The sequence below is a fragment of the Oscillatoria sp. CS-180 genome (genome assembly GCF_028330965.1).
GTDB lineage: Bacteria > Cyanobacteriota > Cyanobacteriia > Phormidesmidales > Phormidesmidaceae > Halomicronema.
Genome location: NZ_JAQMUB010000026.1, coordinates 1 through 57,084 on the forward strand (window position 1 = coordinate 1; position 57,084 = coordinate 57,084).

At 48.0% G+C, this 57,084-nt stretch carries 58 protein-coding genes and 1 pseudogene (1 of these 59 only partly in view); 34 read left to right on the forward strand and 25 right to left on the reverse strand.

The features are described from left to right. The 6 genes from PN498_RS04825 to PN498_RS04850 form a co-directional block, all read left to right on the forward strand. Positions 1-430, forward strand: a 430-nt coding sequence (locus PN498_RS04825) for a pentapeptide repeat-containing protein (protein WP_272061571.1), incomplete at its 5' end; no start/stop codon positions are given. A gap of 139 nt (positions 431-569) precedes the next feature. Further along, a complete protein-coding gene (locus PN498_RS04830) occupies positions 570-809 on the forward strand; it encodes an AbrB/MazE/SpoVT family DNA-binding domain-containing protein (RefSeq protein ID WP_272061573.1) in 240 nt (79 codons plus the stop codon). A 9-nt stretch (positions 810-818) separates the two neighbouring features. Continuing rightward, positions 819-1,229, forward strand: a complete 411-nt coding sequence (locus PN498_RS04835) for a type II toxin-antitoxin system VapC family toxin (protein ID WP_272061574.1) — start codon at positions 819-821, stop codon at positions 1,227-1,229. Positions 1,230-1,270: 41 nt separating this feature from the next. Next, the gene (locus PN498_RS04840) at positions 1,271-1,510 is read left to right on the forward strand and encodes a DUF4926 domain-containing protein (protein ID WP_272061575.1); all 240 of its coding nucleotides are present in this window, start codon (positions 1,271-1,273) and stop codon (positions 1,508-1,510) included. After that, the gene (locus tag PN498_RS04845; protein WP_272061576.1) at positions 1,507-1,779 is read left to right on the forward strand and encodes a DUF2283 domain-containing protein; all 273 of its coding nucleotides are present in this window, start codon (positions 1,507-1,509) and stop codon (positions 1,777-1,779) included. The genes PN498_RS04840 and PN498_RS04845 overlap by 4 nt, the downstream gene beginning before the upstream one ends. Positions 1,780-1,781: 2 nt before the next feature. Next, the gene (locus tag PN498_RS04850) at positions 1,782-1,964 is read left to right on the forward strand and encodes a type II toxin-antitoxin system HicB family antitoxin (RefSeq protein ID WP_272061577.1); all 183 of its coding nucleotides are present in this window, start codon (positions 1,782-1,784) and stop codon (positions 1,962-1,964) included. A 28-nt stretch (positions 1,965-1,992) separates the two neighbouring features. Here the strand turns inward: PN498_RS04850 and PN498_RS04855 are convergent, their stop codons facing one another. Continuing rightward, a complete protein-coding gene (locus tag PN498_RS04855; protein WP_272061578.1) occupies positions 1,993-2,319 on the reverse strand; it encodes a DUF3007 family protein in 327 nt (108 codons plus the stop codon). Positions 2,320-2,496: 177 nt separating this feature from the next. Next, complete coding sequence (locus PN498_RS04860; protein ID WP_272061579.1) at positions 2,497-2,997, reverse strand: DUF302 domain-containing protein; 501 nt, start codon at positions 2,995-2,997, stop codon at positions 2,497-2,499. Positions 2,998-3,375: 378 nt separating this feature from the next. Here PN498_RS04860 and PN498_RS04865 point away from each other — a divergent pair, with 378 nt between their 5' ends. Beyond that, a complete protein-coding gene (locus PN498_RS04865) occupies positions 3,376-3,591 on the forward strand; it encodes a hypothetical protein (protein WP_272061580.1) in 216 nt (71 codons plus the stop codon). Positions 3,592-3,620: 29 nt separating this feature from the next. On the opposite strand, the gene PN498_RS04870 is transcribed toward PN498_RS04865, so the two are convergent. Beyond that, the gene (locus PN498_RS04870) at positions 3,621-4,553 is read right to left on the reverse strand and encodes a DNA-methyltransferase (RefSeq protein WP_272061581.1); all 933 of its coding nucleotides are present in this window, start codon (positions 4,551-4,553) and stop codon (positions 3,621-3,623) included. Between the two features lie 4 nt (positions 4,554-4,557). Further along, complete coding sequence (locus PN498_RS04875) at positions 4,558-5,691, reverse strand: cob(I)yrinic acid a,c-diamide adenosyltransferase (RefSeq protein ID WP_272061582.1); 1,134 nt, start codon at positions 5,689-5,691, stop codon at positions 4,558-4,560. Positions 5,692-5,944: 253 nt separating this feature from the next. Here PN498_RS04875 and fraC point away from each other — a divergent pair, with 253 nt between their 5' ends. The 5 genes from fraC to PN498_RS04900 all read left to right on the forward strand — a co-directional run bounded on the left by fraC (position 5,945) and on the right by PN498_RS04900 (position 10,473). Then, entirely contained in the window at positions 5,945-6,496 is a 552-nt protein-coding gene (fraC, locus tag PN498_RS04880; RefSeq protein ID WP_272061583.1) for a filament integrity protein FraC, read from the forward strand. A gap of 5 nt (positions 6,497-6,501) precedes the next feature. Further along, complete coding sequence (locus PN498_RS04885; RefSeq protein ID WP_272061584.1) at positions 6,502-7,497, forward strand: DUF5357 family protein; 996 nt, start codon at positions 6,502-6,504, stop codon at positions 7,495-7,497. Positions 7,498-7,562: 65 nt separating this feature from the next. After that, positions 7,563-8,342, forward strand: coding sequence for an ABC transporter permease (locus PN498_RS04890; RefSeq protein WP_272061585.1), 780 nt, complete (start codon positions 7,563-7,565; stop codon positions 8,340-8,342). Between the two features lie 581 nt (positions 8,343-8,923). Beyond that, on the forward strand, positions 8,924-9,706 hold the full coding sequence (locus PN498_RS04895) for a phycobilisome rod-core linker polypeptide (RefSeq protein WP_272061587.1): 783 nt from the start codon (positions 8,924-8,926) through the stop codon (positions 9,704-9,706). Positions 9,707-9,840: 134 nt separating this feature from the next. Then, positions 9,841-10,473 carry a chromophore lyase CpcT/CpeT gene (locus PN498_RS04900; RefSeq protein WP_272061588.1) on the forward strand — a complete coding sequence of 211 codons (633 nt, stop codon included), beginning with the start codon at positions 9,841-9,843 and terminating at the stop codon, positions 10,471-10,473. A gap of 184 nt (positions 10,474-10,657) precedes the next feature. Here PN498_RS04900 and PN498_RS04905 read toward each other — a convergent pair whose 3' ends face one another. The 3 genes and pseudogenes from PN498_RS04905 to PN498_RS04915 form a co-directional block, all read right to left on the reverse strand. Further along, positions 10,658-11,017 (reverse strand): STAS domain-containing protein, encoded by a 360-nt coding sequence (locus PN498_RS04905; RefSeq protein ID WP_442951400.1) that lies wholly within the window; start codon positions 11,015-11,017, stop codon positions 10,658-10,660. 101 nt (positions 11,018-11,118) lie between these two features. Beyond that, positions 11,119-11,319 (reverse strand): hypothetical protein, encoded by a 201-nt coding sequence (locus PN498_RS04910; protein ID WP_272061589.1) that lies wholly within the window; start codon positions 11,317-11,319, stop codon positions 11,119-11,121. A gap of 138 nt (positions 11,320-11,457) precedes the next feature. Next, positions 11,458-11,972: pseudogene (locus PN498_RS04915) on the reverse strand (helix-turn-helix domain-containing protein); the annotation flags it as partial. A 520-nt stretch (positions 11,973-12,492) separates the two neighbouring features. Here PN498_RS04915 and chlP point away from each other — a divergent pair. The 3 genes from chlP to PN498_RS04930 all read left to right on the forward strand — a co-directional run bounded on the left by chlP (position 12,493) and on the right by PN498_RS04930 (position 17,339). Then, positions 12,493-13,728 carry a geranylgeranyl reductase gene (chlP, locus tag PN498_RS04920; protein WP_272061590.1) on the forward strand — a complete coding sequence of 412 codons (1,236 nt, stop codon included), beginning with the start codon at positions 12,493-12,495 and terminating at the stop codon, positions 13,726-13,728. Between the two features lie 358 nt (positions 13,729-14,086). Continuing rightward, on the forward strand, positions 14,087-14,968 hold the full coding sequence (locus tag PN498_RS04925) for a phosphate/phosphite/phosphonate ABC transporter substrate-binding protein (protein WP_272061591.1): 882 nt from the start codon (positions 14,087-14,089) through the stop codon (positions 14,966-14,968). Positions 14,969-15,239: 271 nt separating this feature from the next. Continuing rightward, entirely contained in the window at positions 15,240-17,339 is a 2,100-nt protein-coding gene (locus PN498_RS04930; RefSeq protein ID WP_272061592.1) for a protein kinase domain-containing protein, read from the forward strand. Here PN498_RS04930 and PN498_RS04935 read toward each other — a convergent pair. After that, on the reverse strand, positions 17,331-18,269 hold the full coding sequence (locus PN498_RS04935; protein WP_272061593.1) for a c-type heme family protein: 939 nt from the start codon (positions 18,267-18,269) through the stop codon (positions 17,331-17,333). The genes PN498_RS04930 and PN498_RS04935 overlap by 9 nt on opposite strands. Before the next feature lie 354 nt (positions 18,270-18,623). Between PN498_RS04935 and PN498_RS04940 the strand changes: the two genes are divergently transcribed. The 5 genes from PN498_RS04940 to PN498_RS04960 all read left to right on the forward strand — a co-directional run bounded on the left by PN498_RS04940 (position 18,624) and on the right by PN498_RS04960 (position 23,102). After that, positions 18,624-19,481, forward strand: a complete 858-nt coding sequence (locus PN498_RS04940; RefSeq protein ID WP_272061594.1) for a branched-chain amino acid ABC transporter permease — start codon at positions 18,624-18,626, stop codon at positions 19,479-19,481. Beyond that, a complete protein-coding gene (locus PN498_RS04945; protein WP_272061596.1) occupies positions 19,482-20,453 on the forward strand; it encodes a branched-chain amino acid ABC transporter permease in 972 nt (323 codons plus the stop codon). It begins immediately after the preceding gene. A gap of 280 nt (positions 20,454-20,733) precedes the next feature. Then, a complete protein-coding gene (gene argC, locus PN498_RS04950; protein ID WP_272061597.1) occupies positions 20,734-21,786 on the forward strand; it encodes an N-acetyl-gamma-glutamyl-phosphate reductase in 1,053 nt (350 codons plus the stop codon). Between the two features lie 55 nt (positions 21,787-21,841). Then, positions 21,842-22,300, forward strand: coding sequence for a UPF0158 family protein (locus tag PN498_RS04955; RefSeq protein ID WP_272061599.1), 459 nt, complete (start codon positions 21,842-21,844; stop codon positions 22,298-22,300). A 61-nt stretch (positions 22,301-22,361) separates the two neighbouring features. Beyond that, positions 22,362-23,102: an endonuclease III domain-containing protein gene (locus PN498_RS04960; RefSeq protein ID WP_272061601.1), complete on the forward strand. Its 741-nt coding sequence runs from the start codon at positions 22,362-22,364 to the stop codon at positions 23,100-23,102. Position 23,103: 1 nt separating this feature from the next. On the opposite strand, the gene PN498_RS04965 is transcribed toward PN498_RS04960, so the two are convergent. Further along, the gene (locus PN498_RS04965) at positions 23,104-23,265 is read right to left on the reverse strand and encodes a hypothetical protein (RefSeq protein WP_272061602.1); all 162 of its coding nucleotides are present in this window, start codon (positions 23,263-23,265) and stop codon (positions 23,104-23,106) included. Between the two features lie 625 nt (positions 23,266-23,890). On the opposite strand from PN498_RS04965, the gene PN498_RS04970 reads away from it, so the two are divergent. After that, complete coding sequence (locus PN498_RS04970; RefSeq protein WP_272061603.1) at positions 23,891-24,340, forward strand: cupin domain-containing protein; 450 nt, start codon at positions 23,891-23,893, stop codon at positions 24,338-24,340. Between the two features lie 76 nt (positions 24,341-24,416). On the opposite strand, the gene PN498_RS04975 is transcribed toward PN498_RS04970, so the two are convergent. From PN498_RS04975 to PN498_RS05000, 6 genes are all read right to left on the reverse strand, one after another. Next, the gene (locus PN498_RS04975; RefSeq protein ID WP_272061604.1) at positions 24,417-25,319 is read right to left on the reverse strand and encodes a D-hexose-6-phosphate mutarotase; all 903 of its coding nucleotides are present in this window, start codon (positions 25,317-25,319) and stop codon (positions 24,417-24,419) included. A gap of 137 nt (positions 25,320-25,456) precedes the next feature. Next, entirely contained in the window at positions 25,457-26,134 is a 678-nt protein-coding gene (locus tag PN498_RS04980; protein ID WP_272061605.1) for a Uma2 family endonuclease, read from the reverse strand. A gap of 177 nt (positions 26,135-26,311) precedes the next feature. Next, complete coding sequence (locus tag PN498_RS04985; RefSeq protein ID WP_272061606.1) at positions 26,312-27,928, reverse strand: hybrid sensor histidine kinase/response regulator; 1,617 nt, start codon at positions 27,926-27,928, stop codon at positions 26,312-26,314. Positions 27,929-28,422: 494 nt separating this feature from the next. Further along, a complete protein-coding gene (locus PN498_RS04990) occupies positions 28,423-28,881 on the reverse strand; it encodes a response regulator (protein WP_272061607.1) in 459 nt (152 codons plus the stop codon). Between the two features lie 170 nt (positions 28,882-29,051). Further along, positions 29,052-31,382, reverse strand: a complete 2,331-nt coding sequence (locus tag PN498_RS04995; RefSeq protein WP_272061608.1) for an ATP-binding protein — start codon at positions 31,380-31,382, stop codon at positions 29,052-29,054. Between the two features lie 663 nt (positions 31,383-32,045). Next, complete coding sequence (locus PN498_RS05000) at positions 32,046-32,270, reverse strand: hypothetical protein (RefSeq protein ID WP_272061609.1); 225 nt, start codon at positions 32,268-32,270, stop codon at positions 32,046-32,048. 1,139 nt (positions 32,271-33,409) lie between these two features. On the opposite strand from PN498_RS05000, the gene PN498_RS05005 reads away from it, so the two are divergent. Further along, entirely contained in the window at positions 33,410-33,646 is a 237-nt protein-coding gene (locus tag PN498_RS05005; protein ID WP_272061610.1) for a hypothetical protein, read from the forward strand. 68 nt (positions 33,647-33,714) lie between these two features. Here PN498_RS05005 and PN498_RS05010 read toward each other — a convergent pair whose 3' ends face one another. From PN498_RS05010 to PN498_RS05020, 3 genes are all read right to left on the reverse strand, one after another. Beyond that, positions 33,715-35,004 (reverse strand): glucose-1-phosphate adenylyltransferase, encoded by a 1,290-nt coding sequence (locus PN498_RS05010; protein WP_272061611.1) that lies wholly within the window; start codon positions 35,002-35,004, stop codon positions 33,715-33,717. Positions 35,005-35,176: 172 nt separating this feature from the next. Further along, entirely contained in the window at positions 35,177-37,543 is a 2,367-nt protein-coding gene (locus PN498_RS05015; protein ID WP_272061612.1) for a hypothetical protein, read from the reverse strand. A 25-nt stretch (positions 37,544-37,568) separates the two neighbouring features. After that, positions 37,569-38,780 carry a glycosyltransferase family 4 protein gene (locus PN498_RS05020; RefSeq protein ID WP_272061613.1) on the reverse strand — a complete coding sequence of 404 codons (1,212 nt, stop codon included), beginning with the start codon at positions 38,778-38,780 and terminating at the stop codon, positions 37,569-37,571. Between the two features lie 570 nt (positions 38,781-39,350). On the opposite strand from PN498_RS05020, the gene PN498_RS05025 reads away from it, so the two are divergent. Further along, positions 39,351-40,298, forward strand: coding sequence for a glycosyltransferase family 2 protein (locus tag PN498_RS05025; protein WP_272061614.1), 948 nt, complete (start codon positions 39,351-39,353; stop codon positions 40,296-40,298). Here the strand turns inward: PN498_RS05025 and PN498_RS05030 are convergent. Continuing rightward, positions 40,295-40,597 carry a hypothetical protein gene (locus tag PN498_RS05030; protein ID WP_272061616.1) on the reverse strand — a complete coding sequence of 101 codons (303 nt, stop codon included), beginning with the start codon at positions 40,595-40,597 and terminating at the stop codon, positions 40,295-40,297. The two genes, PN498_RS05025 and PN498_RS05030, sit on opposite strands and share 4 nt — an antisense overlap. A 646-nt stretch (positions 40,598-41,243) precedes the next feature. Continuing rightward, positions 41,244-41,798, reverse strand: a complete 555-nt coding sequence (locus tag PN498_RS05035) for a hypothetical protein (protein ID WP_272061617.1) — start codon at positions 41,796-41,798, stop codon at positions 41,244-41,246. Positions 41,799-42,107: 309 nt separating this feature from the next. Between PN498_RS05035 and PN498_RS05040 the strand changes: the two genes are divergently transcribed. Both PN498_RS05040 and PN498_RS05045 read left to right on the forward strand, forming a co-directional pair. After that, positions 42,108-42,968 carry a DUF1361 domain-containing protein gene (locus PN498_RS05040; RefSeq protein ID WP_272061618.1) on the forward strand — a complete coding sequence of 287 codons (861 nt, stop codon included), beginning with the start codon at positions 42,108-42,110 and terminating at the stop codon, positions 42,966-42,968. A gap of 837 nt (positions 42,969-43,805) precedes the next feature. Then, complete coding sequence (locus PN498_RS05045) at positions 43,806-44,411, forward strand: TetR/AcrR family transcriptional regulator (protein ID WP_272061619.1); 606 nt, start codon at positions 43,806-43,808, stop codon at positions 44,409-44,411. 72 nt (positions 44,412-44,483) lie between these two features. On the opposite strand, the gene PN498_RS05050 is transcribed toward PN498_RS05045, so the two are convergent. Together PN498_RS05050 and PN498_RS05055 are read right to left on the reverse strand one after the other, a co-directional pair. Continuing rightward, the gene (locus tag PN498_RS05050) at positions 44,484-45,698 is read right to left on the reverse strand and encodes an MFS transporter (protein ID WP_272061620.1); all 1,215 of its coding nucleotides are present in this window, start codon (positions 45,696-45,698) and stop codon (positions 44,484-44,486) included. Positions 45,699-45,984: 286 nt separating this feature from the next. Continuing rightward, entirely contained in the window at positions 45,985-46,176 is a 192-nt protein-coding gene (locus PN498_RS05055; RefSeq protein WP_272061621.1) for a DUF2811 domain-containing protein, read from the reverse strand. 707 nt (positions 46,177-46,883) lie between these two features. Between PN498_RS05055 and PN498_RS05060 the strand changes: the two genes are divergently transcribed. From PN498_RS05060 to PN498_RS05075, 4 genes are all read left to right on the forward strand, one after another. Next, a complete protein-coding gene (locus PN498_RS05060; protein WP_272061622.1) occupies positions 46,884-47,981 on the forward strand; it encodes a hypothetical protein in 1,098 nt (365 codons plus the stop codon). Between the two features lie 360 nt (positions 47,982-48,341). Next, positions 48,342-49,094: an FHA domain-containing protein gene (locus PN498_RS05065; protein WP_272061623.1), complete on the forward strand. Its 753-nt coding sequence runs from the start codon at positions 48,342-48,344 to the stop codon at positions 49,092-49,094. Positions 49,095-49,160: 66 nt separating this feature from the next. Continuing rightward, a complete protein-coding gene (locus tag PN498_RS05070) occupies positions 49,161-49,634 on the forward strand; it encodes an FHA domain-containing protein (protein WP_272061624.1) in 474 nt (157 codons plus the stop codon). 56 nt (positions 49,635-49,690) lie between these two features. Next, complete coding sequence (locus PN498_RS05075; RefSeq protein WP_272061626.1) at positions 49,691-50,389, forward strand: lecithin retinol acyltransferase family protein; 699 nt, start codon at positions 49,691-49,693, stop codon at positions 50,387-50,389. Positions 50,390-50,597: 208 nt separating this feature from the next. Here the strand turns inward: PN498_RS05075 and PN498_RS05080 are convergent, their stop codons facing one another. Next, positions 50,598-50,774: a hypothetical protein gene (locus PN498_RS05080; RefSeq protein WP_272061628.1), complete on the reverse strand. Its 177-nt coding sequence runs from the start codon at positions 50,772-50,774 to the stop codon at positions 50,598-50,600. Positions 50,775-50,782: 8 nt separating this feature from the next. On the opposite strand from PN498_RS05080, the gene PN498_RS05085 reads away from it, so the two are divergent. Both PN498_RS05085 and thiS read left to right on the forward strand, forming a co-directional pair. Beyond that, a complete protein-coding gene (locus tag PN498_RS05085; RefSeq protein ID WP_272061629.1) occupies positions 50,783-51,901 on the forward strand; it encodes a thiamine phosphate synthase in 1,119 nt (372 codons plus the stop codon). 59 nt (positions 51,902-51,960) lie between these two features. Beyond that, positions 51,961-52,173, forward strand: a complete 213-nt coding sequence (gene thiS / locus PN498_RS05090) for a sulfur carrier protein ThiS (protein WP_272061630.1) — start codon at positions 51,961-51,963, stop codon at positions 52,171-52,173. A 367-nt stretch (positions 52,174-52,540) separates the two neighbouring features. On the opposite strand, the gene PN498_RS05095 is transcribed toward thiS, so the two are convergent. After that, positions 52,541-53,056, reverse strand: coding sequence for a hypothetical protein (locus PN498_RS05095; protein WP_272061631.1), 516 nt, complete (start codon positions 53,054-53,056; stop codon positions 52,541-52,543). A gap of 361 nt (positions 53,057-53,417) precedes the next feature. Here PN498_RS05095 and PN498_RS05100 point away from each other — a divergent pair, with 361 nt between their 5' ends. The 3 genes from PN498_RS05100 to PN498_RS05110 all read left to right on the forward strand — a co-directional run bounded on the left by PN498_RS05100 (position 53,418) and on the right by PN498_RS05110 (position 55,942). After that, a complete protein-coding gene (locus tag PN498_RS05100) occupies positions 53,418-54,089 on the forward strand; it encodes a MerR family transcriptional regulator (RefSeq protein WP_272061632.1) in 672 nt (223 codons plus the stop codon). Continuing rightward, positions 54,086-55,363, forward strand: a complete 1,278-nt coding sequence (locus PN498_RS05105; RefSeq protein ID WP_272061633.1) for a vWA domain-containing protein — start codon at positions 54,086-54,088, stop codon at positions 55,361-55,363. Before PN498_RS05100 ends, PN498_RS05105 begins: the two co-directional genes overlap by 4 nt. Positions 55,364-55,471: 108 nt before the next feature. After that, positions 55,472-55,942 carry a DUF4079 domain-containing protein gene (locus tag PN498_RS05110; RefSeq protein WP_272061634.1) on the forward strand — a complete coding sequence of 157 codons (471 nt, stop codon included), beginning with the start codon at positions 55,472-55,474 and terminating at the stop codon, positions 55,940-55,942. Positions 55,943-56,459: 517 nt separating this feature from the next. Here the strand turns inward: PN498_RS05110 and PN498_RS05115 are convergent. Beyond that, positions 56,460-57,084, reverse strand: the 3' portion of a protein-coding gene (locus PN498_RS05115; protein ID WP_272061635.1) for a protein adenylyltransferase SelO. It continues 848 nt past the right edge of the window; only the last 625 of its 1,473 coding nucleotides appear in the window; its start codon lies off the right edge, out of view; its stop codon occupies positions 56,460-56,462.

The window sequence follows — 57,084 nt, forward strand, 5'->3', positions numbered from 1 at the left end:
CCGCAACGCCGACCTCCGCTCTGCCAACCTCCGCATCGCCAACCTCAGCTCTGCCAGCCTCCGCAACGCCGACTTCAGCAACGCCTATCTCCGCAACGCCTATCTCAGCAACGCCGACCTCTTCGGCACCAACCTCAGCAACGCCGACCTCTTCGGCACCAACCTCCGCAACACCGACCTAATCCGCAGCATTTTTCTGGCTACTGACCTAAAAACGGTTCGAAATCTGACGGTGCAACAATTGACTGGAGAAGCGCCACCGTTGATCTGCAATTCTCCATTACCAGAGGGCATTGAATTTGAGGGCGGGAAAGATCGCGATTGCGACAAGCTTCCAGCTGTATTGCTAGAGCGCTATCCAAGCCGATTTGAAACGCTCGAGGAGGCGGAAACCTATCTTGAGGAGCAGCGTCAGAAGGAATGGGAGTGACGGCGATTTTGGATTTTAGATTGGCGATTTTGGATTAAATTACCCAAAGCTGCGTAATGAGCATTGGCTATACCTTCAGCCTTACTCTTGGCAGAGTCATAATGGAATTACAACGCTCTTATGCTTGGGAGGGCACTGAATGCCAGCCTCACACCACACTACACTGCACCCTATTGGTGAGTCGCAGGTTCTGACTATTCCGCCAGAATTAGCCTTGTCAGGAAATGAAGTGCTCATTCGGAAAGAAGGAGAGCGTTTGATTGTAGAGCCAGTGAAACCTAAATCTTTAGTCTCTCTGCTGAACACCTTGCAGGATATTCCTGATCCGTTTCCCGATATTGATGCCGACCTGTTGCCTCTGGACGATGTTATTGTTTAGCGCTGGCTCATGGCCTATCAGTATCTCCTCGACACCAACATCCTTTCAGATTTGGTTAGGCATCCTCAAGGTCGAATTCTTCAGCAGATCAATAGGGTTGACGAAAATAGCGTTTGCACTAGCATCGTTGCTGCCTGCGAGCTGCAATTCGGAGCTGAGAAAAGTGATTCTGCTCGAGTGTCTCAGCAAATTCAACGGATCCTGCAAATTTTGCCTGTGCTTCCTCTTGAGTCACCAATCGAAAAGCATTACGCAGTTATCCGTAAATCTCTGGAGCAAGCTGGAACTCCAATCGGTCCAAATGACCTGCTGATCGCAGCCCATGCCCTGACCCTTGACATAACACTCGTCACTGCAAACGTCCGCGAGTTTGAAAGAGTCCCTGGTATCAATCTCGAAAATTGGCTTTCGTACCATTAGGCTAATTGATAGCCTATCCATAAAGCACTAATGTCTGAGAGATGACCATACACGAATACGATGTTGTTGCTCTCACTGAGGATCTTGAAGCGCTACATCCAGACACACAGTCGTCTATTTTGCTTCGCCGAGGTCAGGTAGGTACTGTCTTAATGAAGTTCAACGGTGAAGCCTGTTTGGTTGATTTCTCCGACAATGATGGCCAGAGTTATGCGATGGAGACAATTTCTGTGCAGAAGCTGATGCCGTTGTTTCATGAGCCAGCCGTTACTGCGGCATGAGTAGTATCGCTAACACCAAACCCTCATTTCCGATGGCTAATCCTCAATCCCAAAATCCTCAGATGAACTATTTTCAGGAAGAAGACATCCTTCATCTGCTGATCTCCGAAGAACCTGAAGCTGGCAGCGTTGAAGTCAGCCCGAACAGCACCGCTGAACTTAACGATGCGGGGGAACTCATCGGTATCGAAATCCTCAATGCTAGCGCCTACATCCGAGATAGGGTTCTGGAATCTGTGCAGGGCAAAATTTTGAATCTCGTTCGCTGACCATGAGGGACTATCACATCAACATTTTCCATAGCGAAGAAGACGGAGGGTATATCGCTGACATTCCTGATTTGCTCTGTTGTTCAGCATTCGGTGTAACTCCAGCTGAAGCATTACAAGAGCTAGAGATAGCTCAGCAAGTATGGCTTGATGCAGCTAGAGCTGAGGAGAAACAAATTCCATAGACTGCTATCTCTTTAGGCACTCAACTTCCTACGACGGGTCAGTTTCATTTTCGGCAGCTTTTTCAGCTTCGATTTCGGCTTGCAGTTCAGCCAATTGTTCGGGGGTCATTTCCTCTAACCTTTTCTGCAACACAGCATCCTCGTAGTCTCTGAGTTGTTGACCATAAGTCATGTTGCTGGTGACCACGCGAAATAGGTAAGAAAAGACCCAAGCTAAAAGTCCTGCCACAAAAATAACTTGGCTCCAGACGCCCGCTGACAGCCCATCGAATCCTACTGCACGAAAGCCTATATATAGGACTCCACCAGTGATGAATACGCCGAGTCCGATACCAATGACATCAATTCTCCGCATAGTTGCCTGTTCTCATCTCTTACGTATTCTCTCAGCAAAGGTATAGCCATCGCCAGTTCCGTTGGGACAAGACGACAAGCCATTGGGCTATAGGCTAAGCACCCAAATGTTGTTTGGTGCATAAGCCCAAATGGCTAAAGCTATATTTATGGTCGCAGGATTGTTCTAGAAATGATCCTAATCAGCTTCATGGGTGGCTTGGGTGGCGATGTCTTCCAGCACCTGGCTGACTCGTTCGATCACCATTTCGCAATCGCCCAAGGCATGGCGATCCATCAAGTAATAGGGATCGTTATAGGCCAAGTGAACCTGATCCGTTTCATCGGTCCATATAAGCATTTTTTGCGGCAGATCGATCGCAACCGTTTGAGCACACTGCATCAAAGGGGTACCCACAGCAGGATTGCCGAAGATGAAGAGTTGGGTGTCTCTCAATTCTTTGCCAATGGATCTGGCGTTTTGAGCGTGATCAATTTGGGCCATCAGGTTCAGCTGACGCTCTTCTAAGAGTGCGGTTAGGCGATCGCTAGTCTCAGCGAGGGTGAAACGACTCGTAAACTGAACCATACCATTAGGTCCGCCTGTTTCGGCAACTGCGGACGCCGTCCATCGGGATACAGAAAAACAAAGCAAGATGACGAGAAAAGCAACAATTGAAATCTTTTGAAGGGGTTTCATAGCAATGTGCTTATAGGTTACAAAGCTTGGCGGGTTTGTCGGATTGGCAGAAGGTAGACGCAACAGACAGTAGCTTACTGCTTACCGAAGTTGAGTAGCTGAGAATTGCTGAAGAATTCAACTGTGATGGTCTTGGGCTTCATAACGGGATATATTCGTGTGGCCTGTTGCAACAGCTATTGAGCTAGTAAAAGGCTAATCGCTTTGATTGTCACTAAAATCTAGGGATTGTATCGTCGCCATCTTCATATTGGCAGCGCTATTGTCGTTAACTAATTTCATGACGGCAGGAAAGGTTCTTAAGGCTTCCGGAAATTCTCAAGGTTTTTGCTAAAGGTGCCGATATCGTATCTTTCTGAAGTTTTACAGAAGCAGTCTATGACCCTTTCTAAGGATACTTTTCTGCCTCCTCGCAAGGGAGCGATCGCACCTGAATATCTTGAAGCTTATGCTGAAGCTGATGCCCAGACTGGTCAGCCGAATCCTCGCTTTAAACAATCGTCAATCTACACAAGTCGATACCTTGCTGAGCGGACAAAGCTTGTTGATTTTGAAAACCTCACGGACACCGAGTTGGATCTACTAGCATTTTGAGTGCTGGAAAATACAGCTGCTGTAGGTCTCTAGCGGATCTTTTCTCGACGGGCAGTCACTTTCTGGTCATACTCAATCCATTGGTCAACGCTCATACGATTGACCTTATCCAGTCGATCCATCGCCCACTGATTGTATTCAGGATTCGAGTCGCACCCTAGCCATTGTCGCCCTAGCTGCTCTGCAACGACTAAAGTGGTTCCAGATCCTGAAAACGGATCTAGTACTACGTCCCCTTGATTGGAGGATGCCAGAATCAATTTTCGGATCAATTCTTCAGGCTTCTGAGTAGGATGGGGCGTAGATTCGTGCATCCCATTACAAGTTGTTGGGATATCGATAACGTCTTTAGGTTTGGCTCCTTTGGGATGAGGTGTCCAAACCTTTTTAGGCTTGCTGCCATTACCGTATTGGCTAGTGTCGGCCTGCGGATGAACCGGATACTTGAGCGTATGTGCGCCATACGGAATCCGGATGTCGTCTACATTAAGTTTGACTTTTTGAGTCTTTCTGAGATGCAGGAGACTCTCGTGCGATCGCCCCCAATCTTGACCAAGATTGGCCTTATTTTTGTAATGCCAAACGATCCACCGACATGACGCAAAGAATCGCATACTGGGATGTTTGATATCGGCAAGAATTTCTGAAAAGCCGCAGACATACATCGTGCCGCTCTTTTTAAGCACTCTAGCAGCCTGCTCAATCCACTTTAGCGACCATTCAATGTAGTGTTCCTGAGTTTCGAAGCTGTCCCAACTGGCTTTTTTAAGATTGTAGGGCGGGTCAGCAACAATCAGGTTGACTGATTCAGCTTCGACAGAAGTTAACCAGTCAATTGCATCCCCCTGAAATAACTGTCCATTCGGATGGTCAAACTGGAGTTGACTGCCGCTGGCATTGGGGGCAAGGGTGAATCGCTGGCCTACAAGCCGGGGCAACTCTGAAAAGGCTGAATCAGGCATGGTCCTAGAAATCGACGCCACGCTTGAGATCAACCCCTTTTTCGGCATAATGCTTGTGGTTGAAGACCTCTGAATGAATACTGGCGAGTTCGAAATAGGTTGGTGGGTTTTTGCAGCGGCCTGTAATGATGACTTCAGTGTCGCGAGGCTTACGGAGAAGGGCTTGAACAATGGGTTCTTCGGGCAGCAATTCCAAATCAACTGTAGGATTCAGTTCATCCAAAATCACCGTTTTGTAAAGGCCAGAGGCGATCGCAGTGCAGGCCAATTCCCAGCCGCGTTCCGCTTCAACGTAGTCAATTTCCTGCTGCTGTCCTCGCCAGACAATGGCATCTCGCCCACAGCGCTGATGATCTACTAAGTTGGGGTAGCTTTTGCGTAGTGCCGAAATAGCGGCATCTTCCGTATAGCCTCGTCCACCTTTAAGCCATTGCATCACTAGAACTCGATGGGATTTGTCCTGGCTAATACCTCGCCCAATGGCCTGCAAAGCCTTACCTAGAGCGCTGGTTGATTTTCCTTTACCGTCTCCAGTATAAATTTCGACACCTTCAATGCCTGGAAAATCCATGTTTCGATGACGCCGAGGCTTCATCTCAGAGTGGAGGTTGGCAATTTCGATCAGGGGGGAAGGCGCAGCCCGTCCAGTGGCAATAACTTCTAGATGCTCAGGTTTGTTTTTAAGCGATCGCACAACGTCATTAACGGATAGCAAACCCAAATCTAGAACGGGGTTGATCTCGTCTAGCACAATGACGGAATAGAGACCCGAGGCGATCGCTCCCTTAGCAACATCCCAGCCTCGCTGCGCTTCTAAGCGATCGAACTTGGTGATGCCATCAGGGCCAAAAAACTCAGCTCGTCCGGTTCTAACCTGATCAATCAGATGAGGAAAACCTCGTTGGAGGGCTTCAATCGCAGCATCCTCGTCATAGGTCCGTCCAGGACCTTTGAGAAAGCGCAACAGTAGGACTCGGCTCTCCATAAAGTTTTGGATTCCCAGACCAATAGATCGCAATACAACCCCTAAAGCGACCTGCGACTTTCCTTTGCCTTCCCCGTCATAAACGTGAATTTGTCCCGCCAAGCGCTCGTTATTGAGTTGCGCTGTGCGAATTCCGATGCCAGTTCTCACCATATTGTTGCTATCAGGCGTTAAGTTTTTATCAGCCCCGGCTTAAAATTTTAGCGAAACCCCTTAGAAGGAGATACCCTTTTGCCTAGCGTATAGGAAGAAGCCTTTGATAGGGTCATTCTCGATTTCTCCTTCATATAAGGTGAGGTTGCGACTAGATAGTCTGAATTTGTTCATTGGCTATTGTGAAGGCACCTTCCTGCGGCTCCCAGGGTTTAGCCCTTGCTTTTCTGCTTATCCCGTTCTTCTCACAGCCATGCCATTATTCATCGACGAGGCAGCAGTTCTTCCTCTCAAGGCGATTGTCTTTCAGTGTTTATTGCTACTGGTAGCGATCGCATTAGAGGCCATTGTCTTAAGAAGGCAGCTGAGGTTGGGATTTCAGCCCAGTATTCGCTACGCAGCAACCATCAACTTACTCACCGTGGTATTGGGATGGGTTTTATTTTTGGGAATAGAACCCCTTCTGCCTGAGACGGTCCGAACGCAAATCATCAGCTATGTTTTGTTTGGCGATTTTTATCCTAATGTGCTGTCGGATCGAATGGGATTTGTAGTAGTGCTGACAGGATTGGTTGCTTTTTTCCTCACCCTCTGGACGAAGGTAACTGCGCTGGAGTGGTTGACTTGGCTATTGGATAAACCAATCGTGAAGCCCGTCGTAGAGAAAAACACCAATCGCTTTCGATACCGTCGCTCATCTTCAGCGCCAACCTCTTCTCCTCACGTCTTGGCCGTTTTAGAAGCCAACGCTTTCAGCTTCTCGGCAGTTTTAGTAATCTTGCTGTTGCGCCATGGATTGAGCTAAAAATTATGATCAATTTTTTACGAGTCATCTGGGCACGTGTCTCAGACGTGCTCTTTCCAGAGGATTATTACGCCTGGCAAACACTGATCTATCTGGGCATTTTCTCTTTCACAATGTCTTGGGTAACTCGGCTGGTTGGCGGAGGAGAGATTACCGTCAATCTGATCGCAACAGCAGGATGGGTCTTTTTTGCTTTAGGGATTGGCTGGCTGCTTGAAGGGGTCAAGCTACCCATTTTTGGCATTCCAGTGGCGCCGTGGGTTATGGGAGCCATCGTTTGCACCTATGTCTTTGGGTTACTCCCTTTAGGTTGGCGAACCGGCCTCACAGTTTGGCCGATCGTATCCGTTGCGATCGCAGCAATCCCTCAGTTTCTGAACTGGGAGTTGAAGCCCAAGATCCCGCCACCAGCCATGCGGCAGAATCTTATTTTGCTCTCGCTGATTGCTCTGTTATTTAGCAACTGGTTTCAGTTTTCCTTTCGACTACAAGACTGGTTTGAAGATTATCCCAGTCTTCTGGCAGACGATTTCAGCGACAGTGGTTTTGTTTCCCGAGTTTCGAACTTTCCTGAGGAACAGGCTCGGGGGGTTGTTTTGCTGACATCTGTGGAGACAGAGATCCGAGGAACGTTGAACGATACGCCGTGGTCTTATGTCGAGCGATGGCTCTTAAACTTGGACGAAAGGCTGGTTAATCTTGAAGTCAAAACTATAGATGCCTTGGAATATCCCAAAGAAAGGAAGCTCTGGCGATTAGAGGCAAGTCCTCGCTCATTGGACAATAATCGCTATGGATTAGATCTGAGGGCCTTTTGGCTGGGTCCAACAGCAATGGATGAAGGGTATTTCTTAGAGAAAACCTGTATCATTCAGCCGCGATCGCCTGCCGAACCCACCATCAACGAAGAGGGGGAAACGGTCCAGCCTAGCCCAGTTGCAGAAGTAACATGCGACTTAGCCACACCCAAGAAGCCCGGCAGACCCTTACCTGTAACCTAGACAGACCACTAACCTGGATAGTTAAAGCTGCCTATTTTATTTCGTCGATCATCCTTACTAAAACCATGAGTCTGTCACGCATCTGGGTCATTGCTATCAATGTTTTCAAAGAGGTGATTCGCGATCGAGTGCTCTACCTGATTGCTATTTATGCAGTTTTACTGTTTGCGATCGCGGCCTTGCTCCCCGATGTTGCAGCGGGCGCTGAAGAAAAAATCACCCTAGATTTGGGGCTTGCAGGCATTCACATCTTAGGGTTGGTCGTCACTGTCTTTGTGGGCACCGGCCTCATTAATAAAGAGATTGAAAAGCGTACTGTCCTGGTTCTCATTTCTAAACCCGTCAGTCGCCTGGAATTCATCCTAGGCAAGCATGTAGGGTTATCTGCTGTGCTAGCTGTCCTGATGACGCTGCTAACCGCAATTTATCTGGCTGTGCTCATCATCAACGAGATTTCGTTCACTCTGTCCAGCCTTTTGATAGCCGTCTTCTTCACCTTTCTTGAAATGGTACTGCTGACAGCAGCAGCCCTTCTGTTTGGAGTTTTCACCAGTTCTCTCTTAGCAACGCTGCTCACCATTGGCGTTTATCTGATGGGACACCTGAGTCAAGACATTGTGGCCTTTGGCAAACTGAGTGAAAATGCAGGATTTCAAAGAGTTGCTAACGGCATGTATCTCATTCTGCCTGATCTAGAGCGGCTAAATCTCCGAAATGAAGCGGTCTATGGAATGACTCTCCTGCCTTCAACACCTGAACTCATCGGCCACTTCGCCTATAGCTTGCTCTACATAGCGCTTCTACTATCAATTTCCGTCGCTATTTTTTCTCGTCGTCAGTTTTAGTCAGCTGAGAGATGCAGACATAAATCAAGCCTGCTTATCGCTTTACAGCCTAATGGCTTAACAAAAAGCATTCACTTTATGTAGAAAACAGACCTCTGAAGACTTATAGAAACGATTAAAAGAAGTCATTCCAATGACTTACTTCTACTCAAACAATAGAAAACCTCAAAAAACTTTCTTGGCGAATAAATATCCTTGAATTTATATGTCTACTTTTTGAGTAAAATTGCCTAATCGTGTCACTCAACTTTTATTCTTTTATGAGTAGTGAACTTTGGAGAAGACATTTTTGCCTTTTTGAAGCTTTTAGCTTCAATTGACTTTGAGACTGAATGGTTGAGTAGCAACAGAGTTGTGTTGCTCTGCCTATTTGCTCTCAATCAATCCGCTAATTGGTTGCCATAAAATTCTGATTAGTTTGGATTGACTCAAAGCTATGAATCGTTTGCCGCAGACAATTTGCGGCAACACAGTGGCTAAACTACCCCGGTTGAACTGACTGTTTCAAGTGATCTTTGATCTCTCGAAGCAGAGTTTAACGCTGCCCAAAATCCATAAAAAATTTAGTGGAGGAGAATTCAGTGACTCTTCAACAATTAGCTTATGAACCTACTAGCCAAAAGCAACGAGTGCAGGGGTTCGAAGTTCCTGGAGATGAGCAACCCCGCGTTTTTACAAGCGACAATTTGTTAGACGATGGAGAAATTGAGGACCTAATCCTGGCTGCTTACCGACAAATCTTTAATGAACAACAATTATTGTCGAGTAATCGCCTTGCTGTGCTGGAATCTCAGCTAAAAATGGGACAGATTACTGTAAGGTCCTTTGTGCGAGGGTTGTTGTTATCCCCTGTTTTTCGCGAAAGAAATTACGACGTTAACAACAACTATCGATTTGTCAGAATGTGTATTCAGCGAGTGCTAGGCCGAGAAGCCTACAGCGATCGCGAAGTGTTGTCCTGGTCAATCCTATTAGCGACCAAGGGGCTTAGTGGCTTTGTTGATGCCCTGCTTGAGAGTGAAGAGTACGTTCAGAACTTTGGTGAGAATGCCCTACCCTACCAACGGCGACGTATTTTGCCTCAGAGAGCCGAGGGCGATGTCACCTTCGCTCACATGCCCCGCTATTCAGAAGATCATTTGGCCCAGCTGAAAGCATTAGGCTACGACTTCGAGCGAACCCACGTTCCGGGGAACTACCGTCTCAATTCTATTCCTGCGCCAACTCGTTGGCAGTGGCAGAAGCCTCCGTATCCTTCAATTGTTCGTCGGATAGGGGGTGGTGTTGCGATCGCGGGAGCCAGCGCCGCTGGCCTTTTGGTTGCAGGTGTGGTGCTGTCTTGGTTTGGCTGGGTACACATCTAGCCTCAAAAGCCTCATACACAACCTAGATCTCATAAACATCAGTGCCGGAAGTAGCGCATGACTGTTGCGCTACTTCCGGTTTCTTTTGCCTTTAGTTATAGAATCGTTGGGACAGTTTATAGAGACTAGTTTCGATGGATCAGGCGATGCAGCTTAGGCAGTTAGGCCAGTGCCTGGCAGGAGTTTTTCAGAATCGAGAGCAGGCTTTGGCTGAACCCGCTTGGTTTGTCCACATCAAGCTGTGGAGTCGTCCAGTTCCTCTTTTTGCAGATGATAGCCTGACGTTCTTTATTGAACAGGCGAGCGCGGCCTTTCCACAACCGCCCTATCGTCAACGAGTCTTACGGGTTAGGTGCATCAATGACGACTTGACTGCTGAATATTACGCTTTGAATGATCCACAAGCCTTTCAAGGGGCAGCACAGGATTCAGCGTTGATCAAAACGCTATCGTCAGAGTGTTTGCAGTCTCTTTCAGGCAGTCGCTTAAAAGTCACGATGCAACCGCAGGCAAGCGCTACCCGGTTTGAAGCACGACACTATGCCGGGGAAAAATGCAGCTTTACGGTGAATGGAGAGGAAAAGCTAGTGGCGTTGGCGTTTGACGCGATCGTCCCCGTCTCCAACGGACAGGATAGTGCGGCTTTTTGGATGTATGACAAGGGCATTGATCCAGAAACAGGTCAATCAACTTGGGGAGCAACCAATGGTCCTTTCAAGCTGATAAAGATAGAAGACCTATCAACTTTGCTACCGCCATCCTATTAGCTGGTTCAGCCCTGTCTTGAAAGGTAAGGATAGGTAACAGTCTGATTGCAAATTCTTTTAGTTGAAAGTCTCATCACTGTTGAAGTTCTTCTGCCAAACTGTTGATTATTGCCTGTTCTGACGATTGCGTGTCCTCAGTGCTGACATCTCATATGGATTTCTACGGGATAACTAGAGGACCGACCTAGCTAGCTACTTGCTTTGGGCTGCTTTGAAGCGCTTCCTCCTCAGTCTCAAAGATTTCAAATACTGAATCCATCATCGTGACTTCAAAGACTAGCCTGGCCTCCGGATGAACATTACAGATTCGGAAACTCCCTTTAACTTTGCCAGCATCTCTCATGCCAGCAACCAATGACGTTAGCCCAGAACTGTCAATGAAGTTGACCTGGCTGAGGTTAACAACGATATGCGGGCTAAGACGCGAAATGCAGTCTTGAAGTTTCAATCGAAACTGCCAAGCAGTTGTAATATCCAAACGCCCTGATGGAGTAATTACAATAACCTGCCTTCCGTCTTCAGCATTATGTGTTTTCTGATCCATACCTTTTATGGGATACCTCTACCTTAGAATTCACCACTGCTTAGCTAAGCTAACAGGCTGCCCGAGTAAACCCACACCATATCTTCGTTGGCTTCCACTTCCTAAGCTACCTGAAAGCCTGTGCAAACGAATACATCTATCTGCAAAACCTCTTTCAGCACAGCGACCGAAGCCGAAACAATGCCAACGACTTCTAAATCTTCCTCAATATTCGTAGAATGCCCCAGATATTCTCCAATGTCGCTAAGCCGACGCACATACTTCGGAACAAATATGAAAGTACCCATAACCTGTCCGGTCATCTACATAGCCTAAGAGAAACTCTGAAACATTTCATATTTTCTTATTTTGCAGTCAATTTTAAAGCAAAAAAACGAGTCAATTACCTAATCCTTACAGAGTTATAAGGTTAGTTTAGGGCTTAAGCAAGACTTCCCGATTACCCATCGAGCTACCTCTTGGTGGAGGATGCAAAAGCGCTTTGGTTTCTAAGGGCAGAATCATTCTTTTTGAGAGTTCGCCTGACTGTCTCACGACTAATCTCAGTCACAATCCCCCGTTTCTTAAGCTCTGAAGTCAACAGGCGAATACTCCAGTCTGACTTACCTTCAGGCGGTTCTGAGCGATATAGAGCAAGCAGATGAGCCTCGATCGCACTATCGACTTTAGGAGGCACTGGAGGTGTTTCCCTGACCTTGCGTTCGAGCGCTGAGTCTTCTCCATGATGCAAAAATCGCTTGCGAATTCGTCCTACGGTGTTGACATGCAGACTAAGAGCCGCAGCGATTTCGCTATCTGTCCATTTTTTGGGGGCATGTTCGCCTTCGTCTGCCATTAATAAAATCTGTGCGTGGAGGATCTTCTTCGCTGGTGCATGACCATTACGGGTGATGCTTTCTAGGCGATCGCGCTGATCTTGGCTCAAGATAATTTTCTCGCGTCTGCCTCTGCCCATATCATCGACCCATTGAATCAGTGTCTCTATTCTATCATTTTAACTAAGTCGAGCCGCCGCGCTTCGTTTAGAGCCCTAGAATTCTGTAGCGCTATTTATAGCAGCATGCATTTGAATCAAGCACACCCCACTCCCTAATCCCTAATCCCTAATCCCTGAAGACCCTGAGATGTACTTGACCAAGCTGCATGGGGCTATAGATCGTTTAGAGTCCAGTGCGCCGTGTCCAATACGCCGTATTGACACCTATAGCCGTCGCCAGTTCCGCTAGCGCAAGACGGCGAGCCAGTTGGCTATACGCTGAGCACCTAAGTATTGTTAGGTGCACCAGCCCAGAGGCTAAGCTACGCCTTTTAAAGCATTGATGCCGTCAAGGTTTATGCATAAAGGAAGTAGCAATTTTAGTATCCAATTGTTAACGACTGTTGCATTCCAGTTACAACCCGAATTCTCCGCAAAAAGTCACCAAAACCCCGTGATACGATGCGTTTCGTAGATTTAACAAATCTGGAGAATTCTCTTGACACTGCGAGTTGCCGTTGTCGGAGGTGGGCCAGCTGGCTCCTCTGCTGCTGAAACCTTAGCCAAAGCTGGAATTGAGACTTATCTACTTGAGCGCAAGTTAGATAATGCTAAGCCTTGCGGTGGGGCAATTCCCCTCTGCATGGTTGATGAATTTGACCTGCCACCCGAAATCATCGATCGCCGAGTCCGAAAGATGAAAATGATCTCTCCCTCCAACATTGAGGTCAACATCGGGGGCACACTCAAGGATGACGAATATATTGGCATGTGCCGTCGGGAAGTTTTAGATGGCTTCTTGCGCGATCGTGCTCACAAATCAGGCGCTCATTTAATCAATGGCACCATGCATAAGCTGGAGTTGCCGCAGTCCAGCAATGAACCCTACACACTTCATTACACAGAGCATCGACCTGAGGGGTTGGTCGGTGAAAGCAAAACCTTGCAGGTTGATTTAGTCATTGGCGCAGATGGTGCTAATTCCCGTGTGGCTAAGGCAATTGACGCTGGGGATTACAACTATGCGATCGCCTTCCAAGAGCGCATTCGCATCCCCGATGACAAGATGGCTTACTACGAAGAGTTGGCCGAAATGTACGTCGGGAATGACGTTTCTCCAGATTTCTACGCTTGGGTTTTCCCGAAATATGACCACGTCGCTGTCGGAACCGGAACGATGCGGGTCAATCAGGCCAAGATTAAGTCTCTACAGGCAGGCATCCGCAAGCGGGCCGCTAAGCGCATTGAAGGCGGCGAAATCATCAAAGTCGAAGCGCACCCTATTCCTGAGCATCCTCGCCCTCGACGGGTTGTTGGTCGTGTCGCCTTGGTAGGCGACGCTGCTGGCACAGTAACCAAGTCTTCCGGTGAAGGCATCTACTTTGCGGCTAAATCAGGTCGGTTGTGTGCTGAAACTGTGGTCGAATTCTCCAAAGCAGGCCAGCGCATTCCGTCTGAGGCAGATTTGAAGGTCTACCTCAAGCGTTGGGATAAGCAGTACGGCACGACATACCTAGTGCTGGATCTGCTACAGCGCGTGTTCTATCGCACAGACGCAACCCGTGAAGCTTTTGTCGAAATGTGTGCCGATATGGACGTCCAGAAGCTCACCTTCGACAGCTATCTGTATAAGACTGTTGTGCCTGCCAACCCTGTGACTCAGCTGAAGATCACAGCGAAAACGGTGGGTAGCCTTTTGCGGGGCAGTGCGCTTTCGCCAACCCGAACCTGGTAAGTTTCTGAACAGCCAAATGATACTCCGAGGAGCCGTGGCGTTAGCGATAACGTCGCGGTTTTTTCTGTTGGCAGACCATTAGTACCGCTACGCAGAATTCAAACTGCAAAGTACTCCACTCTCCGAGAACGCCAAAGGCGAACCAGAAGAGCAAAGTTCTACAGAATTCAAAACTAAGGGATAATCTTTCCCGGTGTTTTGAATGGTGAGTCTATTTCTGCCTTAGCCGTCTACTTTTGGTCTTATCAGGGAGGGCAACGTTTTCAAAATTTTTTTAGCCGTGTTGACTTATCCTCAAATCAAGACCCTTTGAAGATAAGGGGCTTTAGCTAACTGTTCATTGTTGACGGGACTCCCCATGCAGCGATTGCGCCGATTATTTGCTCTTTTGTGTTTGGGGTTTTGCCTCGTTTTGCTGCTCCATATCGGCGGCTGCGATCGCGTCTCAACCCCTTCAGCGAATTACACTCGCTTGACCGTTGGGCTTGTAGTCTACGATGCCTCTATTGAGCCATACAACCCATTTCGTCAGTATCTTGAAGAAGCCCTAAAAGCGACTGTCGAACTAGAACCCGTCTTTAACGAAATTCGAGCCGTCGAGCAAATTCAGGCTCAAGCCTGGGAGATTGTTTTGGCACCTGCTGGACTAGCAGCGATCGCCATTGCTGAAGCTCAATATGTTCCCCTCTTCCCACTACAGGGAACCCCCAATCAGCGCTCTGTCCTCGTGGTTAAAGAAGACAGTCCCTTGGAAGATCTAAATGATTTGACCGATACTGTAATTGCGCTAGGAGAGCCGGGGTCCGCAACAGGTTATTACCTGCCCTTGTACGACCTATACGGCCTGACGTTAGCAGAGGTTCGATTTGCGCCTACCCCTAAAACCGTTTTGGAGTGGCTAGAAAACAATGAAATCGCGGCTGGAGCTTTGTCTGAACAAGATTTTCAGCGTCATCGTAACAGCTTCAGCAGCACCCGGTTTCGAGTCCTACATCAAAGCCGGATAACGACTGGTGGAGCTGTTTTGATTAGCCCTAAAGTTGAGCGCAACCAGCAGCGGTTAATTGAAGAAGCGATGAAAGCCGCCCCAGCCAGTATCATGTCGGATGCAGGCTACATTGCTAATTCACCTGTTCCAAAATTTGATCAGCTGATTCAACTGGTGCAAAAGGTCCAGCCTTTAGAAGAGAGAGTCAAAGAACAGCCCGCTATTCTGATCCTTGAGAAAAGTGACGAATAGTGTAGCCGTCGCCAACTCAGTTATGACAAGATGGTGAGTCATCCGACTGTGCGCTCAGCACCTGGATGCTATTGAGTGCATACGCCTAGATGGCTAAAGCTATATTTCTGATCCTTTTTTATAAACTCGTCGACTAATCGTGAGGCTGCTTAGACTGGAAAAAGATAGTCAATGCATCCTACAGTATTGATAGAGGGCAGAATCAGGGACGAAGCGTTTATCCAGTCCTCACCATCCCTATTTGCTAAAGCTTGTTCTGGCTTCTCCCGCCATGAATCACGACATCTCTGACAATTCTCAAGGTCAAAGAATGCTTGCAGCGATCGTTTTGACGGACGCAGTAGGCTTCAGTGCTCGTATGGCGCTTGACGAAGAACACACCTTAAGCCTGATCCAACAGGACCTGCGCCTGATCGAAAAGCTGTGCCAGCAGTTCGAAGGCCGAGTCGTTAAGTCAACTGGCGATGGTCTGTTGCTCTGTTTTGTAAGCGCGGTTCAAGCTGTCAGCTGTAGTTTGGAAGTACAGCGGCAGTTGGCTCGTTCTCACGGCGATCACGATCCTCGCAAAACGTTGCGACATCGCATTGGCGTCCATTTGGGAGATGTTTTTTTCAGAAACTCCGACGTCATGGGCAACGGTGTCAATATTGCAGCTCGTTTGCAAACAGAAGCTCGTCCAGGCGGGATCTGCATTTCACAACTGGTATATGACGTTGTTAAAGCAAGACTCACGCTCAATGCGACCTTTGCAGGACCATTAAAGCTGAAGAACATTCATGACCCTCAACCTGCTTACCATATCGATCCTGACCTTCCCCCTCCGCCAAAACCTGTTGATGTTCCCGACGGAAAACCGGAAGACAATTCTCCACGGCTAGGGGGTTCGCGAGAAAAATTGCCCCCTAGCAGCAAAATAGGAGGTCGCTATGTCGTGCAGCGAGTCTTAGGGCAAGGTGGATTTGGCCGTTCGTATTTGGTAGAGGATTCCCAGCGGTTCGGTGAGAAGTGTGTTCTAAAAGAGTTTTTTCCTACGAATACATCTAAGCGATCGCTGCAAAAAGCCCTCGACCTATTCAAGCGAGAAGCTAAAACGCTTTATCAAATCAATCACCCACAAGTCCCCAAATTTCTAGCAGGATTTACCCAAGAACAGCGTCTGTTCATCGTGCAAGAGTTCATTGACGGGGTGACCTATTCACAGCTTCTGAAAGAGCGTAAGCGTAACGGTCAGACATTTACTGAATTAGAGGTGAAGCGCTGGCTCGTGCACATGCTTCAAGTCCTGGAATATCTTCATGATTTCAGTATTGTGCATCGTGATATTTCGCCTGACAACGTGATGTATTCCCACGATCGCGAGTTGCCTATCCTAATCGACTTTGGCCTTGTCAATGATGCGATGAGTGATGTGTTGTCCAGCGAAGAGGACGTAGACGACATGCCTGAATCAGGAACCATGGTGGGTAAGTTTGGATATTCTCCACCAGAACAAATTCAACTTGGCAAGTGTTTTCCCTGTAGCGACCTCTACGCCTTGGGCATCACCGCTATCGTGTTAATTACAGGGCGTTATCCCCGTGACCTGCTAGATCGCGATTCTTTAGAGTGGCAATGGCAGAAATACGTCTTCATCAGCCATGCCTTCAAGTCTGTGCTGATCAAGCTCACCCGGCGCCAACCCAGAGAACGATATCAAACCGCTAAAGAGGTTTTAGAAGCTATCTTTCCGCTGCTTGAGAGTGATGACATTAGTTCTCCCTTACCACACTCCTACCTAACAGCGACACAGATTGATCTGTCGCCGGATCCGAATGCAGCCCCTGTCTTCAGTTCGCCTGTTCAAACTGGGGAGGCAACAACACTACAGGACGAAGCGTTTCTGTCTCAGTGTCGGCAAGAGTTAACACGCTGTATTGGGCCGATGGCAAGTTTGGTGATGGAAGATGTGCTAGATCAACATCCCAACGCTAGCCCCGAAGAATTGGTAAGAATTTTGGCATCGCAGCTATCTGATGGCAAGCAGGCCGAACAGTTTGTTAGCAGCATTCACTTGCCTCCCGCGATGTCTACGGCTCAAGAGACTCGTCCGCAGTCATCTGAAGAGGTTAGCAAAGTCGGTTCAACCAACGCCCAACCCAGCTTTGGCACTTCCAACTGGTCTCAGGAGGAGCCAAAGGTGACCGTCAGTCCCGAATTTGTGGCCCGTTGCCGCAAAGTTTTAACTCAATGCATTGGCCCAATGGCCGATCTCCTGATTGAAGAAGTATTGGCCGATCATCCTAATTTAGGACCGCAAGCGCTAGTCCGGCAGCTGGCTGCTGAAATTCCTGATGCCCATACAGCTCAGGAATTTCAACAACGACTACTGTGACAGATTGTTAGAAGAACTGCGCCTGATTTCGCGATATCGTTCCAACCGATGCATCGCCATTTTGAGGCTCATTCGCATCCGGTTAAAGGCTTCAGCTAACTGGCCGACTTCATCTTTGGTATCCTGAACAAACTCCGCGTCTGTATCCCCTAAGCTAACTGCTTCGGCAACCTGAGCCATACGGTTCAGCGGTCGAACGACGAAGCGTTTGAGCCAGAGATTAACCAATAGGATCGCGATCGCAAAAGCAATCACGAAAATACCCAGAATGAGGACCAAAGACTGTCGAGCGTCTTTAAATACCTTCTCAGCTGGAACAGAGATCATTTGCGCTCCAACAATTTCGTTCAGTTCCCACCCAAATCCATTGGCGGCACCATAGCGCTCAATCATGCTGGCAGGAGCCGCTTGAGGCGTGCTGTGGCACTCTAAACAGCTCTGTTCTTTAATCTGGATAGGACGAGCGATATAGAACAGGTCGCCGCCGGGTGTATTTCTAAAACCGTTAATCTCTCTGGCTCTGTCGGGCGATCGCCGGAACTGATTGACCAATGCCGTTTCAAAGTTATCGGCTTTATCACGCAGGTTGGTTGGGTTTAGCGCTGCCTCTTTGTAGAAGAAATCAGCATAGGTGGAATTCAGACGAAACGTTTCAAAGACTTCACGAGCCGAATAAGCTGGAACGCTCTCAGGCAAGAACTCGACCTCAAGGCGATCGGCAATCTCAGGATTAACGTGATCATTGGTGTAGCTGCGGATGGAGTTCATCGTTTCCATCAGCATTAGTGCTTTAGACGTCAGTTGAGTTTGGGCACTTCTATTCAATACAGAAGAAAGCGCAAGGCTGCTGACAAGAACGCCACCCAGAAAAACCAGCACCAGCAGCAATGTAAATTTTTGTCCTAACTGAAGATTTTTTAGCTTAACCATAATGAACGATTTGTTTCAGGGTTTTTATTTTTAAACCAGTCCCGGCATCAAGATTTCGAAAAAACCTTTTGATAGTTGTTCATAGAATCCCTGAAGCGATCGCAGGAATCATTAGAATCTTCGAAATTCTCGTTTAATGCACCCTGAGCAAATCATTTAGATTTATATGCTTACAAGCATGTCAGTATTTACGCATAGAGTTCTAAAAATTAGTGAAAGTTTTTCTAGACCTTGTGCGATCGCATCAACGAAACATTTCTTCACTCACTAGCCGAGTCGATTTTCTGGTCCTTTAAACTTTCCCAAAACTGAACCAATAGCGTTTAATAACAGCGGTAGCTTTTTATCAATTTCGTGATTGATTTTTTACAGCTCGTTATTTATGGCATTGTTTTGGGATGCATTTTGTCCCTAGGAGCCGTTGGCGTATCCTTGACCTTCGGCATCCTCAGATTTGCCAATTTTGCTCACGGCGACCTGATGACCGTCGGCGCTTATCTCGGGTTTGTTCTGACCAGGCAGGTTGGTACTCCTTTTTGGGTCAGTTTGGTGCTGGCTAGTCTGCTGACAGCAGGCGTTGCCATCGTCGTTGATAGTCTAGTTTTCCGTCACCTCCGGCGGCGTCCCCCAGTCATTTTGCTGATTTCGTCTTTCGGAATTGCTCTCATTCTTCGCAGCTTGATTCAGATCATTTGGGGATCCGATCAGCTTGTCTACCGCCAGGGAATTCAGCAGCCGTGGCAGATCGGAGGATTGAACCTCAAGCCCGATCAGCTAACAGTTGTAGTGGGCACAATTCTACTGGTCATTGGGCTGTCTCTTTTCCTACAGCGAACCAAAACCGGCAAGGCTATGCGGGCTATGGCTGATAATGCTGACTTGGCAAAGATCAGCGGTATCAACACCGAGCGAGTTGTGTTGTGGACCTGGGTTTTGGGATCCATTACGGCCTGTGCAGCAGGAATATTTCTGGGCCTCGACACCCAGGTTTCACCCGTCATGGGTTGGCGAATTCTGCTGCCTATTTTTGCAGCCACCATTTTGGGCGGAATTGGTAGTCCCTATGGCGCGATCGCAGGCGGCCTTGTTATCGGACTGGCATCAGAACTCTCCACGCTCATAGTCTCTCCGGCGTACAAATCAGCAGTAGCATTCGCCATTCTGATCGTAATGCTGATTGTTAAACCCACAGGACTAGTAGGAGGACGATAATTGAGCTTTTCGGGATTGATAACCTACGGCATCTTTTTTCTAACGTTGGCAGGCATTTATGCCATTCTCGTTTTGGGATTAAACATCCAATGGGGATACGCGGGTATGCTCAACATCGGCATTGGCGCTTTTTTCTCGATTGGGGCCTACGCGAGTACCTTAGTAACGGTTGCCCCTAACGATGCTTTTGTTGGTGGGTTCAATGCGCCTGTCATTATCGGCATTCTCATTGCCATGGCAATCTCCGGTGTCTTGGCGTTTTTAGTCGGACTGATTACCCTGCCATTGAGGTCGGATTATCTGGCGATCGCCACCATTGGGATTGCCGAAATTGTCCGGTTGATTCTCAAAAACGAGGGTTGGCTAACCAATGGTGTCCGAGGCATCGCCGCGATTCCCAAACCGCTCGACTGGCTTGTATCCAGTCCTTGGATGATGCTTTTGATTGTGTTGCTTGTGCTGACCCTTGTCTTTTGGGCCAGCGATCGCGCCTATCGATCACCCTGGGGACGAGTGTTACGGGCCATTCGGGAAGACGAACCGGCGACCTCAGCGGCGGGCAAGAACGTCATCGGTTTTCGCTTACAAGGCTTTGTGCTCGGTTCGATGATTATGGGCCTTGCAGGAGCACTCTATGCTCATTTCGTTGGCTTTATTAGCCCTGAAGCCTTTCAGCCCGAATTTACGACCTTTATTGTCTGGGTCATGCTAATTGCTGGGGGCAGCGGTAACACCCGTGGGGCGATCGTCGGTGCCTTCGTCATCTGGGGCATCTGGTCCGGCACGGAGTTGATTACCAACTTGCTTCCAGCAGCCTGGTTGGCCCGTGCCAGTGCCCTACGATTGCTCTTGATTGGCGTGCTGCTGCAGATCATTTTGCTTCTGCGTCCAGAGGGATTAATCCCGGAACAACCACCAAGACCTAAGAGGACTCAAAAAGGCGCCAAAGGAAGCTATCGTATAAACGATTAACCTTATGTCAATCAATCAGGACTTACGCAGTTGCATCCGGCTTTGGCCCCTTAATCCCCAAATATGAGGAAGCCGGATGCAACGTCCCCCAAAATTGGGGGATGCAAAGGGGCCGTGCGTAAGTCCTATCAATAAGGATTCTTGTTTGTCGGTAAGAACAAAAGACCGCAAATTTGGGATTTAGAATGAAGTTCTGTCACAAATAAAGTCTATTAGGACAAGGTTATCTACCGTTGTTCTTGTTCCCAAAGAACAGAAGCACACCGGCTAGAAGTTAATCATGGGCGAGTCTGAACAAATTCGTGTGGGTATCGTTGGCGCTTCCGGCTACGGAGGCGTTCAATTAGTCAGGTTACTGAGCGAACATCCCTTTGCTCAAATTACGTATTTAGGCGGTCGTAGTAGCGCTGGAAAGACCTATAACGACATTTATCCGCATCTAACGGTCTCTTTAGTTGTTGAAGCGGTAGACATCGATCAAATGGCGAATCGTTGTGATGTAGTGTTTCTTTCACTGCCCAATGGTATTGCCTGCACGTTAGCACCTGAGTTGCTGAATCGAGGCTGCAAGGTGTTGGATCTCTCGGCAGACTATCGTTTTGCCGATTTAAAGACCTATCAAGCTTGGTATGGGGGCGATCGCACCGATAGCGACACCAGCCAAAAGGCCATCTATGGCTTGCCTGAGCTGTTCCCAGACACTGTGCTAGCAGCAACGCTAGTCGGATGTCCTGGTTGCTATCCAACAGCAAGCCTATTGGCGATCGCGCCGTTACTTAAACAAGGGCTAGCTCAGCCTGACAGCATCATTATTGATGCCAAATCCGGCACCTCAGGCGGAGGGCGACAAACTAAAGAGCACTTGCTGCTAGCTGAGGCAGACAATTCTCTCGCGGCCTACGGCGTTGCTAAACATCGTCACACGCCAGAGATTGAACAAATTTGCTCTCAACTGGCTGGGCGCGAAGTGATCGTGCAGTTCACACCTCATCTAGTTCCCATGGTGCGCGGCATTCTTTCCACCGTGTATGCCAACTTGCGGGATCCAGGTCTTGTTAGAGAGGACCTTCACACTATCTATTCTGCGTTTTATCGACGGTCTCCGTGGATCACCGTCATGCCAACCGGAACTTATCCCCAAACAAAATGGGCCTGGGGAACCAATCGCTGCTATCTAGGGGTGGAGGTCGATGCGCGCACTGGCAGGGTGATCGTGATGTCGGCGATCGACAACCTCATGAAAGGACAGGCAGCTCAAGCCGTCCAATGCTTTAACTTAATGAATGGGCTAGATGAACAAGTCGGTTTACCGTTCCAAAGCGTCTATCCCTAATTTCTTCAACGGTGAGAGAACACTTGGATTTGTTGCGTTGGGAGGTGCAGTCACCATGAGCACAGTTAAGGTTCCAATTGACCTAGAAATGTTGGAAGAAGGTTTTGAGAATACCAGCGGCGAAATATCGTTCTATCTCGATGTAAAAACTGGGCAGATTGCAATGGAGTCTTCAGATTTTCCTTCAGGCATCTTGGTTGGCGAAGGTGATTTCGATGAAGAAACCTTTGATTTGTCTGATAGTAGTCGGTTCCTACCGATTCCAATGGCGGATTCAAGGGAAGGCTATCGCGACATGGAGGCATTTATCAACACGTTAGAGAACCCTATCCTTAAAGATAAATTGGAGATTGCGATCGACGGTTCAGGAGCTTTTCGTCGTTTCAAAAATGTGCTCATTGGTGAACCGGAAAGAGAACGCTGGTTTGCCTTTAAGCAACAGCAATTGAGGCAGCGCATTTTTGACTGGCTTGAGGTCAACGGCATTGAAGTGGAGAACTGTGCCGCTGAGTAGATGAAAATTCATTGTGTAGCCATTATTTTGTCAGCATAGACGGTGCATTCTCAGGCGGCCCTTGAAACCTCTGCTTACTGATCCTCAACTGCAACAAAAGGCGATCGCGCTTCACAACCTGCTCTGCGTTGAATATGGTTGTCCCATCGACTATTTTCATTCCCTCGATCCATTAAGTGAATTAGTGTCATCACTGCTATCGCATCGTACACGCAATCACGATTCTGGAAAGGCATTCAAGCAATTGGTAGCTCGATTTCCAACCTGGGAAATGGTCTGCGATGCACCTACGGCAGAGATCGAACAGGCGATCGCTCCCTGTACTTGGCCTGAACAGAAAGCACCCCGCATCCAGCAGGTACTACGGCTGATCGGTGAAAAGACAGGAGGGGAATGGTCGTTAGAGTTTCTCCAAGCAATGTCCGTGACAGATGCGCGGGCCTGGCTAGAGGCTTTACCGGGAGTCGGTCCAAAAACTAGTGCAGCAGTGCTCTGTTTCAGTCGATTGCGCCTGAAAGCACTCCCTGTAGACAGTCACCATCATCGGGTGGCCCAGCGCGTCGGACTCATTTCCACAAAGGTGGCTGTGGGTCCCTCTCATCAAGCATTGGAGTCACTGCTGCCAGAAAACTGGAATGCACAGCAGGTCTACGATCACCACGAAGTCATGATGCTGCATGGGCAGAAATGTTGCTACTACCGAAATCCGGCGTGCGATCGCTGTGTCATCGCCCAGCTATGCAACTACCGAAAGGCAGCGCTAGACAAAATAACGGATGAAAGGCAACTTGGATCTGTGTAAACTACCAGTGCCGTCTGACCATAAACTCCAGCTGACGAATAACGCGCTTGAGTCGCTTGATCTCTGCTCTGAGTCGAGTATTTTCAGCTTTGAGTGCTTCGTTTTCCGTTTGTAAGGATACGCGCTCGTGAAGCTGCTTTTGATGAGTGGCTAACGCTTTCATGGTTCTTACAAAATGCAGGATGCAACCACAGCTGAGACTCGCTGGACGGAACGCCTATCTTACGGTTGGGGGAATTAGGGAACTGTTGATAACGCTAGACGGGAGAAGACAAAAACCATTTGTCTTACCTACCTAATAGGGCGATCGCCTTTAAAGCTATCGATAATCCTGCTTAATCCATATATGATGGCTTATCCCTTCTATAGATTGGGGTCTTTTGTAACAAAGCCATACGACAAGTTGTGTTCGACAAGACAGTGTTTAACCAAACGATGTCCCTTCCAACCCATAGCGTCGTAGACCCTAGATGGCTAAGGAACGGGAACTGATTTAAGTATCAACTTTGAACTTTGGATTCGCCGATGACTCAATCATTCAAAACTCAAAACTGAGAACTTAAAATTCATTCATTTCTAAAGCTATCAGCAAACCACATCCATCTAGACAACGGGAATTCATAGAATTGCTATCACCTGCTTAAAATGCATGCACCAAGAGGAGTTGAGCCAAGAGTTCGAATCTGAGCAAAACTACGATTGCCGATGTTGACGCGGTTTAACAACACTCAGCTTGCTAATTCTGCGATCGCAAAAGAAAATAGCTCATCGCTTTTGCTGTTCTTCTCATGTCTCATCCACTGATCACCACCCAAGACATCACTACTCTGCCCGAGCATGTTTTTGTGCATCCCTTAAATAGCAATGCCATCCGCCACACAAAATCGCTATCAGCCCTAACAGGCTGTTTACATTTGGGCGTTCACCTCGTGCGAATCACATCAGGTCATGATTCAACCGAACACCATCGACATCGAGGGGAAGAAGAATTTCTCTATATCGTGTCAGGACGTGGCGTTGCCACCATTGGAGACGAGCAGTTCGAGATTCAAGCAGGGGACTTTATGGGGTTTGCCGCTGATGGTTTAGCCCACAGTATGCATAATCCCTACCAAGAGGACTTGGTGTATTTGATGGGGGGATTGGACTTGGATTATGACGTGGTGGAGTATCCCAATCAAGGTAAGCGCCTATATCGGGTAGGCGATCGCCGCGTCTATGAGGACATCGCACCATGATACTGACCGGAGGTTGCTTTTACGCTCTCCGACACACTCCCCAGATAACTCGATGATGGACCTGATCGCTGAGTGGCTACGCTGCGATTGCATACGTTACGTCCAAGCGATACTCGCTGCCAGCAGGAACCGTTACCACGTCCTCCGCTGCATTCGTAGTTTCCACACAAATGAAGCGAGTGTAATCGTCGTCTTGCAAATCAGCCATCTTGACAGAAATCTCTGTCCAAGGATTCCACACAACTGCTGTCTTGTTGCCAGTAGAGGTAATCTGAATGCGGCGATCAAGGGCAGCATCCTCTACGACTAATTCACTAGGAACTCCCTGATAAATGCGATCGACCTCAGAAGTGACCTCAATAGCACCCGATTGAGGTTTCACTTTACCTTCATCCACTTTGTCAATGTAGGTCGTGCCGTCTAAACCGAAGACTTTGACTTGCGTAATGTCGCCAATGGTGAAATAGGTATGCAGGGCTTGCGTGATGTCAAAGGGCTGCTCACCTGTATTTTTGGTAACTAGGGCGATCGCCAGTACATCGCCAATGGTTATTTCAATGGCTAGCTCAAAAGCATTGGGCCATAATTCACGAGTCTCTTCCGTATCGCTGAAACCGAGAATAACTTTAGTTTCACCACTCGGCAGTGCTTCTGTACTTAAAACTTGCCAAAGACGGTTGCGAGCCAAACCATGACTGGGACGACCTTTGCCCTCCGGATCGGGACCAAACCAAGGCCAGCAAACCGGAACACCGCCTTTGATAGCCTTGCCTGATTTGTAATAAGCGTTCTCACTCACAAACAGGAGGTCGTGGGATGCGCTCTGAGGTTGAAATGAGAGTATTTGGCCGCCATAAACAGAAATCAGCGCAGTTGCTTTAGCATTAGTCACCTTGATGTAGGGAAAGTCACCCTTGCCTGCAATAAACTCAACCTGTCCAGAAATACCGTGTGTGTTGTTTAGCTGTGCCAAGTCCATCTGCCTAACCTCCTATCCGCTCCAGGATTACCTACTCAATTTACCGCTCCCTTGTTCAGAATATCGGTTAAGGCTTAGGTTGGTTTGAGCAGAGTGTTTTAGCTTACATATCCTTCGTGTTGGGGCTAACCATTCCACTACAGCTGGTTAGGATCAATGCCCAATTCACGTAATTTTTCAAAGGCGCGATCGCGTTCCTGTTGAATTTGATCACGTTCCCGTTGAGCTTGGTCACGCTCTTCTCTCAGCTCATCAGGATCCTTAAACCGCTCACCATTGGGATAGAAGACAGCCAGCCCATCGTCAAACATCTCAAAACGAATTCCCAGGGTCGGAGATGTCCAAGGAAAATCTATTGGCATGACAGGCGTGAACTCTTCCTCTGAGTTTGCCCGCACCAATCCCCAAAAGTCATAGGAATCTGGGTCGTAGAAAAACATTTCTAAGACACCGTACCTGCTGTAAAACGCCTGCTTAGACAGCATCTCGGTAGTACTGTTACTAGGAGAAAGAATTTCAAAAACAACTTGGGGGGCAACATTATCTTCCTGCCACTGCTTGTAGCTACCCCGGTCTCCAGCAGGGCGACCCAGCGCTACCATTGCGTCTGGCGCTTGGGAGGGCACAGGCGGCGCGGCTACTTTAACGGGATACCACAGCAAGTCACCCGCAACAAAGGCTGTCTGCCCCTTGAGTAGACTCTTGAGATTACTGACCAAACGGACAATCCATTGATATTGAAGCGTATTCTCAGCCATTGGCTTGCCGTCTGAATCAGGATATAAAACCTGGGATTCGACAGGTGTTTGAACCATTGAGTAATCCCCTCGTCTGAAGATAGCCGTATTTTAGCGAGATTCATTACCTCTACTATGCCAGCGTTGTCTGCACAACGCTGGCGGAACACAAGAGGTTCGGAATATAAGGGGGCAGATCGTCCTACCAGTACCGTATCCACACCACATCGAACAGACGTCATTCAAGAAACCGTCTTAGCTCTGAGGGTGGTAAAGGTTTCTTGATGAGTTGGGCTGCTTTGGTAGTTTTACCAAGACTCGGGTCCCTTCCCCTTCCTTGCTTTCCAAGGAAATGTCACCGCTATGCAGTTCAATACAGGCTTTTGCAATGCTCAGTCCCAAACCCGTTCCAGAAATGGTATCGACGTTACTAGCCCGGCTAAACGATTGAAACAGGCTAGTTTGATCCGCTACGGGGATGCCAATACCCTGATCTTGAATAGAGAGCAGAACAAAAGTATCTTCACCCCTCAGCAAAAGCTCGATGGTTCCACCGTTTGGTGAATACTTCACGGCATTGGTCAGAATATTGTCAATCGCGATTCGCAACAGGCCTTGATCCCCCCAAAAGCCATTGGTCTTACCTACGATTTTGAAAACAAACTCATACTTCTCCCCAGCCGTTTCGCGATGCTCCTCTACAAAATCAGCAAGAAATTGCAATAGGTTCATGGGGGAAGGCTCAAACTTCGCCTGATTTAGCTCGCACTGATGCATCACCAGCATGTCGTCGACAAGTTTAGCCATCGACCTTGCCTTGTCCTGAATCATTTGCAAAAATCGTTTTTGCTGTGACGGATTGAGGCCATTACCTTGACGTTCAAGGGTTGATGCGGAAGCGAGAATAGTTGCCAGTGGCGTTCGATACTCATGAGAGACCGTCGCGATGATCTGAGATTTGAAGTGGTTGAGGTCCTGGGCCTTTTCGAGAGCCATTTGGGTTTGGGCCAGAAGCTCAGCCTGCTGAATCGCGATCGCAAGCTGCACTGCTAATTCGTTGACGATGGCTTGCTCCTCAGGATCCCAAGGTGTTTCCTGAGGGCACTGATGCGCAATCAGGTATCCCCATAAACAGCTTTGTGACTCTCTGGGGGTGATAGCGATCGGAGCAATTAGATCGCCGTTTGAACCAGACGCAGCACCACTAATATAGTCTTGACGGCGGGAGCAAACCAGTGTGGATAGAGAACCATCCGGCCCTAAGACAGGCTTGGTGCAGCGAGTTCCTAGTTCAGCTCTAATCTCAATGTGGTGGTCAGGGCAGCATTGATAAACTGCAACGTGACTACACTCCAAAAGATGCTGCACTTCTGCAACCACAGTAGAGAGAACTTGATCAACATCCAGAGACTGTCGAATTCTCAAGGCCGTCATCGCAATGAGTCGCTGCCGTTCGCGAGTTTTATTGAGGAGAGAGTGTAAATGGGACTGTTGGATAACGTTGCGAACTGCCAGTTGCAAGACTTCTGGCTGAAGATGCTGTTTCACTAAATAGTCTTGGATACCTTGCTTCATCGCCTTCACGGCAATGGCTTCGTTTCCTTGCCCCGTCAACATAATGATAGGAGGACGACCTTTGAGCTGATGTGTTTGAAGTTCACCTAAAAACTCCAACCCCGTCATATCAGGCATCCAAAAGTCAAGCAGAACGGCATCACATCGCTGCTCATTAAACAGGTCTAGTCCTACCTCTGCTAGCGGGGCCTCTAGGAATTCATAGGAGCAATGAGGATCACAAGAAAGGTACTCACGATAGATCTCCCGATCCTCTGCACAATCATCAACAATAAGTAGCGTATGAGCCGTTGGCATAAGTTGACAGAGAAGGATGCAGCAAGAATCCGTTAAGGAAAACGTCTTTACCTAGAATGTCATCACGCTTTAAAATCTAAGCAAAATTTAATTATCGGTATACATAAATTAATATTCAGGTTCGCGAACTGCGAACTGCTCTCCTTGATTCAACGGCCAGCAACCAGTCTTTTACTGGTGATCCATAAAAACGTCTGCATTCCTATGAAGACATTTAGCCAAGAATGCAAGTTTAGGTCAGACAAAAAACAATCCTCTTTAAGAACTATCCACTCTCTGAAACGATTTCAGAACAGTACTGGATAAAGGAGTGTACCTTAACTTTGTAGCAAGTACTCAAGCCTTAGTCCTTGCATCCATTAGTAATAGATATTGCTGAAATAGTATGAGATTGAGACTGCACTATCTATTTCAATTCAATCGAATTATCCTAACGCTGCTGTGATGTATATTTGACGACTTAGCTAAGGATTAAGAGCTTATTAGAGATTGTCCTAGCCAACCTCATCCCAAATGGGTGAAACGTTTTCAGTCAACCAGTATTCAACAAATGCCTGCACTTTGCGTTCAAATTTTTCAGTGTTAGCAGGCTTGATTAAATAGCCATTTGCTCCTTTTTGATAGCAGAACTTTATGTCTTTAGGATCAGAGGAAGTCGTGAAAACAACAATTGGGATTTCTCTAAGCTGCTCGTCCTGCTTGAGGTGCTCCAAAACTTCACGCCCATCAACTCCAGGTAGATTAAGATCCAGCAAAATAATAGAAGGCCGAACAGCTTCCCCCTCACTTTGAGCATTATCGTTTTGCCGAAGAAAACCCAGTGCTTTATCCCCGGTTTTACAGCGGTAAATAGGATTTGCAACCGCCATGTCTTCTATGAAAATCTGTAAGACCTCAAAATCAGCATCACTGTCTTCGACGACCAGCAAAGGAGTTGGGTTATTCTTCGCCATAAGTTATCAAAAGTTAATTTTTATTAGGCCCTCAGCATAGCCTAAAACGGTGAAGGTGAGGGCTATGCCGGGTTTGTAGCTTTAGCCATCTAGGCTGGTAATCTGTCAAGCTTGAATTTGTCGGTTAAGTTGTCGTCCGAAAATTCAACGTATCCCTCGCTAGTGAAGGTTTACTCTGCGAGGGCTTGCGAAAAGCAATCACTGCCTCCTAATAAGGTGAAGTAGAACGTCGCCCCTTCGCCAAACGTAGACTCTACCCAAATACACCCACCGTGACGTTCGATAATTCTTTTAGTAATAGTCAAGCCAACTCCGGTCCCGCCACCATAGCTCTCTTGTTCATGTAAGCGCTTGAAAAGACGAAAAATGTTTTGGAAGTGACGCTCACGGATACCAATGCCATCATCCTTGACATAAAATACAGCGCCCAGAGGATAGTCCTGAGAGATTTCGCGCCACCCCTTATTGCGTTGCTCCTCCGGGGTTAAATAGCCAATCTCAATCAGGGGTTGAGCCTTATCGGTATACTTCAGGGCATTTCCTAGCAAGTTCCCAAAGGCTTCGCTAATAAGCACCTGATCACAATCAACCGTCGGGAGTGGGCGGGGAATGTCAATCTGCGGCTCCAAATCGTCGCCTTCGCGTCCTGTCAGCAAAACATCGATCGCTTTTTGGACGAGAACCTGTAAATCTGTTTGCCGATAATGCAGATCTGCTTGCCCTAAACGCGAAAACTTAAGCAGCGTATCGACCAAAGTATCCATCCGCTGCGCAAGTTTCACCAACGTCCTCAAGCGCCTCACACCGGCTTCGTCGAGCGATTCGCCATAACGCTTGATGATGATATTGGCAAAATTGATGATGCCCCGAAGCGGCTCCTTAAGATCGTGAGAAGCGGCATAAGCAAATGAATCCAGCTCTTGGTTACGACGTTCCAACTCCAGGTTGATCTGAGCCAATTCATCAGCCTTGTTGAGCACAATGCCAACAATGGCGTTTTTGAGATTTTCAGCACTTTCTATCTCAGCGGCTTTCCAGGGTAGGGCCGTTGCTTCTACAGTTTCTTGCCACTGCCTAAACGATGTGCGGGGACCCAGGAGGACTTGTCCATCCTGGGTCTCGTGGATAGATGATCGCGGGTCGCCAGCCCAATTCACCGTTTGCAAGATTTCAGGGCGAAACCAAAGGACAAGATAGCGGCGCAGTTGAGAGATTTTGAGGACTAGTAACCCACTCCCACTTTCTTTGAACGCCAAAGCGGCTGGGTAATGGTTTGATAGACAATCGGTATGAAACACAGTCTGATCAATCTCTGTCATTGACCAATCCAGCAACGCTCGCACTTGATCGAGCGTGGGTGTGTTGCCAATCAGCGTGATGTCCTGATCCAGACAGACGGCTGTGCCATGAGCATTAACAAGATCTAGAAGTCGAGGCTCTGGATGAATCAGAGCTTCTTTAAAGTCCTCAGCACCTGCAATGGCGGTGACAAAGTCAGACTGAATTGCTTTCAACCGATTGAAGTAGCCCAATTCTTCTTCATTAACCTTGCTTACTAATTCGGCTGCTACGAACTGCCCCAAGATTTCACAAGCTGAGCGAACAGGGTAAGCAAGATACTTTTCCGTTCTATGGTGACAGGCCATTAACCCCCAAAGCTGCTCCGATTTCACCAAAGCAATCACTAGAAACGCCATCACACCCATATTTTGGTGATATTCGATGCAACAAGAATCAACCCCCCTGAGAGTAGATAGGGTCAAATTCAGAGGAGCTTTAGGCAACGGCAAATCAGGAGCAACTAACTCAACCTGGGGGGCCGTCAAGTTGGCAACGTAGCGTATCATTCCTCGTTGATACAACTGTCTGACCAACTTGGGAATATCCGTCGCCGGGTAGTGCAGTCCCTTATAAGCAATGTCATCAAATGGCTTAACTTCTGCCACCACTGATCCCGCTTTTTTTTCATCAAACTGATAAATTACGACCCGGTCGTATCCAGTCAAGCTTTGCATTTCTTCCACAGCAGCTTGGAGAAACGTAGTTACGTCTTGGATCTGTCGCAATCGAGCGATCGCTTGTCTGACGGAATCATGAAGAGCCACCATTTCTGCCGTGGAGCGATCGCCCACAGGTTCCAACTCCAGAATAATCTGCTCATTCAATTGATGGATCAAACCATCAAACGGCTTCATGCCCTCTGGTGTCGAAACAGACAGCGTCAAGTGACTTGGACGATTCGTATCATGACTTAAGCTCTGCTGCACAGCGGCCAGAGCAATGGGATCCAAAACTGCTGATAGAGGCTGGTTTAGCACGTCCGCAGGAGAGGCACCCAAATAATTCTGAATAGTTTGACTCACGCGCACAATGTGCAACTCTGCCCCGTGCAGCTCCATCAGCACACCATGAGGCTGAATTCGACCAATTAAGTGAACGGGATAGTTCTCATGCTCCTGTGGTTGTCTACCGTGGGTCGGACTGCTGTTGGGCTGTCTCATGATGTAAAGCTAACGGAGATCTGCTTAAGTAAGAAAGATTGAGTATTGGAAAACAAACACCAAGATTATTACAAAAAGTTAAGAACGGCTAACGAAGTTTTAACGCTGCCAGCGAAAGATTTGTGCTTATATACAATAATTCAAAAATATTACGTTTTTCCTAGAGAAAATTCGTGAATGCGCAAATCTCTGATATAGGACTATGTCCTCGAAAGTCATTCGAATTCATCCTAGTTTTGTGAAGGGGCCTTATCCGCTAGACCCTTGTTCCAAAATCAGAAGAAGGGCAGCAAGATTTAAGTCCCTCTTTCAAGCTTGAAAGAGGGACTTGAGTGAGGCCTACAAAAGTGGAATACACCCAGTCATTCTGACCGTAAATCTGTGGTTTAGAAAACTGAGATCTAGGGTCGATTTTCAGATTACCTATTAAAATCGTCATTCTTGAGTGCGAGTCTTGTTATCATCGCAACAGAATTAGTACCGCTATGCAAAATTCAAAATACTCTGCGAGAAGAGCAAAGCTCTACAAAACTAAGGCAGATAAGCTTTCCGAGTGTTTTACAGGGTAAGCCTATTTTTGCCGTAGTGTACTAGATTTGTTTATCCGCCGAAAACGTTGTAAATGCGCTTCTATATATCAAAAAATTCAGCGGTACTTTTCCATTATCCTGTCCGTTGCTCTCGCACTAAATCACGAATAAGAGAAGTTCGGCTAGAAACATATCGCTGGACAATACCAACCTCTTCGTGATCTAGATAAATCCTCTCCTGAACGTTTTTCAAGATCCAGAAACAGATTGCTTCGTCACTAAGCTCCTGAAACAGATAACTGTGGGTCTCAACGATGCTCCAGATGAGGCGGAGATGTGAACTGTCGATTGGCAGCATGGTTTTACAGTATTAGAAAGAATCGAGGCTTAATATCAGGTCAAATACTGGGCTAAGACATTCAGAGTTTGACTGAATGTGTAAAACTTCTACAGAAGTAATGCTGGTCAATTTTGAAAGTAATCACTCCTACCGTGATCGGCTAGACAATTTATAGATTTAGTCCTGCAATACCCTGCAATCGTGATGCTGAATAATCAACTCATAACACCAATAGTTCACAAAACTTTTATCCAAAACCGTTGACACTTCAAAGATCAGACAGACCGTTCAGCAGGTTCTTACGTGGGACATCGATATTTCCGAAGCAAGGAAGCTCTATATTTTGCAATGTGTGCGTATTAGCTGCCTTCAAAATCGAAAGCATATAAGGAAAGACAGGCCTAAAATCCAAACCCGAAAATCTAAAATGACAACTTTGCAGTGACATCGAGCTTAGAAAAACAAGGATTAGGTTTCAGTTAAAATCCAGTGCACCCTAAAGAAGACTGTTTTCACTTAACAAAGTTGCGTCCGATGAACGCTCCTACAATTGACTCATCACTGGTTTCGCTCCTGATTTAGGATATTTCTTAAGATTTACTTTAGATTTTAGTTGCCAATGGTCTCTCTTAATATTTCCGTTATGAAAATTTATGCCTCAGCATTTCCGCAAAGAAATATTTCGGATTGTAAACTGAGCGGATTTTGTAAGTAAATAAACAGGTGTTTGGATCCGATGAAAGAGTCAGCAGTTATAGCCCTGTGCAGCTGGGTCAAGTAGATCGCAGTGTCTTAAGGGAAGTGAAATAGGGAACGGGATATGGGATGTGCTTGACTCAAACTCATGCCGCTATAAGAGATCGCCTGCTAACCCAGAGCAGAAGAAAGATCAGCAAGCGTCGTCCAGCTTCTGAGTGATTGGCCAACGTATACGGTTGAACTCTCTCCCGGCTTCTTGTAGGGTATGCCTTGCGGGGAATGGTTTCAGGCGGGGATTTGAGAGGCTGCTACCTCTCAAATCCCCTGAACATCCCGAACTTAGTCAGAGTAAGTCGAGACGCCTGGGGTCATTGTATTCCCACTGTCTTGCCCTTACCGATACCAATAGGGATCTGGATAGTTCCCCGTTTTCCTTAACCCGAAAACGGAGACACTTTATGTTTCAAACTAATTCAGGCGGAGGGGCACCCGTTGCTTCCGCCTTCAACTTGCCATCCTTCAATCAGGAAACCGTGCGCCATATTTTGCTAGGCGACTATGTGGCTTTGATTGAAGTGATGCAGCGCTTGGCAGTGCTGGGGTATTGCGACAGAACTGCCTGGAGTGATCCTCTACCCACTGGACGTAACGGTGAGTACATCAGCGTGATGACCCGTCGCCGTACCCTGCCCTAGCGTTCAAAATCAAAGACCCCAGTGATTTGTACAAATCACTGGGGTCTCAATAGGGCTGGATGTCGAAATTAAATCACCATACCATCAGGGATAACGGCATTTTTCAAGATGACAACGATACCGCTGCGGATATAGAAACCGAGGTCTTCGCGTTCCGCTTCTTCAACGCTTTCTTTGTTGACAATCTGAACATTTCGGCCAATGCGAGCATTTTTGTCCACGATCGCCCCTTTCACAATTGATCCTTCACCAATACCAATGGGGATTTTGCCTCGGGTTAAATGGCGATCGCTCTCAGATAGCGGTTCGTAATAGTCAGCACCAATCAGCAGCGAGTCTTCAATCACGCAGTCCGAGTTGATACGCTGACGCAAACCAATAACCGAGTGATGTACGCGGCAGTTTTTGAGAATACAGCCATCGCCAATGAGGGATTCTTTAACCTGGCAATCCATCAATTTGCTAGGAGGCAGGTAGCGCGATCGGGTGTAGATTGGCGCATCTTCGTGGTAGAAGCTAAACGGAGGCTGAGGCTGCATCGTCAGCGCCAAATTCGCGTGGTAGAACGCTTCAATGGTTCCGATATCTTCCCAGTAGCCGTCAAACAGGTAAGCCTGAACGTTATAGTCTCGGGAAGAGTTGGGAATGATCTCCTTACCGAAATCCGTCTGCTCCAGATGCTTTCGCAACAGGTCAACCAAAACCTGCTTTTTGAACACGTAGATGCCCATGGAGGCAATGTAAGGCTTCTCCTTAGCCTGTTCTGGTGTGAGACCCAAGGTTGAGGTGTCTACCTGCATTTGCTTAAGAGCATCACCTTTAGGCTTCTCATAGAAATCGACAATACGACCGCTGACATCAATTTTCATTAATCCGAAGCTAGAGGCAACTTTTTCGGTGACTGGAACAACCGACAGCGTAATATCGGCTCCGGTACTCCGATGACGCTCTACAAAAAGAGTGTAGTCCATGCGGTACAGATGATCCCCAGACAGAATCAGGTACTCATCTACATCCCAAGCTTCCAACATCCACAGGTATTTGCGAACTGCATCTGCAGTGCCTTGAAACCAACTTGGACTTTCTGGCGTCTGCTGAGCCGCCAACACTTCAACAAACCCTTCACTAAACTGTGAAAATTGATAAGTCCGACCGATATGACGATTCAACGATGCAGAATTGAACTGAGTCAAAACGTAAATCTTGTGAATCTCAGAATTAATACAGTTACTGACGGGAATGTCGATCAGGCGATATTTGCCTGCCAGAGAGACTGCTGGCTTGGCACGATATTTGGTGAGTGGGTAAAGGCGGGTTCCAGCACCCCCTCCAAGAATAATTGCTAAAACTCTTTTCACCAGAAACCTCGCAACTGCAGGTAATAACACTCAGATTTACACCTTCAGTGTGAGACGCTGAGTCCCTATTTGCAAGAGGGGATCATGACTTTCTGAGGTTAATGTGTTTTAGATAACCAGAATCAAGCAGATTGCAAAGGACAGAAGATAAGTGGGCCTATCTGCAAATTTGCTAATCCTCAAACCGTTGATTTTGCGATGACCAAGTTAGCAGGCGAGGACGATCGCCTTCCACAATCACCAATGCTGGCAAACCATTGGCAGCCTGAATCCAACCCGAGAGAACAGGAGATCCTGCCCAAAGGGTGCTATAGAGCAGTTCACCTTCGGGTGTAATGACCAAGCTGATGGCCGCCTGATTGGAGAGTCCGAGCGAGGTCCCTAACTGAGGTGCCAGTGTTAGCAACATTTCGGATTCAGACCGATTGGTGAGGTCAATCTGTCTCACCGTAGCTAGAGCATCTGCACCTGTCGATTGCTGCTGTAGGGTCGTAGCTAGCGTTGTTGGTTCAAAGCCGAGATGGTTTTTGAGTACGGGAAGTATGCGATCGCCCATCTCCGGCTGCGCTTGAAAAAGCTGTAGTAGGGATTGCGAAGACACCGTTGCAGGGGAATACCACTGACCTGGAGTAACCGCGACTAACGGAGCCGATGTCTCAACTGGAAAGCCAATGGCGAAAAGAACGACAGCACTACCTTGTCGGCGAATCGCTTTAATTTGCAAGGTTTGGACATACTGCCCAGAAGCCGTATCGACCAAATCTAACGTGGCGTTGGCACTAAGGCCCAAGACATCAGGCGGCACCTCATGGAGTGGAGATGGCCAGGATAGTCGAGATGCCCTTTGCCACTGTTGACTGGAATGGCCTGACTGTAAAGTGACGGCATATCCCTGTTGCTGTGGTGAAATTGTCAATTCAGTTTCAGAGGGCCACGGTTGCCAAGCATCAGGCTCAAGTCCATTTAGAGGTTCAACCGTCCCAAAGAACCCCGTCAGCATAGTAGATGAAGAGGATGTTGTTTGAGTTTGATTTGCAGACTGACCTGTAGCCTGCTGCGGTTGATTAGCAGCGGCGACTGTTTGCGGGTCTGGGGGAAGTAGCTTTTGGGCGATCGCCTCAAATTCCTGCTTCAAAGGAGAGTCTTTCTGACCCTGAGTTAACCACTTCAGCGCTGCTGCCTCGTCCTCTTTGGCTAGCAGCAGCAACGCCCCCCAGAGCTGGGCTGACTTCTGACCAGGACGAACTTTGAGAGTTGCGGTCAATCGTTGCCAAATCCGATTTGAGTCACGCTCTAGCAAAGGAAGAACAGCTCTTTCCAGGTTGCCTTGAGCAACGGTAAGCGATTTTAGAGCAGTATCCCACTGACCGTCTAGTAGAAGTGCCAGCAGCTTCTGACTAGGCTGAGACCAATCACGCTCAGCTTGCGTTTTACTAAATCGAGCATGGAGTGAAATGAGCTGTAGCTGCTGTTCTAGCTCCTGCGACCACTGATTGTCCAAGCGCTGCTTGATAGGTGCGAGTTGCTTTTCCGCATCGGACCATAGCCCCTGCTGAGCTAGGTACAGAGCATCTCGGTAGGGCTTGGTGGAAATCCCTTGAGGGAGCTGGATGGCATTCAGAGAAATTTCCTGGAGCCGAGTTGAGGACTGAGTCGCTGTCAAATTACCAATGCGATAAAGGCGATAGTCTGGCTCTAGACCATAGCTTTGATTGACAAGCAGTTCGGGCAGTCCTGCTCCATCAACCTCATACCATGAGGGCAATCTCCCTGGTGGACTTTTCCAGTTGAGCAGAGAACTCACTTCCAAAGTCTGAGCATTGACGTGAAGCATCTGACCATACAAAACACGGCTTCCTTGCGTTTGCCAGCGTCCTGTTAACGTCAACCACACGCCGGGCAACTCAGACTCATGGAGAGGTTTCAGCGCATCCAAAGGTAGCCGATAGGTTGAACCGACTGTGCCGACATCTCCATGGGAAAGCGGATCAAAAATGTCTTCTTCAGTAGGACCTTTGACAGGCAACCGATGCAACAGTTGCAGATAGTCCGTTGGGCCTTCACGCCGCTGAACCCCATAAAGTCGGACTTCAGTAATCGCCTCACAGTTACGATTGCAGGGCGATCGCGTCTCGAATATCGGCAGCAATTTGGTTCCAGCGAACTGCCCATCCTTATTCAACAGCGCTAGATCAACAAAGTCACCTCGATATCGCTGCTGTTGCTCCAGTTCAGCCTCAATATCTGCAATCGTTTGGATCGGTATTTCGCCCCATCCCTTAGACCAATGCGGCAGATGACGAGCCAGCCACTGAGGAGGATTGGGTCGCAAAATTAATACCGCGCTTGCCCACAGACTCAAGCTCACTAAAGCCCCTGCGCCGACTAGAATCACCCCAATTCCTAGCGTCTTCAAGGTACGCTTGACGATTAGCGACGGATATCGCTGGGTTCGGGCAGAAGTTGGTCTGGTTTTAACTGGCTTTGAAATCAGACCAGCGGCAAGGGTATCTTCGGGGGGGCGCGACGGCGTAGACATCGGTGAAGCTGCCGTGAGGGGCAATTTAGGATAACAGGAGTTGGCGGTAGATTTGCCCAGCTTGCTGCCAAGTGTAATTTGCCTCAATCATAGTGCGGGCATTCTGAGAGAGGGTGGCCCTCAGGTCAGAGTTTTCGAAAAGTTGAGTAATAGCTTTGACGTAGGCATCGGTGTCGTTGGCTCGCAACGCCCGTAGAGTAATCCCGGCACCATCTACCTGAAGCCCTTCTAATCCGCGATCGCTCCCCACCACAGGCACCCCCGCTGCCATCGCCTCCAGCGTCTTGTTCTTGATGCCATAGCCTGCCCGCATGGGAATAACGCAAACGGTCGCTTTGTGCAGATAGTCCACCATTGAAGGAACCCGCCCCGTCACGACCACACCAGAGATTTCCTGTAGCGCCTTAACTTCAGGCGTTGGACGAGAACCCACCAGCGACAGCGATGCGTTGGGATACTGCTGCCGGACTTGAGGAAAAATATCCTGCGCAATGAACTGGGCTGCATCAATATTGGGTAAGTTGTCCATAGCGCCAACAAAGACCAGGTGATGATCGCCCGGATCTTGGGTTCGCAATGGAAACAGATCGAGGTCAACGCCATTCGTCACGATATGGACAGGCCGATTAGGACTCAGCGCTTTCATCTGCTGGGCATCTTCTAAGGTTGTGACCACTAGATCAGTAAATTTCCGACAGTATCGTTCTTCATAACGCCTGAGCAGAGATAGATTGAGGCGATCGCGCAGAGGTTTCTCAGCTGTTCCCGATGCTAGCTGCTGTTTGCAAGTGCCGTAGACAGAACTGTGGATGTTAACAATTCGCCGGGGCACCTTCGCTTGAACGTTTTTGGATACATAACACTCGTTGACGCTATGCTCACAGGTCAGCACGTCAAAGGACTGCGAATTCACCGCAGCTTCAATCCACGCTTGCATGTCAGCGGTGTAGTTGGCCCAAACGCTGGGCGGTGTTCCCTCGATCCAGAACTGTGCAAACCGCATCGCTTTCCCAACAGGCCCACTTTTAACTCTATCGACTGGCTTGCGAAAAGTTTTCAGTTCATCAACGTGTTGCTTCAGCCCAGCAATATCTTCGGCAGAGATAGACTCATCGACTTGGGTAACGAATGTGACGTGGTGATCAGCCAAACGCTTCAAAAGGTTAAAGGTTCTGACCTGAGTTCCTCCGCGAGTCGGCGGATAAGGAAACGTTGCTGACAGCATCAAAACTTTCATCGAAGGGGCTGACTTAATGGAGGTGTTCAAGTAGACGGTAGTGCTGATAGGCAAATTGCAAATCAGCAGCCCGAAAGCAGGATTGACCTGCTCAGTCGATAGGACTCACGCCAATGGGTGATTCAACTTCTTAGGACTTACGCACGGCCCCCTTGCATCCCCCAATTTTGGGGGACGTTGCATCCGACTTCCCCATATTTGGGGATTAAGGGGCCAAAGTTGGATGCAACTGCGTAAGTCCTGTTCTATGGGTTCATGTGAGCTAGGCAATGCCCCACTTCATGACTAGAGGAATGGGCTTCGCCCACACCCAAAAACGCCTCACCAGTATGCCCCGCAGCGCCCGGAAAATAGCTCAAACGAGAACAGGACAAGGCTGACTCAAACGTCCTCACTGATCCACTCATCTCCTCATGCCGCTCTCCTACCTAATGTCTGAGAGCATTCTGCTGCAATCGGGCAATTTGAGTTATGGGTGTTGTAGGGTCGTCGCCAGTTCCATTGGATCAGACGGCGAGTCATCTAAATCAAGCTTTAGCTCAGCGTTAAACACAGGTCCAGCGAAACAACATGGTGAAGGTCAGCGTTTGCATTCCCACATACAATCGATCGCACCTCCTAACCTGCGCGATCGCCAGTGTGCTTGAACAGGACTATCACGATTTTGAAATTATTGTGTGCGATGACGGTTCCAAAGACGATACGCCAGAGCGCATGGCCGAATGGTCCGATGCTCGTATTCGCTACATTCGCCACGAGCAAAACATTGGCAAAAGCAACAACATGATTTCTGGTTACAAAGCTGCCCAGGGAGAGTATTTCATCAAGTTCGATGACGACGATCGCTTAACGCCTCAGTTCCTCAGCCAAACGGTTGCCATTCTCGACCAGCACTCTGATATCGACTTTGTGGGAACGGATCACTGGGTAATCAACAGCGAAAATCAGCGGGAAGTCACTCTCTCTGACGCGAACTCGGAACGCTGGGGACGAACCACACTGCCCGCAGGACCGATTCAAGACCTTCTAACCCGAGTGTTTGTCCAGCAAAGTTTGCAAATTGGAGCAACCCTATTTCGCAAATCAGTACTGGATGAAATCAGCTACATGCGACCCAACTTACAAAACTGCGAAGATAACGATCTGCTGGTAAGGTTGGCTTTAGCTGGAAAGCAGGCTTATTATTTGCCCGATCGATTGATGGAGTATCGCTTTCACGATGAACAGCAAGGCATCGGACGAGCAATTCCCTACTTAAAGGACAAGATTCAATATCTGAATCTATACAAGTTCTCAGAACCAGCGCTAGAGACCATTCGCTGCGATCGCCTCCGAGAAACTCAACTTTTACTGGGTTTGCGACTTGTTGAAATTGGTGAAACCCAACAGGGCAAAGACCTTCTAAGACAAGGAGAAGCTCATTCAAAGCTCAAAGCTAGAGCTGGACAGTTCATCGCGCTGTTCCCGCGATCGCTACGGCCTTCTTTGTTTGGCCTTCTGCGACGAATGAAGAATTAGGCCTGCAAAGAAGGAGCTAGACAAGCTCGATTGCTGCGCTGCTGGTAGATACCAAGCGCAGCACCATGAGCGGCAACCGCTTCTGGATCACCAGGCTCGACGTATAGAGCATGACGGAAGAACTGTATCGCTTCGTAATAACGACTCTCGTGCTGCGCTTCATAACCCAGCCTCATATAGTCGCTGTACCTAAGGACAGAATCCCCTCGAACAGGAGATTTAACAGGTGCGATCGCCCGTTTGGGAAGGGTGATGTCGCCAAACAGCAACGTCCCTACTAATGTTTGATTTGCTTGCATAACCCGACTCCATATCCGTCTTTCGTACCAAAATTTCTTAAATTACAATCTCAAAAAAACCTACACGAATAACAAGGAACATATAAAAGTCTACTTTCTAGAATAGAGAACGAAAATCCGCCTACTTGCATATCTTCATGTAAACTTTATATTACTTTTCGGTCTTAGCAAGCACTTCTAACTCATCAAGAAAAATTTGTGCTTCTGCTCTGCTCAGCCGCTTTTGAGCCGGATGATAAAGAATTGATCGACCATTGCCTTAATGCAACCGTTAAAAATTGACACTCCTAAATCAGTTTTATTAAGAGGGCAGGTCTATGCAGTGTTTAAACCATTCAGCTGCTAAACCTCATCAATTTTTGCGTGTCTAAAACACTGTAGAAATCCAACTGTTGATTCCAATGCTGAGTTTCAAAAACTTGTTAACAGTTCTGCGCCACAAAAAAGCCTAGCAGCATGAAATGCTACCAGGCCGTCAGATGCTCCTGTCATTTGTTAGATAAACTCTGGGGGCTGTCATCACCTATCGCTCAAATGCCTTATGAGAGCAGGTTTCAGCCCTTAGTTAATACATTGAGGGCGGGCGCGACAATGCTTGTACTACAAGACCTCTAAAATCAATTGATGACGCGCCCTAGTGGTCTGTCTAGCTTGCAGCCGCACTTACAGCCCCTTTGAGAGCTGCAATTCCCTGCTCAACACTTGCCCAAAGACCCATGTCTGGCTCTTTGCCTGCCAGTTCCCGAGTTCCAACAAAGTAAAGGGTTCCTTTAAGAACTTCCTGATGAGCCCGGTTTTCAAAGTTGACCTTGTTCAAAGGCTCCATCGCATCTTGCAGCGTGTCATCCAAAGACTGCGCTACCTTGTGCAGAACCAAGCCACTCATAGTTTGCTGGTGCTTCATCAGTTCCAGCTGAAAGAACTTTTCGTATAGGCTCAGCTCTGAACCATTCATCATCTGAAGGATTTTGTCGGCATACTCTTTTGACTTCGCACCGGGTTGGGCCGCAGTACCCGCTTTACCAATTGCGGTTTCAATAGGCCCCAGGTTTTCGCGATCGCTCTGCAGCATCTTCTCAAGCCGCTCGCGAATGGTGCTGTCATTCGTTTGAGCAATCAGCTTCTGCTCGATTTCGATCAGGGTATTCTGAAAAAGTTTAAGATCAGCAAGCTTTGTCGCTAGAGTTTGTGAATCAGCCATTTCTCTAACCTCTGAGTTACATTTACATGAGCGCCGTGGCTCACACCTGCATCTCATGATTCCGTCATATGGGCCAAGTCCCCTCTTTCCATGGAGATATTCACAACGGCACTGTGGTTAGAAATAGCGTGAACTTTGAGCCGTTGCTCCTGTTCGAACCTAAAGCAGATTGAGCGCTCTTCAAGTTTGAAAAAGTCAGTAAAAGTCTTTTTTTGCCCAAAAGGTCCCCAGAAACTAGTCAATTACGGATTGTTGTTCCTAGAGTGGGTAGGAATCATAACAGCTGACAAATCATTAACTTTTTAAGGTATGCGATCGCTTATTTTTGAAATTTCCCAAAGTATCAACACGATCTACAGCGGCTGGATTCTTTGGAATCTTTTTCTGGCTTTTGTGCCGATGCTATTGAGCTTCAGGTTGTTTCGACGCAAAGCCGTCTTCTCTCTATGGTTTGTTCCAGCCTGTGTTGTCACTGCTGCGATTGGGGCTTTTGGGCTGCATTCTAGGATACCGAGGATCTTTGGGTCTTTATCCCTCACCTGGCAGAACATTCAAGCTGGTGACCGAGGAACAGTGCTGCAACTCGTCTGGTTGGGGATTGTTGTGGCGATCGCTCTAGGCGTCAGCCTTTGGCTTTTCAGACGGTCCTATGCCTCAAAGATTTGGCTGTGGTGGGGAAGTTTAGCGGTTTTCATTGCCTTTTTACCCAATGCGCCTTATGTTCTGACCGACATCATCCATCTCATTCGCGGCACCAGCTTTGGCGTCACAAGCATCTGGATGATCGCTTTGGTTCTGATTCCGCTTCATCTATGCGCTATTTTGCTGGGCTTTGAAGCCTATGTGCTCTCTCTGCTCAACATCAATTACTTCTTAAAAGACAAGGACTTAACTCACCTTATTCTGCCTGCTGAGCTTGCTTTACATGCCCTCTCTGCCTTTGGGATTTATCTAGGGAGGTTTATTCGACTAAACAGTTGGGACATCCTAGTCGATCCAACTAGCATTATTGCTATCACATTAAACACATTAACCTCTAGGCGTCCGGTGGCCGTCATTGGCCTGACCTTTGTGATTTTGACCGTTTTTTATTGGCTGATGAAACAGGTCACCTTAGGTCTCAAATTACGGATTCGCTATGCCCGATCAGGCATTGACATTCTGACCTGAACAAAAACGGTTACTTAGTAGCTGGAAGGAAAAAATTGGATATATCTATCAAGCAGCAAACCTATTAGTTAATCAACATGATTATGCGTTTGCACCAGAGAACAGACGTCAAATCCATACCTTCACACAGCCCTGTTATTCATAGCGTTGTATAAGTCTCAGAGCTTTTACTGAACCGAGTAGTCATGTTCGGTACCGCACGAAGAGAATTGCGGATATCTCATAAACAGATTCTTCAAGTTATTGAGCAAAGATTAGTCGAATTTTCGATATCGAGGTATCGACAACCCCAATATTTCTCAATAGAGATGATTAATTTTTTGAGCTAGAGAAAAAACGTGCTATTTGCGACGACCAGAAGAAGAATACTTGTCCGTATTTTCATATCCCTTGAGAGAGGAACAAAAGGTCCAATCTTCTCCACATGGTCTATAAAGCCGACCGACCTTTTTCTCCCGAACCTGCCCTGAAGAACATTATTTCGACCAATAAAGTAGCAAATGATACAATTAAAAAGCGGCTTTCATCAGTGATTATTGTTCCTGGTACGCAGAAAAAGACTAGGTGGTCTTTTTCTCGCATCAGATAAAGACAGATCCATTTCTTTGATCGAATAAGGATTTAGAATATATCAATTTGTGTAAATTCATCCATGTTTGCTACTGTGTAGAAAATAATTGCTTTTTAATGGCAAGCATCTGCTATTCATCAATAAAGAGGCCAAATGGTCTCTCACAAGGGTTATTTAGAGACCGATTAGTTTCTTTCGAATATCAAATATAGAGACGAATTGGTTGGGATGAACTCTGATGGCAAACCGATTGGTTTCTTTGAGATATGTCGAGAGCACAGCGTACGAAAAATCGAATTGTCGAACAGGCCGCAAAGCTTTTTAATCAAAAAGGAATTGCTGGCGCTTCTATGTCAGACATCATGACGGCAGCGGATATCAAAAAAGGAGGAATTTATAACCATTTTGCGAGTAAAGAGGAGCTAGCTCTGGCAGCGTTTGATTACCTCGCTCAATGGGCCAATCAGCATCATATTCAGATTGCAGGGACGAACGATGAGAGCGGTCCGCGATTAAAGGCAATGGCCCATGATTTTGTGGCTAGTTATAAGGACCTCATTGCTCTAGGGGGATGTCCGCTGGTGAATATGACGGTGTATAGCAACGATGATCAGTCAAGGCTTCGGGAAAAAGTTCGAGGAGCGATGGATGCTTGGCAAGGGTTTATTCGCCTAACCGTCAGCAAGGCAGTTGATTCCGGTGAATTTCATGCCAGGACTGATCCTGATGAGGTGATCACTATTCTGATATCCGTTCTGGAGGGGGCACTCATCATGGCAAGGCTATACGATGATGAGGCTTACATGAAGCAGGCTGAAGTCCATATCAACAGCTATATCGACAGCCTGAGGGCGCCATACGAATTGAACTAACTGTCTAATTAACCCTGCAACTCTACGATCAGGTGTCACTGACGGCAAGTTCGCCGCGTGACCGAATAGGGTTTAAGACGGGATGGAAACAATCCGTTGTGGAGCAAAGGTAATGCAGGCTCCTGCCAGCAACAACGCGAGGATGCCCAGCAAAGACGCTAGGCCAGTTGGCATTGTTCTAAGTAGCTCTGCTACGGTGCCAAACAGTGAGGCGGCGGCGGCTCCACCACTAAAAAACATGCCTGTCCCTAAGCCTGCTTTGGGAGATGGAACCATCGATAGCGCAAAGGGTATCGTTCCATTTGAAACCAGGCTGAAGGCAGCACCAAAGAGGATTGCCAGAACGATGCTACTGCTGTTGTTATAGGCAATGTTGATTGTGACGCAAATAAAAGTCAGTCCAGCTAATCCGACTAGCATGGCGCGGCGATTACCCCAACGGACTGCCAGCTGTCCAGCCGGAATTGCAACAACAGCAAGGGCAATAAAGATACTGCCCAACACCCAACGAGTATTGGCATCTGGAATCTGACTATCTAGCACTTTTGAGAAAAGCAGCATCAGCAATCGAAAGCCAAATGTGATGCCAACTCCCGCAGTGAAGACCAATGCCAGTGAGGACCAGGAGACGGCTGCGTGGGCATTCGTATTGGGGTCAGGCGTGGCCTCATCTGGACTGCCTTCGGGGAGCATGAGCCGCAAAGCGAGCATTGCCAGCAGCAACACCCCTGACCCTATGCCAAAGGCAACCACAGGTCCCCAGGCCAAAATTTGTTCACTGGCTAAAGGCCCCATTGCACCAGCAACACCGCCTACTAGGGTCAGAATGCTGGCGGCTAGCGGCAGCCGAGTTCCAAAAGCACAGCGCCCAAGTAGTGACATGGCTGGGCTGCGAAATATCGTCATGGCCAAAGCCCAAGCCACAACCATTAATGGCAACACCCAACGAAAGGCTGAACTCAGCCCGCCGAGGGCAATTAATGGAATTCCCAAAAATAGCCCTGCCGACAAAATAACGCCAATACTGATCAGAGGAAAGCGCGTCCCTAATTGCCGTTGAAGACGATCGCTCAAACTGCCCATGAGGGGTTCCATCACCATTGCCAGCAAATTCTCCAGAATCAGCAGGGCGGTCGCCAGCGCTGCTGAAAATCCAAGCTGAGTGAGCAAGCTAACTAGGTACAGGTTGTAGATGACCCACGCTAGCGCGATCGCGCCTTGAACTAGTGCCAAGCTCCACACCTGAAGCCACTGAATCTTCTGATTAGCAAAGTTAGAAAAACGCACGATCAGGGCACCAGCAATGAACAGATAATAATCAGCAGACAAGAATCATTAGAAGCTGGAACAGGAAAACCTTTGGTTTCAATAGTTTTCGTTAGATTTGATGTGAAAGGCGGGCTGAAGCAAAATTTGTAGCGCTTGCACACCTTATCAGACTCATCTCCGAGCCTAAGCGAGGATCAACGGTTTTTAACAAAACTTGCACAGTTAACCTAACGACTCTTGAGAACTCTTTAAACGCAAAATGCGGGAACCCTTCAAGCACGTTGAAGATTCCCGCACCAGCTCGTTAAGCAGCGAAATCAAACAGAGTATCTAAATAAATACGATTGATGCGGCGATCTCCACTCCCGTTTTGCATCAAAAAAAGAGACAGTGCAGCGGAAAAAACCCGTTGTTGATTCCAGGCCGGATGAGAATCGAGATAACACTGAAGCGATTCGTGGAGTTCTTCAGGGACTTCCACTAACAAGCTAACCATAGGGCCGCTCATCCATTCCTCCTTTATTACCATAGGCAGACACCGAAAAGCAGCACCTCCACAAGACCAACATCTCAACTCCCTGAGATTTGTAGGAAGTTGAATGCCGTCTCGTAGGCGCAATCTTTTCCGGTCGCATCATTGTGCCTATCCCCCCTAAGCCCTGTCAATGTTGAAAAAATCAGAAAAGTCGTTCTGGTGATGCCATCCAAACGAAAGAATAGGGTTTTCACGGATTACAGGCCAGCGATCCCCAGATGCAATGCTTTTCAGCCTTCTGTGGAAACTTTTTTTCTCTCATCCCACAACAGGCCAGAAAGACTTTTATCCTCGTTCCTTGCTGTGGAAATCCTTGTGGAAATTCTGAGATGAACTGTGGAGAAGATGTGGAGGCAAAAAAATGCCGGCACTTTTTTTTGAACTTTTGTTTATTTCCTTAATCCAAAGGGAGTCCTGTGAGTTCTCAAAAGCCTAAAGAGCTCTTCAGGCAAGGCTTACAAAGTCTTAGACAGAAAAGGGTCAGCTGAAGGTTTGAAAGACCAATGAAGCAACAACGGAACAATAGAATTCCTGAAATGGTATAAATGTACCATAACCAATACAGGCTCATAGCTCTCAATCAGCAACTCATTGGATCGTCCTTTTTGACGTCTTTGCTTTGCATTTGCTTCAGCACTTTGCTTGTGTTTTATCGATAAGAGGGAAAAATGCTTACACCTCAAACCGACACGCAGACTACAAAGCAATGGCGATCGCTGCTTCTGGGAGTACCCTTCTTTGCTTGCTTAGGGTGGGGCTACGAGAGTCAGGCTGCTGATGGCGCGATCGCTTTTGCTGTAACGCCACCTCCATCTGCTGATAAGAACGTAGACAGCGTAGTTGCACTCACTGATGAACATCAGATCTCACGCGCTACAGACCGGCATATCTTGAGCTTTACCCCTCCAAAAGCAACGGTTCCTTCGTCAGTCTCACCCGCATTTACGGAACCTAGCCAGCCAAACAGTAATCCCGAACCTGCTATTGCGGATACCAGTGCGACTGATGTGTCTTCCGCATCATCGTCATCGGTCGCTTCAGTCTCTGTACCTGAGGCGGTGGTGCCCACTCAGGTGAAGCCATCGCAAACCTTGCCACCCCCTCCTCTGACATCAGCAGTTGCAGACCTATTTAGGGGGGACGATCATTCACTGGTCGCGATCGCCATTGGAAATGCCGAAGGAACTCGTACAGCGGATGGTCAAAAGACCTGGGCTTACTATGGGCATGTTGATCCGGGTAATCAGGCTTGGAATCAAGGTACGTTTTCCTATCAGCACGATGCATCCTCCCCTGAAGTGGCTGACCAAAAGCAACTCACCCGTTTAAAGCAGCAAACTCAGGACCTACAAAATTTGGCTTTTCAAAACGGGATCACTTTGACAAAAGATGAGATTTTGAATGGTATTGATTTGGCAAATCAAGCCCCTATGGCAGCCTTGGATCGAGGCTACATCGAGTGGTTGACTGAGGCAAAAACAATGGGATTGCCTTCAGAAGAAGCGATTTTATGGGCTCGAACACGCTCTTTTTTAGATCCCGATACGGGGCAATGGAACGCACCAGGATTAGGGAATACAGTTCAGTCTATTTCGCAAGATCAAGCCCGACGGCAGAGCGCGATCGCTCAGGTGATCGCGCTCAACTCTCAAGCTGACAATTATGATCAAACGCCTCTCCATATTGTTGAAGAGAAATCTGCCAAACCAGTATTGATTCCAGAAGAAGCGATCGACTTTATGTTACTGATGGAGGCCACTTATTAATCAAACTGAAGACGGTTAATCAATACCTACACTCATTAAGTTCCGAACAGTGATGAGAAAGCTAGATCCATTTCATGTCAAGGTTGATTTCACTCTTATCTTGCTGCCTTTTGCTGTGGATACTTTTAAGCGGTTGTTGGGTAGTTTAGAGGCAGTGTTATCAGTTAATCTTGCTTGGCGCTGAATGCTTTTCTGTCAAATCAGCATCAATCTGCTAGACAAGCCCTCAGTTCTTGCCAAAAGTATACTTTTCTCTAGAATCCCTAAGTATTTACTGGTAAGTGCTGTAATGCTGCCGTAACACTTTGTAGGTGTGAGCGACACTCTCTTTTATGATGGTCGCATGATAAAGGTAAGGCCATGATTGTTTGCCCAAACTGTAACCATCAGAATCCAGATGGCGCAGTCCAATGCGAAGCTTGTTATACGCCTCTTCCAGCTCTGACGAATTGTCCCAACTGTGGTGCTTCCGTTCAGTCTGATGCGAGTTTTTGTGGTCAATGCGGATTTGATCTGAGATCTGCTAATCTTCCATCATCGATTCCCAGTTCCAGTGAAGAACATTCAACTTCTCCAATCGCAGAGAAAGAGGTTGAAATTCCTGATTTAATTCCTCCTGATCCGCTTATTGCTTCAGAAGAAATCACGGGTACTGTAAGGCCTGCGATCGCTTCACCGCCTCAAATGTCACCAGAGACCTCGCCAGTAGCCAGTATTCCTGCACCTATAGAAACGAATCAGAATGCACCATCTCTAGAAGCAGACGGAGCCACCCAGCTTCAAATTAATAAGGCTCAGCTGTTTCATACCCAGACCAACACAGAAATCGAGATTCCCGCTCAGCTCCATATTCTGCATATTGGTAAACCGAACGATCGCATTCCACCCACAATTGATGTTTCAGGATTTCCAAATTCTGAAATCGTGTCACGAGTTCATGCCGACATTCGCATAGAAGGCGATATTTACTACATAGAAGATGTCGGTAGTTCTAATGGAACTTACATCAACAATATGCCGCTGCCACCCGGAAATCGCCATCGCTTACGAGCTGGAGATAGAATAGCTCTTGGCAAAGGGGATAAAGTCACCTTTATTTTCCAATCTGGCTAAGTAGTTTACTCTTAAGCTATCTTTCAGCTATTTTTGGAATCTGCTATCTTCTACAGGTTGAGTGATGTGATTACCTTATCGCTGCTACATCCTCTGAATAAAAAACCGGTACAACACTGGACCTTCGAAAAAGATTCAGTCATCAGAATTGGTCGCTCTACTGAAAACGACGTCGTTTTGTATAGTGCGGTAGTCTCGCGGCATCATGTTGAGCTGCGTCAAACCGAACTAGGTTGGGAGATTGTTAACTTGGGCACCAATGGTACTTACTTAGATGGAAAACGAGTTGCCCAGGCTCCAGCAGAAGACGGCATCATTATTCGACTAGCGCGTTCTGGTCCTAACATTCAAATCAATATTGGGGAAGATGGCAGAGAATCTGTCAGAGCTTTGCGAAAGCTTCAAGAGGAAGCAGCCGCTAGGGCCAGAGCCTATCCTCACTCTGCCAATGCTGACCAAAAGACGGACATCTACGCTTCAGATAACGGAGAGGATTCAGGCAACGATGCCCATGGCTCTGAGAAGCCTTTTCCATCCTAGTTACCCTTGAGAAAAGTCGCTATCCTTTAAATCTGGATTGGCAGAAGAGAGCAGAAATGGCGTTGGGTGACCAAGTTTATGCAATGCGAGAGGCTGTAGGCGTACCAGGCGTGTATGAACACCACGGCATTGATTGTGGTGATGATTCTGTTATTCACTACTACAAAGGTGGAGACGTTCCCACCGTCACGAAAACGCCTCGTGATCTGTTTGCCCGTGGGGGGCGAATTTTTGTCAAATCACAACCCACTGCCTTCTTGCCACAAAACGTTGTCCAACGGGCTGAAAGTCGCCTCGGAGAGCAGAAATACGATTTCTTCACGAACAACTGCGAGCATTTTGCCACTTGGAGTAAGACTGGACACAGTACATGTGAGCAACTTGCAGCGTTTGGGCTACAGCTCGATCGCTACCGCTTGCCTGATATGCGAACTTTGATTGAAGGGACGGCTCGCGATCGCTCTCCCGAGGAGGCTATTGCTCTATTTCGACGGGCTTTAGGCAACATTTCAACAGCTCACGAAACCCTGAAATCAGAATATGACCGCGCTAAGGAAGAAATGCTCACTTGGCAACATGTTGCAGAGGAAGCACTAAGACGCGATCGGGAGGACCTGGCAAGAGCAGCCCTGCACCGTAAAGTAGCTGCCAAGAAAAAATCTGAGAAACTGACTCAACAGCTTGCTGAGTTGATTGATATCCAACTGTCTTTGGAGCGTAATCGTCGCGTTTCAGAAAACCAACAGATATCGTGATTTTGACTGCTTGAGATATTGCGGCAGTATTCTCAATAGACTCGGCTAGCGACAAAAAAAGCCATAAAAAGTGAAGCCTCAGAAGAAGATCCTTGAGACGGACGCCACTTTTGTCAACGTAGCGAGCGCGAACTAAGCTGCCGACGGTAATCCTAAAATTCTCAGACTTTCCATTGACAGCAAAGCCAAAGTCAAAATTGGCAATCTCTTAAAAGCGAATAAAGTCCCTAGGCTCAAAGCTAACTAAGCGGACGAGCATGATGACCACTGTCTTGTCGTCTGGTAGCAGACGCATCAGCATGACTAGAGTGTGGGAAAATTTAAGACCGTTTGGCGTGGCAAAACGCCGACGGATTTTTCTTAGCTGGTAGAAGCTGTTACTCATAAAGCTCCATGAATAGTCCCACTCCACGATTGACGTACACCGATCGCAGCGTATACCGCATTCTCGATGCCAATTTGGACAGGGCGCGGGAAGGCTTAAGGGTCCTGGAGGATTGGTGTCGTTTTGGGTTAAATCACCACGACTTGACTGAAAAGCTCAAGCATCTACGGCAGAGTTTGGTTCAGTGGCATACGGCTGATCTCCGAGCAGCCCGCGACACGCCTAGAGATACGGGTACAGCCATTACCCATCCCCAAGAGAAAGTCCGGAGTGGGGTGACCCAAGTCCTGCAAGCCAACTTTTGTCGAGTGGAAGAAGCGCTGCGATCGCTAGAAGAATTTGGCAAGATCTATCGGCCCGAAATGGCAGATGCTTGCAAGCAGATGCGCTACCAAGTCTACGTTTTAGAGAGTACGCTTCTAGGACATCATCGATATCAGCAGATGATGCAGGCGCAGCTCTATTTGGTAACCTCACCTACTGATAATCTGCCTGGTATTGTGGAAGCGGCCTTGCAGGGGGGCGTGCAGATCGTTCAATACCGTGAGAAGGAAGGTGACGATTGCGATCGCATTGGGGTTGCTCGTCAACTTCGAGATCTCTGTCAACGCTACGGTGCACTCTTTCTAGTGAATGATCGCGTGGATTTGGCAATGGCGGTGGATGCCGATGGTGTCCACTTGGGGCAACAGGATTTGCCAATCGCAGTGGCACGAGATTTGCTAGGCAACGGTTACATTGTTGGTCGCTCCACCACCAATCCGGAGGAGATGGCGAAAGCGGTTGCAGAAGGGGCTGACTACATTGGCGTGGGTCCCGTCTATGCGACACCGACCAAACCCGATAAAGCCGCAGCCGGATTAGAGTATGTCCGCTATGCGGCTCAAAACTCACCCGTTCCCTTTTTTGCGATTGGTGGCATCGACCTCCAAAATATCGATGAGGTCATGGCTGCTGGGTGCGATCGCGTCGCCGTTGTACGGGCTTTAATAAAAGCCGATAATCCGACCACTGCTAGCCAAGCGTTTCTTGCCCATCTGCGATCGTCTCTGGGGACATCTCAACGGTTGAATGCAGCGCCGTCATTATTCGCTGAAGCTAGTCAAAAAACCGGATTCCCTCAATAAGGATTGATTCTGCCTCCTGCCTTTCAACACACGTCCTTTCAAAATTTCCCGAGACTTCAATGACCCATTCCATCCGGCTCCAGGTCAACGGCGAAGACAAAACCTGCATGCCTCAAACCGCTTTGCCCGCCTATCTACAGCAAATTGGCTTGAATCCCCGTCTAGTCGCTGTCGAGTACAACGGCGAGATTTTGCATCGGCAGTTTTGGGAAACGACTTACCTGAAAGAGGGCGATCGGCTAGAAATCGTCACAATCGTAGGGGGCGGGTAGCTTAAAGGCGAAGAGATCGAAATATGCCAGCAGCCCCGGTATATGTCAGAAGTGATAAACATGTCTTGCTTTCCACATCTTTACTCACCGAAATGCGCGGAATCTTACTCATCCTTAAGCATTGCGTGAGTAGCCTCCCTAAAGGTCTCATCTCCGCTGTTATTGAGCGTTCAATATCAGAGAACGAGGTTGTTACTATTTCCATAGTCTCTGCAAAGACAAGCCTCAAGCTTTCGAGATTGAGACCTCTAATTGACACTTGCTGTGGTTCAGATCCTAAACACGAATAAAGCCCCCTCAACAGAAGCATTGAGGGGGCAGGGTGTGTGTGAGGAAGGGACGTTATCTACAGGGAAGAGTGTGTGATCTAGGCAATGGCGTCTTTCTCCAAGTTCTCGCGCCGTAGCTCGTCAAAATCAACGGCATCCTTATCAAGGTTTTCGCGGCGGAGTTGGTCGAAGTCAACACCTTTAGCTTGCAGTTCGACAACGGCATCCTTATCGAGGTTTTCGCGACGCAGCTCGTCAAAGTTCACAGCGTCTTTGTCGAGGTTCTCGCGGCGTAGCTCGTCGAAGTCAACACCTTTGACATACACCTCAACAGCAGCATCTTTGTCGAGGTTTTCACGACGCAGTTCGTCGAAGTTCACAGCGTCTTTGTCAAGATTTTCGCGGCGCAGTTCATCAAAGTTGAGGGTCTTGACCTGAATTTCGGTGACGGCATCCTTATCAAGATTCTCGCGGCGCAGTTCGTCAAAGTTGATGGCGTCTTTGTCGAGGTTTTCCTGGCGCAGTTCATCGAAGTCAGGAGCAGCGTAGGCAGCGGGAGCAATAGCGATGGAAGCAGCAGTCAGAGCAGTGAGGGCTAATGCAATGCGTTTCATGGTTGAACTCCTTTTGATTTATCGTTTCAATCATCTTGAGTTCTATAGTGCGGTCCTCTCCTGAGTCATTCCTGACTGCAAAATAAGTCTGGCTTAATCGCTTCCTGAGAAAGCTGAGCACTGCCACACAATGGCCTGAGAGGAATGAAGAATAGCGATTCTCTGAGCGTTGTACTGATCTGCGGAAACAATTTGATGGAGCTACAGTACCTCTATTGCTCAAGCTTTTCCTGATGCTGGAAAATCATAGTCACTTTGAATCGGCGAAGGTTAGAAGGATCTTGGAGTAAGACCCAACTCAGTTAGTTAAAACATTCAAGGTGTCATTGACAGTCTAGATTGTCATCGTTATGATGGCGACATGAGCACATTGCAGCAGCTTGCCCAGACTAATCCGAGCTGGGGTTTAGATTCATTTGTGGACACTGCAAATCGAGTTTTGCCCCAATTTTCACCTACAATCGGGGACGATCGCCCTTCGGCTGAACTCGTGAATCCGCGCTTAGTGCGGTATTACACGACCCAGGGGGTGTTGGACCGACCGCAGCGCATCGGGCGCGAAGCCCGGTATCAGTATCGGCATCTACTGCAACTGCTTGTCGTGAGGAGGCTTTTGCAGGAAGGCTATAGCACTTCGGCAATTCAGCCTATTACAACTGAGAAGGTTAATGCGGAACTGGAATCCCTTTTGCAGGGTGGTATGCAGGTCACCATTGAGGCAGCTAATCCAGCACTGGCTTTTTTGCAGTCGGTGCAGTCGCGTTCAGTTTCAACCTCAGAGGCAGCACAGTCAGCGCCGATAGCATCACCATCACCGCCGTCCCCGAGGACACCATTGGCACGATCGCGATCTGCGGAATCCACGCCCGCAACCATTTCTCAATGGCGACGCGTCGAAATTTTGTCCGGATTAGAGATACAGGTACGGGACGATTTTGTGCTCCCAAGTACCCCCCAAGAGCTGGAGAATCTGCTGCAACTGATGGCTCAAAAGCTCACGCCATTATTTCCTAATCAAAGGTCTTCATCATGACATTGCCCACTCTTACCTTTATCCCGATGCATGCTGCGATCGCCACAGGTCGCTCAGTCACTCTCGACGTGCTGATCACTATCACTCCGCCCGCAGTTGCCCCGCACCAAAACCGGCCCCCGCTCAATTTAGGCTTTGTGCTAGACCGGTCTGGCTCGATGCGCGGACTCAAAATTGACTATGCCAAGCAGGCGATCACCTACGCGATTGAGCAGTGCTTGCCGAGCGATCGCCTGAGTCTCACCCTGTTCGATACCCATGTGAAAACCGCGATCGCTAGTACACTGGCAACTGACAAGCGCCAACTGCTGCAAACCGTTCAAACGGTGCAGGCTGGAAGTTCTACGGCACTCCACGCAGGCTGGGTCAATGGCGGGATGCAGGTCAGCCAGTATCTCAATTCGGAACACCTTAATCGGGTTATTCTCCTGTCAGATGGTTTAGCCAATGTCGGTGAAACGAATCCCGATACGATCGCTAACGATGTGCACGGACTTGCTAAGCGAGGTATTAGCACAACTGCGCTGGGGGTCGGCAACGGCTACGACGAAGATCTGCTGGAATCCATGGCCCGCAGCGGCGATGGTAACTTTTTTCACATTGGCTCTCCGAACGATTTGCCCGAGATTTTTGAGACTGAACTACAAGGGCTGGTGAATACCGCTGGTCAGTCAGTCACTCTGATGCTGATGCCTCTGGCAGGAGCTAAGGTCACAGATGTGTTGAATGATTTTGACACTCTCGCTGACGGATCTTTAAAACTGCCCAACCTGATGATGGACAATCCATTGGAGGTTGTGGTGCGGCTACAAGTTCCAGCCCTTTCGCAAGGGACTGAAGTGCTGCAAGCCTCGGCCCAATGGCAGGACACTCAAACTGCAAATTTGCAATCGCTCTCCAATACGCTCTCGATTCAAACGGTCAGTCCTGAGCAGATGAGCGATTTTCCGGCCAACCCGGCTGTGCAGGAACAGGTTGCTTTGCTGATGGCAGCTCGCGCTCGCCGTGAGGCTATCGAGTTTTTCGATCAGGGCAACGCCGCCAAAGCAGCATCGGTTCTGCAAAGTTCGGGTCAGATGCTACGCCAAATGCCGCTTTCTGCTCCGGCAATGGCAGAAGCAACAGCGCTCGAAGATTTATCTGTAGGCTTCAGTCGGGGTGCTAGTGATTCGCGCAAGCAAGCCAAATCGCAAGCCTTTCACCTCAGCCGGGGTCGTCGCAGCTCAGGGCGTCAAAGAAATGAGTCGAATAGCGATCGCTCCAGTTCCAAGTAGCCCTAGGGGCACAATTATTTGCGCCTTGGCAAAAATTGCGAGCGAGGTAGCTCTGCAGAGGGATCAAATCTATAATTTTTATAAAGGTGTTAATAGTCAGGAAAACACATGGACCTTGGAGCACTAGATCCAATCAAGCCTTGGTTGAATTTTATTCATCCCATTATCATGTGGGCGCTGTTGGGATTGAGCCTCTATGCCCTTTATTTAGGGTGGCAGATTCGTCGGACGCGATCAGCTGAAGGTGAGGCAAAGAAGGAGTTAATCAAAGGCAAATTCAACATTCGTCACCATCGCATGGGGTCAGCACTACTGGCTTTCATGATTTTGGGTAGCATTGGCGGCATGGCGGTCACCTACATCAACAATGGCAAGCTTTTCTTCGGTCCTCACCTACTAGTGGGACTCGGTATGACGGGCATCATCGCGGTGTCTGCTGCCCTGGTTCCTTTTATGCAAAAGGGAAATGATCTTGCCCGTTCAGCCCACATCACTCTGAACATTGCTCTGGTTGGACTATTTGGCTGGCAGGCGGTAACTGGGATGCAAATCGTCCAGCGGATTTTGGAGAACTTTTAAAGTCTTCGAATAGTTCGGAAAAATCATCAAAACCTTGGCGCTTTGGTAGTGACTTTCTACAGAGGGAATTCATGACCGAAGGGCCAAGGTCTTATAGCTTCATCTGGTCTTAATGGAATTGGTGACGGTTATGAATGTCAATCCAACCCACAGCTTCGGGGTGATTGGTTTAGTAGACTACGGCAGAAATAGGCTCACTATTCAGAAGATTGGGAAAGCCCATCGGTCTTAGTTTTGAGTTCTGAATTTTGAATTCCGCTTGGCGGTACAGTAGTCTGCCAATCTTGAAATTGTGAGTGAGTTATCCCAGCAAGTGTTGAGACAGACCATACGGTACTCTGATCTCTCGGTTCAGCAAATCGCGTGCATTCGCCCTCTAAATACCTCAGAATGGGGGATTTAAGGGGGATTAGCTCCCCCAGAATGGGAGCTGGAGGGCTTGAAGCGGTCAGCCTCAGCTCAACTGCACGATCTGGATTGACTCACCATTTCGAGCTTGACGCTGCACTAGTAAGCGCTATGTTTCAAGATCGACAGACTCTAGAAAAGGAGACTGAATCCGTTTGAGGAGTGCATAAAAAGGATCCCAATTATTTTCAGCGACAATGGGTTCCCAAATCGCTTCAATCTCTGGGCGCAATAGTACCGTTTTAGGATTCGTGCGCCGCAATCGTTCAGGAATTTGCTCAAGGGCTTGAGGTGTTTGGGATTGGAGCGATCGCTGATACAAAGTACGCCACTGATCCAACAGCGCTTGTGCCCCTCCATCAGATGCCTGCATGGTCGTCCGAAAAATCTCGTCAGCGTCCTCCACCCATTTCAGAGAAAATTGTCGCGTCAGCTCTAAAAAGAAAGTGTGGTAGCCAACTTCAACGTTACTCAACAGCTCAAGTGTCTGCTTCACCAAATCCACCCCTAAAGGGGACGGTAAGGCATCAAAGCCCAGCTTGTGAAGCATCCGTTGCGTATAGTAATGCCAATAGTGACCTTCATAGCGGGCTAAAGCAGCGTCTAGTTCCGTTTGAGGCATAATTCGCTGTAGCGGTTTTTGTAACATGCGGAGATTCCACTGACAGACCGCAGGTTGGTTGCGAAGACAATAGCGACTTCCATAATCGAAATAAGCCGCCGTAAAGCGAGGA

What these genes read in the sequence shown, in the direction of transcription:
- PN498_RS04870 (WP_272061581.1), bottom strand. Translation starts at nt 4,553, where the DNA reads ATGCCTGATTCAGCCTTTTCAGAGTTGCCCCGGCTTGTAGGCCAGCGA.
- PN498_RS04900 (WP_272061588.1), top strand. Translation starts at nt 9,841, where the DNA reads ATGGATCAGGCGATGCAGCTTAGGCAGTTAGGCCAGTGCCTGGCAGGA.
- PN498_RS04835 (WP_272061574.1), top strand. Translation starts at nt 819, where the DNA reads ATGGCCTATCAGTATCTCCTCGACACCAACATCCTTTCAGATTTGGTT.
- PN498_RS04850 (WP_272061577.1), top strand. Translation starts at nt 1,782, where the DNA reads ATGAGGGACTATCACATCAACATTTTCCATAGCGAAGAAGACGGAGGG.
- fraC (WP_272061583.1), top strand. Translation starts at nt 5,945, where the DNA reads ATGCCATTATTCATCGACGAGGCAGCAGTTCTTCCTCTCAAGGCGATT.
- PN498_RS04905 (WP_442951400.1), bottom strand. Translation starts at nt 11,017, where the DNA reads ATGGATCAGAAAACACATAATGCTGAAGACGGAAGGCAGGTTATTGTA.
- PN498_RS05075 (WP_272061626.1), top strand. Translation starts at nt 49,691, where the DNA reads ATGGCGTTGGGTGACCAAGTTTATGCAATGCGAGAGGCTGTAGGCGTA.
- PN498_RS05045 (WP_272061619.1), top strand. Translation starts at nt 43,806, where the DNA reads ATGTCGAGAGCACAGCGTACGAAAAATCGAATTGTCGAACAGGCCGCA.
- PN498_RS04865 (WP_272061580.1), top strand. Translation starts at nt 3,376, where the DNA reads ATGACCCTTTCTAAGGATACTTTTCTGCCTCCTCGCAAGGGAGCGATC.
- argC (WP_272061597.1), top strand. Translation starts at nt 20,734, where the DNA reads ATGGGCGAGTCTGAACAAATTCGTGTGGGTATCGTTGGCGCTTCCGGC.
- PN498_RS05100 (WP_272061632.1), top strand. Translation starts at nt 53,418, where the DNA reads ATGAGCACATTGCAGCAGCTTGCCCAGACTAATCCGAGCTGGGGTTTA.
- PN498_RS05000 (WP_272061609.1), bottom strand. Translation starts at nt 32,270, where the DNA reads ATGCTGCCAATCGACAGTTCACATCTCCGCCTCATCTGGAGCATCGTT.
- PN498_RS05020 (WP_272061613.1), bottom strand. Translation starts at nt 38,780, where the DNA reads ATGAAAGTTTTGATGCTGTCAGCAACGTTTCCTTATCCGCCGACTCGC.
- PN498_RS05060 (WP_272061622.1), top strand. Translation starts at nt 46,884, where the DNA reads ATGCTTACACCTCAAACCGACACGCAGACTACAAAGCAATGGCGATCG.
- PN498_RS04985 (WP_272061606.1), bottom strand. Translation starts at nt 27,928, where the DNA reads ATGCCAACGGCTCATACGCTACTTATTGTTGATGATTGTGCAGAGGAT.
- PN498_RS05030 (WP_272061616.1), bottom strand. Translation starts at nt 40,597, where the DNA reads ATGCAAGCAAATCAAACATTAGTAGGGACGTTGCTGTTTGGCGACATC.
- PN498_RS05080 (WP_272061628.1), bottom strand. Translation starts at nt 50,774, where the DNA reads ATGAGTAACAGCTTCTACCAGCTAAGAAAAATCCGTCGGCGTTTTGCC.
- PN498_RS05065 (WP_272061623.1), top strand. Translation starts at nt 48,342, where the DNA reads ATGATTGTTTGCCCAAACTGTAACCATCAGAATCCAGATGGCGCAGTC.
- PN498_RS05085 (WP_272061629.1), top strand. Translation starts at nt 50,783, where the DNA reads ATGAATAGTCCCACTCCACGATTGACGTACACCGATCGCAGCGTATAC.
- PN498_RS05025 (WP_272061614.1), top strand. Translation starts at nt 39,351, where the DNA reads ATGGTGAAGGTCAGCGTTTGCATTCCCACATACAATCGATCGCACCTC.
- PN498_RS04885 (WP_272061584.1), top strand. Translation starts at nt 6,502, where the DNA reads ATGATCAATTTTTTACGAGTCATCTGGGCACGTGTCTCAGACGTGCTC.
- PN498_RS04935 (WP_272061593.1), bottom strand. Translation starts at nt 18,269, where the DNA reads ATGGTTAAGCTAAAAAATCTTCAGTTAGGACAAAAATTTACATTGCTG.
- PN498_RS04990 (WP_272061607.1), bottom strand. Translation starts at nt 28,881, where the DNA reads ATGGCGAAGAATAACCCAACTCCTTTGCTGGTCGTCGAAGACAGTGAT.
- PN498_RS04980 (WP_272061605.1), bottom strand. Translation starts at nt 26,134, where the DNA reads ATGGTTCAAACACCTGTCGAATCCCAGGTTTTATATCCTGATTCAGAC.
- PN498_RS04890 (WP_272061585.1), top strand. Translation starts at nt 7,563, where the DNA reads ATGAGTCTGTCACGCATCTGGGTCATTGCTATCAATGTTTTCAAAGAG.
- PN498_RS05055 (WP_272061621.1), bottom strand. Translation starts at nt 46,176, where the DNA reads ATGGTTAGCTTGTTAGTGGAAGTCCCTGAAGAACTCCACGAATCGCTT.
- PN498_RS04930 (WP_272061592.1), top strand. Translation starts at nt 15,240, where the DNA reads ATGAATCACGACATCTCTGACAATTCTCAAGGTCAAAGAATGCTTGCA.
- PN498_RS04875 (WP_272061582.1), bottom strand. Translation starts at nt 5,691, where the DNA reads ATGGTGAGAACTGGCATCGGAATTCGCACAGCGCAACTCAATAACGAG.
- thiS (WP_272061630.1), top strand. Translation starts at nt 51,961, where the DNA reads ATGACCCATTCCATCCGGCTCCAGGTCAACGGCGAAGACAAAACCTGC.
- PN498_RS04955 (WP_272061599.1), top strand. Translation starts at nt 21,842, where the DNA reads ATGAGCACAGTTAAGGTTCCAATTGACCTAGAAATGTTGGAAGAAGGT.
- PN498_RS04830 (WP_272061573.1), top strand. Translation starts at nt 570, where the DNA reads ATGCCAGCCTCACACCACACTACACTGCACCCTATTGGTGAGTCGCAG.
- PN498_RS05095 (WP_272061631.1), bottom strand. Translation starts at nt 53,056, where the DNA reads ATGAAACGCATTGCATTAGCCCTCACTGCTCTGACTGCTGCTTCCATC.
- PN498_RS04855 (WP_272061578.1), bottom strand. Translation starts at nt 2,319, where the DNA reads ATGCGGAGAATTGATGTCATTGGTATCGGACTCGGCGTATTCATCACT.
- PN498_RS04975 (WP_272061604.1), bottom strand. Translation starts at nt 25,319, where the DNA reads ATGGACTTGGCACAGCTAAACAACACACACGGTATTTCTGGACAGGTT.
- PN498_RS05005 (WP_272061610.1), top strand. Translation starts at nt 33,410, where the DNA reads ATGTTTCAAACTAATTCAGGCGGAGGGGCACCCGTTGCTTCCGCCTTC.
- PN498_RS05015 (WP_272061612.1), bottom strand. Translation starts at nt 37,543, where the DNA reads ATGTCTACGCCGTCGCGCCCCCCCGAAGATACCCTTGCCGCTGGTCTG.
- PN498_RS04840 (WP_272061575.1), top strand. Translation starts at nt 1,271, where the DNA reads ATGACCATACACGAATACGATGTTGTTGCTCTCACTGAGGATCTTGAA.
- PN498_RS05040 (WP_272061618.1), top strand. Translation starts at nt 42,108, where the DNA reads ATGCGATCGCTTATTTTTGAAATTTCCCAAAGTATCAACACGATCTAC.
- PN498_RS04970 (WP_272061603.1), top strand. Translation starts at nt 23,891, where the DNA reads ATGTCTCATCCACTGATCACCACCCAAGACATCACTACTCTGCCCGAG.
- PN498_RS04995 (WP_272061608.1), bottom strand. Translation starts at nt 31,382, where the DNA reads ATGAGACAGCCCAACAGCAGTCCGACCCACGGTAGACAACCACAGGAG.
- PN498_RS04965 (WP_272061602.1), bottom strand. Translation starts at nt 23,265, where the DNA reads ATGAAAGCGTTAGCCACTCATCAAAAGCAGCTTCACGAGCGCGTATCC.
- PN498_RS04845 (WP_272061576.1), top strand. Translation starts at nt 1,507, where the DNA reads ATGAGTAGTATCGCTAACACCAAACCCTCATTTCCGATGGCTAATCCT.
- PN498_RS05110 (WP_272061634.1), top strand. Translation starts at nt 55,472, where the DNA reads ATGGACCTTGGAGCACTAGATCCAATCAAGCCTTGGTTGAATTTTATT.
- PN498_RS04925 (WP_272061591.1), top strand. Translation starts at nt 14,087, where the DNA reads ATGCAGCGATTGCGCCGATTATTTGCTCTTTTGTGTTTGGGGTTTTGC.
- PN498_RS04910 (WP_272061589.1), bottom strand. Translation starts at nt 11,319, where the DNA reads ATGACCGGACAGGTTATGGGTACTTTCATATTTGTTCCGAAGTATGTG.
- PN498_RS05035 (WP_272061617.1), bottom strand. Translation starts at nt 41,798, where the DNA reads ATGGCTGATTCACAAACTCTAGCGACAAAGCTTGCTGATCTTAAACTT.
- PN498_RS04860 (WP_272061579.1), bottom strand. Translation starts at nt 2,997, where the DNA reads ATGAAACCCCTTCAAAAGATTTCAATTGTTGCTTTTCTCGTCATCTTG.
- PN498_RS05105 (WP_272061633.1), top strand. Translation starts at nt 54,086, where the DNA reads ATGACATTGCCCACTCTTACCTTTATCCCGATGCATGCTGCGATCGCC.